Genomic DNA, 57,671 nt, shown 5'->3' with positions numbered 1-57,671 from the left:
ATCTATAGGAACGCATCGGAGACGCAACTGGAATCTGTACCGTTTGAATTTGAAGATTCAGTGCGTAGGTCGTGGTCAATGTATTGGTGTGTAGTAACAACTTACGGGAATAAAGCTTGCCTGCTAGGAGCCTGCCTGTCTCAATCGTGATCTGAAAGTCGGCGCTGTTTCCCACAAACGTAGTTGGTTCAACCGTGATCCATTGGTAGAGGTCTGGATGAGGATCTTGAGGATGGGGTGCCATTTCCCAATGCCCCGCCAAGGTTGTGTCTGGAATCGGATTGGTGAGCGATACGGTTTGCGTCAACACATCTCCCGACCGTTCTGCATTCAAGACGAGTGTAGATCGGCTCAAGTGTACTTCTGGTGGGCGAATTGGAGACTTAGGAACTGCGGCTAACGCTGCCAAGGCATTTGGAAAACGGTCTTTCAATTTAGGTTCGACCATCTTTTCCAGCCATTGAATCCACTGATCATTCAGCCTAGAAACTAAATGCTTAAAACTGACTTTGTAACTGATATCAACGAGTTCACCAATTTGATCCGACTTCGTTCCTGTGAGTAGACAAATTAGCGTCATGCCCAGCCCGTATAGATCAGAAGCGGCGCTCAACTGTCGATTGAATAGCTGCTCTGGTGGCATAAAGCCCAGCGTTCCTTTTACCACGCTGCTGACACCAACCTCGCCTTCTCCAACACGAGCAAAGCCAAAATCAACTAGATAAACTTGACGGGCGTCATCAACGAGTAGATTTCCTGGCTTGATGTCTCGGTGAATCACAGGAGGAATGCGAATCTGTAGATAAACCAAGATTTCCAACGCCGCGATCGCAATTTGACGAACTTCATCTGGAGCAAAACTTCGGGGCACGGCCAAAGAATCCGCCCGCTTGTATTCTTGAATCATGCAAAACCCGTCTTCGGTCTGCACAGAATCGAGATAACGCGGAATACCTGGATGATCCAACTCCCGCAGAACCTGAATTTCGCGCTCATAGCTATCGTAGTCTGCCCAGCTTTGCGATTTAGCAAACTGAAATTGCTTGATCACAACTTGTTGCTGAGTTCGGGTGTCTGTTGCGAGATAGGTGACACGTCCGCCAGCCCGATTATGTCCTAGTTCTTTCTCGGCTCGATAATGATACTGAGCAAAATTGGGGAAGTTATTCATAATCAGCTTCAAATTCCCTAAACGCTATTGCACAAACAGCGAGTCTTTAAGTCTACGGGAAAACTAGCACCCGCTATTGTTGCGATCGCGACTAAACTTTACAATTCCAAGCCGTTAATTTTTGGACAGCACTCTTTTGAGAATGAGCCATTTCAACCGCCGTTTGAGGCTTTAGCCGTCCAGCCAAACCGTAGCTTACCAGTCCCACTACTTCGCGCATCATCACTCTGGCTTTCTTTTTCGCACTCCACGTTGTAGAAAGCGCACTCACTTGAGGAATTGACGTATAGCCGAAACGCTGGAACACGAGAAACGATCGCAGCATGTGCGGAGCATCAGTAATAAGCAGAATTTTCTGATTTTGTTGAGGCTCCAAAATTACTGAGGTAAACAACCCATTTTCTTCAGTTGTCAAAGAACATTCTTCACCTCCTAGCCTTTGTACAGGAATTCCTTGCTTTTTTAAGTCTTCGAGAATCCGTATTGCATCCAAGCGACCACTTGCAAAGATTTTTGAGGTGCGCCCTGCCCGCCATTGTTGAGCAGCAAGGTCGACTCGTTGATAACGAGAAGGTTCTCCTCGACCCAGGATCACCATCGCATCCACCGGCTCTCCAGCATCTTTTGGTAATGGCAATACGAATGCTTTGAGCGCAAGTTCAACTGTGGGTGGCGCAGTGAGAACAATGTACAGCACGACTGCGATCGCCGTTGGCAAAATAACTCGACGCCGCCAACGGCGAGAAGCAATCAGCCAAAGAACACCGAGCGCGGCTAGAACAATGAAAACCGCCATTTCATGTTGAAGACACAGATAAGATACCTGAACTTTTACAGTATTCAGGATTAATTCTCAACGGCGACCATAGCAGTCTATACAGGGGCTAAATAGCTCAACTAGAAATATATAGTTTTGATGAATTTTGAACTATATTCTGTAATTATTGAGTTTTCTACGTTGATTTACGTAGTATATTCTACGTAGACACAGCCCTGTAGCGAAATTACCTTGGGAACTCAAACCGTAGTGCTTGTTTTTCAGTTTTCGGGAAGGATTGGCGTGAGTCAGTTACTCAACCTTGGCCTGCTTAACCGAAAACTTTTAGGGCATTACTGAGTTTTAGTTTTAGATACGGTCTTTTTAATGGTATGGGCACACCTCTGTATGTGCCTTCGCGTGAAGGACAATTACGCAGGATTGCTCTTACACATTCGTACTAGACTCCAGCAACGCCTTTTTTCGATTCCTGGGTCTTTCAGCGCGCATCCTTGACGGGCGAAATCTTGGTTAGCAGGGCTGTCCACATGATAGAGGGATTTGCGTAGTAACTGATTTCTTCAACCTGATACTCTACATTCTCACCCGCTTGACTCAAAATTAGACGATCTCCTGGTGTAATTCCTTTGCCGCAGCCGGTCATCTGTCCAGTCTTTCCCTGCCCGATCGCTTCAAATACATAATCTGTTCCTGGTTCAAGATGGGTATAGTCATAAATTTTCCTCCGCTTTAAAAAGGCAGTAGCAAAGAGACCAAGTAAATGTCGAAAGCTGGCAGGCTTAGTAAATTGTATTCTTCCAAACTCCATAACATTCCTTATCTACTTTTACAGAACTGCTGATGAACGTAGCATCAATAGCTAAGCGGCTTCATAGTAATCAAATCATTCTTTAGAAACCACACGACAGGAAGACTGTGACAGTTCTCGCTTCCTGTCACCTTGTACTTAGGTAGCGTCTAAAAAATCATGCGTAAGATAATAAATCATCACAAACTACTTACATTTCTAGACGCTTGAACGCTCACGTTCTTCAAGAAAAAAGCGATTCCATTTCACTCATTGTGTGGGCTGTCCCACCTCGACGGACTTGAATTAATTCTGCACAAATGCTGATTGCAATTTCTTCAGGTGTGAGAGCACCAATCTCTAGCCCAATTGGAGCATGAATCTTTTTTAGAAAGCTTATATTTTCTCCTTGATCAGCCAATGTTTGAGAGACGTGTTGAATACGATTGCGGCTTCCAATCATGCCGATGTAATTCATTGAGTAGGTCAGCAATCTTTTCAGCGCGTTCACGTCTTGCTCAACACCACGAGTTACAAGGGCGATATAGGGAGAGCGAGCACAGGAAATGCTTTGTATCGCCTGATCCATCGAGGTTGTTAATAACGAAGCATTAGGAAATCGCTCAACTGTGGTGAGTTCAGCGCGATCGTCAGTCACAATAATTTGGAATCCAGCGAGATGCGCCACACGCGCTAGTTGCACCGCAATATGTCCTGCACCAATAATTAGTAACACCGGAGGAATGTCGATCGGGTCAACAAAACATCCAGTCGCTGTTAGCTGCGGTGTTTCAATCCATTCCGGCACCAGGTAAGGCGCTTGATCAAAAGGAGTCACGATCGCGGCAGGTTCCCCGCTGTCTAGTGCAAATATGATTTGCTCGACTAACGGTAAAAGAGACTTATCCCATCGTTCCAGCCAAACGAGCATTTGTCCGCCACAAACGCCCTCCGTGTTTCGTCCGGGATCCCCGGAAAGATCGATTTCGACAAATTGTTTTGTGTTTGTCTTCAAAATTTGAAGTGCCTGTTCGCACACTTTCGCCTCTCCAGCACCCCCTCCAATTGTGCCTACGGCTCGTCTGTCTGCACAAATGAACATTTTTGCTCCAACTTCTCTAGGTGCAGATCCAAAGATTTGAGTTACCGTTGCTAAAACAACTGGTTGTTTAGCTAGTTCAACGGCTAGTTGTCGATAAAAATCGCTCACAAGCTCGAAATAAATCATTTCTCTGAAATTGTATCTTTCCTATACTCAATAGAAATGGTTCTGTCGCAAAACTATTCAAGAATTTAGGAGACATCAGTTAACCTAAGCTGAGGGTCATTTCTCCGACATCGCTCTGGACTTACCCATTTCCGTGCATCTAGCTCCTCTCCAACCTGGTTCTATGTCAAGAATACCAGAGTCGCAGTTATCGTCCCTGTTGCATGTACGTGAGCGTGGCAGTGACGATGCATCAAGCTGAGTTTCGATGGCCTTTAGGGTCGAAGTGAGCAGACTCGCTCATGCGTCTCAAGTTGCATCAATGTCCTCATTTTCTGTGTGGCTTGAGGGCGATCGCTTCTATCAATCGTACAGCGATACTTTATTTGCCCTGCACGAGTTGCCACAGGAATTGACCGATTTGACCGATCTCTTGTGTCACCTTGTCAGGCCCAATGCCAATAAACTGCAAGCCAAACAGCACAATCGCAACTAGAAGTGCCGTTTTTACCGTGGCTTTAACCACTTTGACAAGCCATGTGAATACCAAAAACGTAACAACGATCGCAGCCCCAAGCAGTAGCAGATCCATAGCACTATTCGTGGTCGGGTATAGCTGACTTTACCTCAGATCTGTAGCGATGTAGCCGATCGCTTTAGAAAAGTCTGTGTGTCGTAAGTCTGTGTTTTTAAACGTTGCGTTCGTCAAATCTGCTTCTCGAAACGATGTGCCAGTGACGTTTTTCCACTGGTAGACAATCGATCGCAGCGACAGAGTTGTACACCCCAAGTAGAACACCGTCACAAGGCTTAGTAACACTCCAAGCCCAAACTCATGCGTACTGAGAAACGCGCCTGCTGTTGTTCCCCAGAAGAAAGCAGCCCCATAGCTGGCAATGGTTCCGGCAGTAGCGATCGCGACTTTAAAGGCTGGAGTATGTCTAAATCGCGTCAACAGTAGGAGCGCGATCGCTCCAATCACGATTCCTCGCTGAGCTAGTCTAGTGCGCTGTCCGGCTAGGCGTTGAGCCGCGTCATAAAGCTCTAGCGATATTGTATTTGGCTGATGTAACTCGTAGAGCGTGAGATAATCGCGCAGTGCTGATCCGTAAAAGAAGGCGATAGTGAATCCCATTAATGCACCGCATAAAGTCGCAGTGGTGATTCGAGCGATTTGTCCTCGTTTCGTGTTAGGCCATAGCGCCGCCAACGCGGAACAAACGCTCGTTACACTGAGGATGATAGCCAGAACAGGAATGAATCCTGCACTCTTGTCCAGGGGCGGTTGTGAGATCGTATTAAACACGAGCCGAGAAACTGCATCTCCACTAACGAGTGCAACGCTGACCGTCAGCAAGATCAAACCAATTTTCTGCCGTCTGCTCAGACCTGCGATCGCGCCTGTAAAGTTTGCCCCATTCAACTGAGCATTTTTGAAGTTGCACCCTCGAATATCTGCACCCTGAAAGTCAGCTCCAGCTAGATTCTGCCCTTTGAAGGAGCGATTTTGAAGATTTTGATGAGTGAAGTTCGGCATAGCGGAAATTGCAAGATTCAGCCTGAAGTATAGTACAAACGTGTGATGTGTAAGTTGTTACCATCAATCTCAGTAACCAATCCTCAATAACAACGATGAAACTGCATTTTCCGGGACATCTTAAACCGATTTTTGGCATTTTAGTGGGAGGATTGCTCAGTATTCCAATCTTGCTGTACGTTTTGGCGCAATTCTCTCGTCCCCCTCGTACGGATGAGACGCGATTGCTCTTTCCCAATGTGACCTATACCCGGGATGCCATAGCCTTGCCTCGTCCGGTCATGATTCACGTTGTTCGCTTAGATCTATCTGCTCAGAATCTGAAGGCGTTTACCACTCCGGGAGTTCGGGCAGAGCGAAATGGGGCAGAAGTCAAGGCACGAACCGTTTCAGAGTTTCTTAGAGAATTTCGCGTTCAGGTTGCCATTAACGCCAACTTTTTCTATCCGTTTCGAGAAGAATCGCCGTGGGATTTTTATCCTCGTAGTGGAGATTTGGCAAACAATACAGGGCAAGTTGCCTCCAACGGGGCAACCTATTCGTTGCCTCAGTATGATTGGTCTACGCTCTGTTTTTCGGCTCAAAATCGCGCTCAAATCGATGAGCTTGGAGTGTGTCCGGCGGGAACGGCACAGGCGATCGCAGGGAATGATGTATTAGTGAAGCAAGGCAAACCTGTGTCTCTGCCCCCAGACGTGGCAAAAGAAGATAAGCCGTATCCACGCACAGCCATTGCGATCGACAAAACAGGTAAGAAAGTTTGGTTAGTGGTAGTCGATGGAAAGCAGTTTCGCTATAGCGAAGGGTTAACGATCGCCGAATTGACGGACTATATTGTGACCGAATTAGGAGCCGATGCTGCTCTAAACTTAGATGGCGGTGGGTCTGTAACTTTAGCTGTGGAAACGCCAACAGGAGCGCAGGTTTTGAATGCACCAATTCAGACTCGATTGCCGCTTCGAGAACGTCCGGTAGCGAGTCACTTAGGATTTTATGTTGGGCGGTAGGAGCGGGTATAGGATGTGAGCTAACGCAATGTCCAAGCTAAAAACCGCTCGGTGTAATATAGAGCTAGTTGATTACTCACTCCATTAAACACAGCATCAAACGCATGTTCTGCCCACGGAACTTCAATGAATACAGCAGTATTGCCATTTTTGTTTAAATTTTCATACAAAGCACGTCCATATTTTGATTGAACGACGTGATCGCGCTTGCCATAAATCAGCAGAGTTGGTGGCAATTCCGGTTTAACATATTCGTAAGGAGATGCCTGCCGATATAACTCTGGCAACTCTTGAGGAGTGCCGCCTAGAAACGATCGCAAAATAGCCTGTATGTCTAGTGGGTCAGGAGAGGGCGGATCGTCATAGCCAAGGGTCAGCTCTACTGGGCCGTAGTAACTGACGATCGCTCGAATTGGTAACACTTGAGATTGAAAGCCCGTTAATTTTGCTAAGTGCCCGCCTGCTGAACGACCCATCACTGCAATTCTATTAATATCAATATCGTATTCGTTAGCGTGTTGCCGAATAAACTCAAGCGCAGTTTTAATATCTGTTGTCTGTGTTGGAAACTTATACTGAGGTGCATGACGATAATCGATTGCCATTACGGTATATCCGCGAGCCGCCATGTATTGGCTAAAATTCTCATTGGCGGATGGAGAACCAGTTCGCCACGCTCCTCCGTAAATCATGATGATGGTTGGATTCTTACCCGGCTCAATCGGGCGATATGCATTCATCGTTAACTGAACGCCATCAGGACTCGCTACTTGAATTCCTGTTGTTTTACGGATCTCTTGAGTCGGAATTCCGCGAAATGCATCGATTAAAACAAACGGAGCAGGACGCATTCTCGCTTGAGAAATTTGAGTTAAATACGTTTCACCGAGACCTGCTTTCATGGCGATCGCAGCTTCCTGATTAGCTCCCGAAAACTGCGCCAGCGGCAATGCACTGAGGACTAACGCCACTACACTGATCCCCAACCAGACATAAGATCCCCACTTTGACAACAGCTTGAGGGCAATTAACGTTGCGATCGCGTTGAGTCCAATTAGCCAAGGACTTACCTCCGGTGCGCCCACGGCTAACGGCAGCACTGCAATAATGGGAGCGGGCACGACAATCCAACTGGCAAGAAACAGCCCCGTGCAGCTTAATAACAGGGCCGCAATCTTGAGATAGTGAACGTTGAGCAGTTTGTTTATAAGGTTCATAGTCGCCACAAATCAGGTCTATTCTAAACCATCATTTCTTTCCCCAACACTCAGCATCTTCTTAGCCAACTGCTGTTTGACTAAAGATCCTAGCGTTTGCATCGCGTCATTGATGGTTTGTGACCACGGCAATCCACAATTTAACCGGAGACAGTTTGTATAGTTTCCAGAGGGCGAAAACATATTACCAGGAGCCACACTAATGTGATGTTCCAGCGCTTTTTCGTATAGTGCCATTGCGTCAAATTCATTGGGTAATTCTAGCCACAGCACATGCCCGCCGCCGGGTCGAGTGACTCGCGTTGGGCAGGGGAAATACTCACAAATGGCTTGAGTCATGCGGGAAAGCTGGGCTTGATAAGCGCGGCGGAGCTGGCGAAGATGACGATCGTAGCTGCCCGTCGATAGAAATGCTGCTACTGTCAGTTGGGGTGCGATCGCGGTTGTCCAATTCATTGCCATTTTCAACTGTTGAACCTTCATCTGATAGCGTCCTGGTGAACACCAACCAATTCTCAATCCAGGGGACAGCGTTTTGCTAACCGATGCACAATACAACACCCGTTCTGTTGTATCAAACGCTTTAATCGCCTTGGGCCGATGCCCTGACAGAAACGTCTCGCCGTAGGTATCATCTTCAATCAAAGGTACGTCATAGCGTTCGAGCAGTGCCAGAAGGTGCTTTTTCTTCGAGTCACTCATACAACTTCCCAGCGGATTACTAAAGTTAGATACTAGAAGACAAGCGGCAATAGGGCGTTGTTCGAGGGCAATTTCCAACTGCTCAAGGGAGATTCCATCTTTCGGATGAGTTGAAATTTCCAATGCTTTGAGGTGCAAAGATTCTAATATTTCTAGAAATCCATAATAGGTTGGTGACTCGATCGCCACGATGTCTCCTGGTTTCGTCACAGCTCGCAATGCTAAATGAATCGCCTCGGTTGCACCATTGGTAATGACTAAGGCATCGGGAGATAAAGAACATCCTGCCTCCATTAATCGTTTGGCAACCTCATGGCGCAACACTTCACATCCATTCGACGGACTGTAGGTGTGCAGGAGCGCAGGATTTGTCCGCAAGATTTTTCCCATCAACCGATTTAATGCGTCAACAGGCAGCAATTCAATACCGGGAACTGCTGTTCCTAAGCCAACATTACAGGTGTCGCGCATCGTTTCACTGACTCGAAATGCTAGAGAAATATCAACGGGAAGCGTTTGTTTTGGCAGCGTACACTGCTGGGGTTCATCGGGGGGGTTGAGGTGAACGGGCTTGACAAAATAGCCCGACTGCGGACGAGCTTCAATCACTCCTTGATCTTCAAGAGAGCGATAGGCTTCAAGAACAGTCGAGATACTGATGGAGAGTTGCTGATGAAGCTTGCGAACAGACGGTAAGCGATCGCCGTCTTGTAATGTACCTTCACTGATCAACGTGCGGATACGATCGGCAACTTGCTCATACAACGTTGAAGACGGCGTTGCATCAATGGGCTTTATTCTCATCGTTCATTCCTCCGTTAATAATGGCCGATACAGTTACGGGCAGGAAAGACCATAACAGCGACCAAAGAATAAACTGTATCCATCACAATTTAATCTAATTGCATCTGTTTAGACAAGAAAAAATAGCTCAAAATTAACGTTATAGAGAACACAACTACAGCGCTCGAAAGACAGATAGGACAGGCATTTTGTCCTCTGCTTTTTCATGCCAAACACCGGAGAAATGATCATGAAAATTCGACTCGATCAGATTTGGGAAAGTTGGGTAAATGCGATCTCAAACCGCTATGAACCGCAAGTATTACAACGTCGCGATCGCAAGGGCAACAACTACTTCAAAACGTACGATCCGGAAACTCGCAAATCTAATACATTTAGTTCTGAGCAAGAGATCCGGATCTGGTTAGATCAACGTCACTCTAATCTGTAAAAAGCGATGACCGAACAAGAAGCGCTAAACATTGCCCAAACCTGGATTCAAGATTGGAACCAGCACAATCTAGATGCAATCACGTTGCACTATGCTGAAGATATTGATTTTACATCGCCATTTGTCGCTAAACTCGCCAATCATCCCAATGGTAATCTCCAAGGCAAAATAGCATTGCGAGATTACTTTGCGAAAGCGCTAGAGGCTTATCCTGACTTAAAGTTTGAAGTTCTAGAAATTTTAACGGGAGTGGATAGTATCGTCATCTACTGTAAAAGTGTGCAAGATCGATTAGCAGCAGAATCTATAACAATTAATGCACAAGGATTAATTACCGTCTCAAAAGCACATTACAGCGCAGCAGTTTAATCTAACAACGGGACATGAACACCTCTTTAGAGCTTAGCGGAGCCAATCGCACGTACTACACCACCACGTATTACACTACGCTGGCTGAGTATAACTATTGGATGAACCAGAAACTCTATGCAGTTTGTGCAGATATTCCTGACGCAAAGCGAAAAGAAGATTTGGGAGCCTTTTTCAAGTCAATTCATGGCACGTTAAACCACATCTTGATCGGCGATCGCATCTGGATCGGACGCTTCACCCATCAGCCCTTTATCGCTAAACTCGATGAAGACTTGTATGCTGACTTTGACGAATTAAGGCGAGAGCGCGATCACACCGATCAAGATATTCTAAATTGGACAACTCAACTCTCTTCAGAGTGGCTAAATGCACCATTCGCATTTATCAGTACTCAACAACCTGTGAAGACACGGACACGACCCGCTTGGTTGCTCGTGACTCATCTGTTTAATCATCAAACCCATCACAGAGGTCAATTAGCTACGCTGCTGAGCCAGCTTGGGTATGATTTAGGTAGAACTGATCTGCCCTATCTGCCTAGCTTCGACGACTCATGAAGACCAACGCCATTCGCGTTTTAGACAATCTTGGTATCTCCTACGAACTGCGAACCTATGAGGTCGATTCCGACGATCTAGCGGCAGAAAGCGTTGCCCAGAAAATTGGATTGCCTGCGGAACAAGTGTTTAAAACGTTAGCGGTGCGAGGTGATAAACATGGAATTGCTCTTGCTGTGATTCCAGGCAATACTCAGCTAGATCTTAAAGCGATCGCGCAACTATCTGAAAATCGAAAAATTGAAACGGTTTCTCTTAAGGAAGTGCAGCCCCTTACAGGATACATTCGTGGAGGGGTGACAGCATTAGCGTGTAAAAAAGAGTATCCAGTCTATGTTGATGAATTGATTGAGCTTTTTGATGTCATCTCTATTTCTGCTGGTACGCGAGGACTGCAAATTTTGCTGCATCCTAGCGATTATATTCGTGCTGTTAAAGGCGTTGTTGGTATGATTTCGCAGGATAAGACTACTTGAGTGAGACGATTGGATGCGATCGCAAAGCTGTATCTGTATCAAATTTGAGAACAACTCCCCAATCATCCGGGCAGTGAGGCTAATATCGTCGCACAACATTCATTTTGCGCTTTTTACAAAACCCTTGAAGAAGCGTATTTTCGGAGAAACGTATGGCTACTCGCAAACTTAGAATTACTCTTGGTCTTCTCTCACTAACAGCAAGTGCTTCGGCAGCAGTTCTGATGTTGCCAGAACAAACTATCGGACTCACGCCACTTACAAAGCCGCTTCAACAAAATCAAACTCGCGTTGTATTAATAGGTCAGTCGACCTCAACAACTCAAAAAAGCTACACCAATAAGCAGTTTGGGTTTCGCTTCAGCTACCCAACTCAATTGGCTTTAGATAAGACTCGTGAAAAGAAACAGCCACGAGCTGGAGAAACGCTGCGGTCGAGTCTTTCTCTCTGGCCTCAGAAGGTCTATGACAGCATTCAGGCAGGCAAATATGAAGGCGGAACAGAATATCCTCCCAGCATTGACGTTTCAGTACACAACAATCCTAAAAAACTCTCTCTTGTAAATTGGGCCAAAGGACATCAACCCGGAATTCAGAACGTGCGATCGCTGAAGGTGGACGGACAAGCGGGCATTGCATATACGGCAGATGGGCTTTACGCATCCGATAATGTGGCATTCTATAGCCCGAACCGTCAAATCATTCTCTTGAGTGTGGGCTATCTCAATCCAAAGGAGCAACCTCTACGCAGTGCTTTTCGGGATATTGTTGCCAGCTTTCAATTTGTTCGGTAGCAGATGAACTCTCTAGCGCTCTTGACCTGCAAGGCATTGCTTTGAAAAAATGCTATCGATTCATGTTTGTAGGAACTACGGGCACGGCTCAGTCTGTCTGAATTATCTGTCTGAATGAATTGAAGCCTGAGATTCAGGTTTCTCAATCTGGTGAGTCACTGGTGAGTTACTAGAGTGTAAAGCTCAACCAGACTCATCCAATCTACCCTAAGCGCACCGTTCAACACAGCCACATGAACCACTGGATTTCTTACCTACTCCCTCTGGGAATTGGTCTACTAATCACCCTTTCACAATCGCTTGCAGGAATGGCAGCAGATTTGAGTCAACGTTCCATCGCGACGGCACAAACGACTGCGGCTCCTAGCCAAGACTATAAGCTGCTACAGAATTTGCTAGCCGCCAAGAACTGGCAGGCAGCAGATCAAGAAACCCGGCGCATTTTACAGCAGTGGATACATGCAGATGGTGATCTGTTTGCAGTCCCACGAGCGAACACCATTCCAGCAGAAGCGATTCAGGCTCTCGATCGGATGTGGCGAGATGCGAGTGGAGGCCGCTTTGGCTTTGGTGTGCAGCAGCGAATTTGGCAGGAAGCCTTGGCTCAGAATCCAACGAATGTTAGTGCTGCCGTGAAAGCGTTTGGCGATCGCGTCGGCTGGACTCGCACCACACCAGACCCTACGAATTTCATTGCTCCTGACTGGCTCACAGAGCCGGAATTGAAGTACAGCACTCAGGCTCCTCAAGGGCATCTGCCGTGGGCAGGCATTTCCTGGGAAGTCGTCTCTAAGCTGGCTCAAGAGCAGAGCTGCGGCAGTTGCACGACCGACGCCCTATATTTGCAGGGAGATCGATTCATCCGCTATGTTCCTGCCCTATTCAACCGAGTCGGAACGGCTCTCGATACCCCATCATCTGTCAATTCTTGGCAGAACCTACAACAACGACAGCAAATTGATCTTAAGGCACTTTATCCAAATATCTCCTGTCCTGTTTCCACTCTAGATCAAGCGATTAGTCCAAACAGTCAAATTCTGGCTGTGAGCAGCTACAGCTATGAGCGGGCGTGTGTCGGAGCAACGAACAATAGCACGCTGGCTCTGTGGAATCTTCAGCGAGGAACGCGACTCGTTACCTTAGTGCGAGGACAGGCGACGGAATCTTCTTCCTACAAAGGGCAAGCTCAAGAACCGCCGACCCAACCGACTCGAATTGTGGGCGATGTGGCAAATGCGATCGCGTTTACGCCAGATAGCCGTCTAATTGCCGCAGGTCTCTCAAATGGCGATATTCGTCTATGGGCAACTGATACAGGACAAGCCATTCGGACTATAGCTGCTCATTCCTATGCAGTCAGAGCGATTGCCATCAGTCCCGACGCCCAGTTCCTAGCGAGCGGTAGTTCCGACCAGACGGTCAAGATCTGGAATCTTCAAACTGGGCAGGTACGGCAAACCATTCGGCTGCAACCCGCTGATGGAATCGTGCATACGGTGCTGATTAGCCCTGATGGTCAACGAGTTGCTACAGCTACCGACAAAAACAAGCTACAGCTTTGGGAGATTTCAACAGGTCGGCTGATTCGCACTCTTGTGAATGAAACTGTCACTACCAATGATCGACTGTCCATGATGTTTAGCCCCAGTGGGCAAGTGATCGCGATCGCAGATGTTGACCACAGCGTTAAGCTTTGGAACGCCACAACAGGGGCACGGCTGATTACTCTGCGAGGACACCAAAGGGCGGTGCAAGCGATCGCTTTTAATCCCGATGGTCAAACGCTAGCCAGCAGCAGCCAAGACAACAGCGTGCGATTGTGGAACCTAAAAACCTACCAGTTGACCCAGACGCTCAAGGTTGCGGACTCACCGGGTCATCAAGTCATGCCAACTGATGCAGGACATCTAGCCTTTAGCCCAGATGGGCGAGTGCTGGCAAGCAACGCATTGCTGCTGTCGATCGTCCAGAGTGAACCGCTTCCTGCCCAGTACGTAACCAAGTTATGGGAGATTGCAAGCGGTCGGGCTATTAAGACCATTCGAGATGTTTCGACGTTTAACTTTAGTCCGAATAATCGGTTTCTAGTGACTAACGGCCAAACATTGCAAATCTGGCAAACGCCACAGTGACTCCACAGTGACTTTAGAGCGTTTCCTTCGGGGTTGCGCTCTGCGCTAATCGCTTTGCCAAAACCTTATAAAGGAATCGCATCATAAAGGAATTGCATCAAGATTCCAGTGCATTCAGTTGGGGTAGTAGCGACTGAAACGCCCGTCCGCGATGGCTCACCTCATGCTTCATCGCGGCAGGCATTTCTGCAAACGTTAATCCCTTTTCGGGCACAAAGAAGATTGGATCGTAGCCGAACCCGCCTTCCCCGCGTGGAGCCAGAAGAATCTCACCGGGACAAATTCCCTCAGTTTGCACCGCGATCGCGCCATCTGGTCGCGCCACCGCGATCGCACACACAAACCGCGCCTCTCGATCCGGGCGCTCGCTCAATTCCCGCAATAATCGCTCAATCCGATCCGCGTCAGACGTCCCATATCGCGCTGAAAAAATGCCTGGCGCATTGTCTAGCGCCGTCACTTCTAAACCCGAATCGTCCGCGATCGCCCAGTTTCCAGTTGCGATCGCTACTTGTGAGGCTTTCAACGCTGCATTCTCAGCAAACGTTATCCCCACCTCATCGACCTCTATTTCCTCAGGCTTTAGCTTCAATTCCCAACTCAGCCCTTCTAAATACGGTTGAATTTCACGCAGCTTTCCTGGATTTCCCGTCGCAAGAACTAGTACCGTCATTATTATTTTTCCTTCGCGATCGGCATCTTATACCTTATCGCCTTCCCCAATCCATTGCTGAAATGCCTGCCAATTTAATACATCTTGCAAAAGAGTTTGATAGCCAGACACATTTGGATGCAATCCATCTTCTGTAAACTGCGTCTTGCACCACTCTGATCCACGCGCTATCCAGAGGTCAAAGAGATCGAGATAGGGAATTTGGCGATCGTCACACGCCGATCGCGTGGCTTCTTTGTAACGATATTGATCGGCGTGGTTGTAATACAAGCAGTCGAGAAACGGCATTCGTTCTTCATTCACCGGAATCATGCCAACAAACAAAACAGGGCACAAGCGCCGAGCGCGATCAAGCAGGTCTGTCATCTCAGCCCCAAACTGATCAAACTCAGTGTAATTCTTGCCGTCTGATCGTCCTAATCGCGGCGAATCATTTATCCCGACCGATAAAATAATCAAATCAGGAACGCGATTTCGCAACTCGCCCCGGCTCTTAAACTCATCTTCCAACCGATGCGAAACCTGCCGCACTCCATCGCCCCGCACTCCCAGGTTGTACAGCGCGTGATTCGCTCCTCCTGGTGTCATCCACTGCCGCCTGAGCCGCTCAACCCAGCCACCCCCGACCGGATCGCCAAAGCCATAAACTAAACTATCACCCAATGCCAGTATTCTAAAGGAGGCTGGCGGAGCCTGAACTCGGTTGGATTGAGACGGAGAAACAAGGGTTTGCATGAAACCGAATGATTTAAACTAGGGCTACGCTATCAATCAAAAAACGCAATTAAAAAATGTTACTTGACTCTATCATCGTTAACAGAGATCTTTAAAACTTTACATAACGTCGAGTAAAATGTCATCCATATAATCTGAGTAGATAATCTAGTAGGGTGTGGTAGTCACTCACTTATAGACCGCATCACTAACGTTCCAAATCCTATGGCAAAATCTGGCTCTCTCCATAAACGTCCATCCTTTGATACGGTTCAACTGATGCGCCGCGCCGATGATTTAATCAACGCAGCGTCTAACCGTTATCGCATCACTGTTCAAGTTGCGAACCGCGCTAAGCGTCGCCGCTTTGAGGACTTTGATAGCGGTGAAGATCCAATGATGAAACCCGTAATGCGGGCGATCATTGAGATGTCCGATGAATTGACCCAACCGGAAATCATCGGTGAGTAAGGTCTAATCTAGAGTGGGGTGGAGTCTCTTCACCTCGCTTCTTAGATGATCAATCAATCAAATTAGATGTTCGGTTTAAGACGGGAGTGCCTGAGACGATGAAGACCTCTAAGCGACTGTTGATTGGGTTACTGCTGCTGACCTCCATCTTGGTCAGCCGTGTTCACCTATCTGTTGCTAAAGAAGCACCGAGTCCTCAGCTGATACGATCGCAAGACGTTAACTCACCTCATCTACTAGCACAATCGAACGCGACTCCAGCCAGTCCCGCATCACCAGGACGCGTCAGAATTCAAGAGGTTTGGCGACGAATTTATCAAATGTTGCCTGGTCTTCCCCTCGAAAACCAGTATGTCAATCGTGCAACCGGAAAGGTCGATCCGAACAACACGCTGGTGAGCCGTTTGATCCGCTATCACTACTATGGGAAAGGCCGGCCAGTCAACTATCGCCTCGATTGGAAGTTTACTCTAGCTGATTATTTAGGAGTGAATGAGCCGATAGATGTCTCCACTTATCCCGGTACAGACAATTTGAAGCAAAATCCGTTTGAGCGCGATCGCGCCGTGATTGCCAAGCTCGATCGTAAACAGCGTGATGCGCTCATTCAAGCCTTAGTCACTGCTTTTAGTCCCTCAGAGAACGCCTCATCGCCACCGATTCCATCTCCAGCACCGGGACTTCCTCGCACTCCCCTCCGCCAACCTTCTGGTGGAGCGCAGTTATTGAAATAGAACCTCATGGGACGACTGCTTAAAACCGGGTCGGGTTGGCGAGTTGGATGGAACCCAACCGCTGCTGAATTTAAAGGATTAGTGGGAGCAGAGGATTGGGCAGTCGAACTAACCGAAGCGGAATTCAACGATTTCTGCCGTCTTGCGGAGCAACTCAGCCAAACCTTGCAACAGATTGCCAGTGAATTAATGGACGAAGAGAGAATTGCCTGTGAGCTAGAAAGCAGTTTAGTGTGGCTAGAAGTCGAAGGATACCCCACTAGTTACACACTGCGGCTGATCGTTTTATCTGGGAGACGAGCGGAGGGATTTTGGTCAGCCACTGCCGCACCAGAGTTGCTACAAGCGATTCAAACTCTAAGTGTTTTCTAGAGAGTGTTATGCACTTTTGAACCTGGTTATTCTAGGTATTGCTGACCATCAACATGACAAACGCAATCCGGGAAAAGCCAACCAACGCGCGATCGCAAGCTACTGAATTACGCACCGTTGCACGCTTAGGGGAGGGTAGACTGTAGTTTTGCGGGTTCAAGATTAATGAAGGGGACAGCACCCTCGCCTCCTAACACCTGTGGAAATTTACCATCCCATTTCTCGATCGCTTGCTTTTGTAACAGTTCTGACGTTAGAGTTTCTCGCAGCAGCCGTTGGGCTTCCGCTTGTCCTTTTGCGCGATTAATCGTTGCTTCGGCTTCTTGCTCCGCTTCTCGCGCAATATAAACTGCTCGTTGCGCACGCTGCTCTGCAATTTGCTTTTCTTCAACCGCCTTTGAGAACTCGGTTGAAAAATTTAGATCGACTACGCTGGTATCTAAAACGAGAATGCCGTACTTATTCAGGCGTTCTCCCAATGCTTCATCAAAATCCTGCTTGAGTTCATCTCGCTTGGTGATCGCTTCTTCTACGGTGCGTCGCGCCGCTGCAATCTTGAACGACTCTTGCGTTTGAGGCGCGATGATTTTCGATACAATATTCTGCAATGTGCCTTGAGTACGGCGAATTGTGACGACCTGCATCGGGTCTAATCGAAAGTTAATGGCGAAACTAGCCGATAGCTGTTGCAAATCTTTGGTAGAACTTTGGGCAGGCACCTCAAATTTTTGTACTGTTACGTCATAAATATCTGCCTTTGAAATAAAGGGTGGTTTCAAGTGAACGCCTTCTAGAAGCACTCCATCTCTGGATTTGCCTAAAATGCTCAGTACTCCTGCCTGACCCGGATTAATAATTAGAAAGGAACTCAGTCCGAGGGCGACTAAAATTCCTAACACTCCTACCAGCAGGATCGTTTGCCAGCTTGGTTGCTCTTTCATCGGTTGTCTCCAGCAATTTAAGCTTTTAGATTCTAATGTACATACTAAAGTTGCCTAAGAGAGGCCGTTATTCCACACGGAATGCAAACAAGCAGTACTTCGCCAAGATAGGGACGAGGAATGAAGCGAAGCATCACGGCACTTCTTTGAACTCTCGGTTTCGTTTAGTAAAAATCGATTCATCTATACGCTATCTCACGAGTAACTAAACCAGCGCACGATCGTCGCTCAGCAATCTTCACCTTTAACTGGTCAGCATGTTGTCCTAGAAATTTTTATTTTCTAGTCAATACTTTATATTTATTTATTCCAAAGCTGCTGCTAGTGGAGATTATGTAAAGCGAGTGCGCTGCAACAAGGCTTACGGGATATCTGAGTGAAGTAACACTGGCTGAAGTTTACATCAATGAAGAACTTTTCGCTCTGGGGACAGGATTGCTCAACGCCTCAAGAGTCGCAGGGGAATTCTGAATTTTTTCATGCAGTTCCAAAATTTGCCCTATACATTCATATGGCATTGCTTAGGAAAAGTTAGGTGTTGTAGTCCCCCACATCATGACCGGCGAGTTTGAGCTAGAAATATCCAATCTTTATTCAGTTTGGGAGACGCACTACTATGAAATACCTGAAGCGACTATTCGTTGGAGCCTCGGTTGCGATCGTTCTGGAAGCAGGTGCTACTACATTAGCTTCTGCTGCGACGCTTGGACCTCAAGAGATTGTATTTGACACAGCCAATATCAACACTTGGCTCTACAAAGACCCCACAAATCTTACTTATGAAGCCGTGCAAGGGGTCTCTCGTAAGTCATTGAATGACTTTAACAATCAGGGAAATGTTGCAAAGGCAATTCAAGCGCTGACGGATGACAATCGAGAGACTAATGTTGAACTGTGGACTAACGGAGAGACCATTACATCGAATGTAGGCTTTTCTGCCAAACTCGGCAAAAACACGGTTCGGGTTGAAAGTGTGACGCTAGCAGATTGGTCAAACAACAATGGTCAACTCGCCAAAAGCTGGCTCAACGGCTTTTTGTCTGCTTACGATTCGGTTCTGCTGCCTGAATGGAAGAGCTTAATTCCTAGCAAGTATGACGAGATGCTAACTGCTCTAACTACAAAAGGGCTTTATAGCGCTGGCGACCCGAATATTGGCAGTTTGTCTTTTGACACGGATACGAACGAGTTGAAGGTGGATCTGGTGGGCCACCTAGATCGAGCTGGCCTATACATCGACACGAGACCAACCGTTCCTGATTCTCGCGCCAAGATAGATGGTAAGCCAAATCCAAATCGTGGCAAACCGATGCCCAATCCAAGCTATCTCAAGCCCAAGTACGATGCTCGTTATGCAACAGGCAGTAAGGTGTTGGATGATGTAATCGCCGCGATCGCGGCTGGGTCAGTTCAGCAAGGGAAGTATTTCCAAATGAGCGAAATTGCCAAGATCACCTTTAACGATCAGCTAGACTACGCCTTTGCCTTTGCTGCTGCAGATTCGGGTGCGATCGCGGGTGATCGCAATAAGACCACTGACTTTACCTCTCATACGGGGATCTACACTTGGACAAAGAAATTTCAGTCTCCTCCAACCTCTGTACCAGAACCTGGCACGATTTTTGGCACCTTGGCAGTAGCGGGGCTTGCTTATCGGATTAGGCGTAAAGGGGTTGTATCTAAATAGCAGACGGATGACACCTTAGAGTAAAACAAAGCAAAACGCTCGATCAAAGGTCGAGCGTTTTTACCATAGAAGATGCGGATTATGGCGTAATGCTAACTGCTGCGTAGATCATGGTTTATGCGGTTGTGCAAGGTCATCTCGCTATGAAGTTGTTAGCAATACAATATTGGATCAGGAGTGCAGCTATATTCAGATGGTGGGTGCAACACTCCAGCCGGACTCATTTAAGGTTTCGGTAGATAGTAGAGGCGAAACTTGGTTCAGCCACGCTGATGTTGAGCGCTTCTATGTCAAGAGTAACGATCTCGTGATCGCTCGAATGCGCCTACTGACGGTGAATTAAGGAGACCTGCATGAGCGATACGCATTTCGACCCTTCTCGTTGGGAAAATTGGCCGATCGTGGCAGTACTCGTGGTGCTAGCTGTGGCAATGATTATCGATGCATCGAAAGAGACATAAATAATTCCCTGAATAGTGCAAAGTCGCTTCTCGAGAGACGAGCGGTTTTTTTGTTTTTATGCGGAAGAAACTTAGTCTCAGTCGTGTGTAAAAGTTAAGTTCATAAGTTTTTTGAGCATGTTACACATCGTTCTGAAATAGGGTTTTGAGTTCTGTTGTATATCGCGTTGAATAAAGTGATAAAAGCGGCAATCCCTTTTCTAGTACAGCTCATATTTCATTAACTGACAGGGCAGCGTTCCATTGTAGACTGCAATTCGCTGGGATGATTTTAGCCCGATCGACTGCGAGAGTTCCTTATTGCCACTCAGCACAAAAGCTGTCCAACCTTTGAAGCGCTGCTTCAGAATGTCGCCCAGCAGTTTGTAAAATGCTCCTAAGTCGCTGTCTCGCCCCAACCGCTCACCGTAGGGTGGATTGCAAAACAGAACGCCGCTGTCTGAGGGTGCTACTACGTCAGACAGATCCATCGAGGAGAACCAGATGTGATCTAGTACACCGCAGCGTTCGGCATTAACGATCGCTTGCTGGATCACTTCCTCGCTGCGATCGCTGCCCCAAATCGGTGCAGGCAAAAAATCTCGCTTACTGGCTTCTGCTTCTTGAATCAACTGCTCTAGAAGAGCCGAGTCAAAGTCGAGCCAGGTTTCAAACCCAAAGCGATCGCGGAACAGTCCGGGCGCGATGTTGAGTGCCTTAAGACTGGCTTCTAAGGGCAGTGTGCCAGAACCACAGAGCGGGTCATAAAACATTCGCTCTGGTTGCCAGCCCGATAGCTGAATCAGCGCTGCCGCCAGAGATTCTTTTAAGGGCGCAGCTCCGACAGCAGGACGGTAGCCTCGGCGGTGAAGGCTGTCTCCAGAACTGTCGAGGCTAACAGTGCAATGATCCCGCTCAATATGAACGTTGATTCGCACATCTGGCGCTTGCGTTTCTACGTTTGAGCGATCTCCAAACGCTTCTTGCTGCTGGTCAACGATCGCATTCTTGACCTGAAGCGCAGTAAAGTGACTGTGGTTGAGCTGTTCATGTTTTCCAGTGGCATTCACTGCCAGCGTTTGGTCAGGCGTGAGATACTGCGACCAATCAATTGTTTGAATGCCGCGATAGAGGTCTTCTGCATCATGGCAAGGAAATTTGTGCAGCTTCACCAAGATGCGGAACGGCAGTCTTGCCCAAAGGTTAGCGCGGTAGAGCAGAGCGCGATCGCCCTCAAAGGCAACTCCACAGAAACCCGCCTCGACGGACTTTGCGCCCAGTTGCTCCAGCTCTTGAGTTGCTAGCGCTTCTAGTCCCCGCGCAACGGTTGCAAAGCACTGATTCATACAGGCTAAATTCCTATGCCTCTAATGATAAAAATCTGATTCAAGGTTTGTGGTATTTGCAGCGTCTTGCGCTTGATCAAAAGCCACTCGGCAGAAGGCTCTCATTATAGGCCAAAAAGTACGGACTCTACCTTGCTAGGGGTAAGGATAGTCAAGGTGCAACTTTGCTACCTTTACGGTTTGATCGATCGCACTAGTTGAAGTTGCGAGTCTTGAAGACTGTTATCAACTCTTTAAGTGATAGAAATTACATTGCCATTATGTGAAGCAATCGTTTCTATGGAACCAAAGAAGCGATTGCAATCTAAATACTTCTTGCAACGATGAAGACTATTGGATGTGTCGATATACCTTATTTAGTGAGAAAACTCGTACTCAAAGCGTCGGTTTTTATTCTAACGCTACTTTACACAAATTAAGATTTGTGAGTTCTTGATGCATCTAGGGTGCATTCGCCTACATTGATCCTGTTATTTGACGATCGAGCAACTTAGTAGAAAAAATCGCTACTAAATACAGGAAACTACGATACCCAATCTTATGCAACTTTCACTCATTCACCCGGTCATGAATCTGATGCCAATGCTATTAGCTCAATTGAGCGATTCTGCTGATTCTGCCGCTAGCACAGGTGTCTCTGCCGGAACGTTCGTGTTTTCTGCATTCGCATATGTCTTTTTCTCATTTTGCACCTGGAAAATCTTCCAAAAATGCGGGACTGAGAATGCTTGGTATGCCTGGATTCCGATTTTAAGTACCTACGTCCTGTTTAAAACAGTGGAAGATGAAAGAGCCGTTTTGTGGACGGTTCTCAGCATTATTCCCTGTGTAGGAATTGTGTCTGCTGTGATGTCGATCGTGGCATGGGTCAAGGTGTTTCAAAGGCTAGACAAATCTCCTTGGCTGCTGTTGCTCTGCTTGACTGGAATTGGTGCATTTTTCGTGTTTGGCTATGCTGCGTTTGCTTAATGCCGTGATGAAACTTAAATCTAGAAAAGTCATCTTCTCGTTGCTGCTTGCCCTGTTTGCAGGCAGCTCGTTGGCAACTTATTCTGCATCTGATGCAAATTTCCTGCTTAAAACTGTTGAGCTATTAGTGATTCAGCAGATTGGAGCTGGCATCATTTATTTGGTTTGTTTTGCGCCAGATTTACTGCGATTGGCTTTGCCAAGCTCCGAAGGATCGTCGGGTTCACGAAAGGAATCTCACTGAGTTAAACCCGCTAAGGTTAAGTATCTTACGCGATCGCACAATTCCGCAGAAAGGCAATTCATGCCCTTCTGCGGAATTTGATTCAGGATAAATTTTTCCATTGTGCAGAATCTCCGATTCCTTGAAGAAATTGGAGATCCCATAGGTGGTTTCTTGTGTTCAGGTTTTAATGGTGAATGATGGGTGAATAAGCAGTATGCCATTATCTCAGCAGGCTCGGATTAAACGATATTTCTATTGCGCGATCGCGATCGCGCCAATCATTGGCGGTTTTACATTGCAATCGGGAATTTCATTTCTAAGCTGTCCACTAAAATATTGGATTGGCATTCCTTGTCCCGCTTGGGGATTAACCAGAGGATTTATTGCGATCGGGCATGGACAATTTAATCAAGCTACCGCTTATCATTTATTCTCACCAGTGTTGTTTACAGCATTTCTAATTGCAACGATTCATCTGTTGTTAGAACTGATTCTAAATCAGTCGGTTCAGATGTTTTATGTAAAGCTTCTAGCTCAATCTAAAATTCAAGTTTTTCTGTTGATGATGTTGCTTGGCTATCACGGTTCACGAATTTACGAACTCATAACGTTAGGAATACTCCAGAACGATGCCCTTGCTTCACCAGTCGGACAAACCCTTTTTCGTTAAGCCTTTATTTGCTAAAAATAAGGTTTGCCAAGCTCTTGAAGGATGGCCCGCATTAATTGATTGGGATCAATGGGTTTGGCAAGGTGTTGCTGAAAGCCTGCCTTAAGTGCTTGCTGCTGATCGTATTCAGCCGCATACGCTGTTAGCGCGATCGCGGGAACTGTTTTTCCTCGTGGCATTGCTCGCAGCAGTTGCATCAGTCGGTAGCCATTCATCTCCGGCATTCCAATATCGCTAATAATCAGATCGGGAGTTGATTGCTCAATGGTATAGAGCGCTTCGGCGGCAGAAGATACAGCCGTGACGATCGCTTGCTCTTGCTCTAACATAAATGTGAGGATGTCTCGCGAATCCGCTTCATCTTCTACCACTAAAATTTGAACGTCCCTTAAGTTAGCGCTCGGTTCAGGCGCAGATGCAGGAGCCACTTCAACCTGATGTGTAGCCAGCGGAATTTTGACGGTAAAGGTGGCTCCCTGTCCTTCACCGGGGCTGTCTACTCCTACCACGCCACCGTGCAGTTCAGTAATTTGTCGGACGATCGCAAGTCCCAACCCTAAACCGCCAAACTTGCGAGTCGTTGCCCCATCTTCTTGGCGAAAATGCTCAAACACGTAGGGCAAAAACTGGTGGTTGATCCCTTTTCCGGTGTCGGTTACTTGAATCTGAGCGTGAGATTTGCCAGAAGAAAGGTCAATGGTAATCTGCCCGCTTTGGGGCGTGAATTTGACGGCATTGGAAAGGAGGTTCCACACAACTTGCTGTAAGCGTCCTGAATCTCCATTGACCATCACGCCCTGCTTAGCACCCGTTATTTGGATCAGTAAAGACTTCGCTTCAGCAGCTAATCGAACCGTTTCGATCGCGCTAGAAATGACCATACCTAGATCAACAGACGCGATCGCAAGGCTCATTTTGCCGCGTAGAATTCGAGAAATGTCGAGTAAATCATCAATCAACTGCACCTGAAGTTTGGCGTTACGTTCGATCGTGGCGAGCGCGTCTGTGACTCGTTCGCCTTTCAGTTTGCCTTGTTGCAGCAATCGCGACCAACCGAGAATCGGATTCATTGGTGTGCGGAGTTCGTGAGATACCACAGCGAGGAATTCATCTTTAATTCGATTGGCTTGCTCGGCCGCTTCGCGGGCGGCTTGTTCGCGCTGTAATAATTCTTCCCGCTCTTGCTCAGCCCGTTTACGATTGGTGATATCCACGACCATTCCCAACAACTGAGTCGGCGTGCCATTCTGGTCACAGTAAACACTGCTACGTACCCAAATCCAATGAATGCTTTGATCAGGGTGGATAATTCTGCACTCAAAATCCCAATTGGTATTGGCAGAGAGCGTTTGTTGAAACTTCTCGTTGACAAAGGCGCGATCGTTGGAGTGAACGTGAGTTAGAAAGATTTCGTAGCTCCATTCTGGCAGCAGTACTTCATAACCGAAGATTTGGTCGTGTCTAAGTGATCGGTGAGCAGTATGGGGTTCTGTGGTGAGATCGAGATCCCATGCGCCAATTTGGGAGGCATCTAACATGAATCGCAGTCGAGCCTCATTTTCTCGCAGATCGGCTTCAGCTTGTTTGCGATCGCTAATCTCAGCACATAGAATCGAAATGCCGTTTGGCGTTGGATAGACCCGATTTTCAAACCAGCGATTCCAAGCGCTGTAGTAATACTCGAACTGTACCGGCGTTTTTTCTCGCATCACCTGATGTAGGCGATCGTAGAACTCAGTGCCAACGAGATCGGGAAAGAAATCCCAAACGTTCTTGCCAATGACCGCTTCGCGCTGCATTTCGGCAATTTCGAGTTGACGATCGTTAATGTAAAGATAGCGCCAGTGATGATCCAACACAAAAAAACCGTCGCGTAGCGTAGACAACACCTCTTGCAGATTTGCTTCTGCGGTTTTGGCTTCCGTTCGCAGGGCATGTTCTCGTGATTGCGATCGTTGCCGTTGTTGGGCAAGTTTGAGACTCGATTCTACGCGGGCAACCAGTTCTCTGCCTGAAAAGGGCTTGATCAGATAATCGTCGGCTCCCGCTGCAAGTCCTTCGATCCGCGATTCTTCTCCGGCTCGTGCTGAGAGCAAGATGATCGGAATATTTTGCGTTTTCGGATCAGATCTGAGCGATCGCAGGAGTTCAAACCCGTCGAGTCCGGGCATCATCACATCAGTTAAGACGAGATCAGGAAGATGCGATTCTCCCGACGATCGCACAACATTGAGCGCTAAAGTGCCATCTGCCACGGTTTGAACCTCATACTTCCGGCTCAATAGCCGCTTGACATACTCGCGCATATCAGCATTGTCATCTGCAAGCAGAATACGAGCAGCAGGCTCAGCCGCCTTGACCTCCTGGATCTCTTCGGCTTCATGGTCAGTCGGCAGCCAGCTTAGCGCTTCTGTCACGAAGGGACTCGTTCTCGCAGTTCCGTCTGTGTTGCGCTCTGCGCTATGTCCTTCGGAGTTTGCGCCTTTGGCGCTAATCGCGACGGTATGACCGATCTCGCGTTGATGAATTGGTACATGCGCCGTTCCAGTCGGAATCGAAACGGTAAAGCAACTGCCTCGACCGAGAACGCTAGTCACATCAATCGTGCCAGCGTGGAGTTGCACGAGTTCTTGCACCAGCGATAAGCCAATCCCAGAGCCTTCAAAACTGCGTCCTTCTGCACCTCTAACGCGGTGAAAGCGCTCAAACAAATGCGGTAACTCTTCGCTAGGAATGCCAATACCCGTATCGGCAACGGCTAGTTCAACCCGATCGTCTAGCCATCTCAATCGAACAGTAATCCAGCCATGAAACGTAAACTTAAACGCATTAGACAATAGATTGAAGATAATTTTCTCCCACATCTCGCGATCACTGTAAATCGCTTCAGGCAGGGGAGGGCAATCGATCACAAGCTGCAACCCGGTTCGCTCGATCGCAGAGCGAAATACACTGGCAAGCTCAGCCGTATACGCCGCCAGATCCATTGGTTCATAGGTCGCTTGCGTGCGTCCTGATTCGAGGCGAGAAAAATCAAGCAGCGTATTGACGAGCTTAAGCAACCGTTGACCATTGCGCTGCACCACTTCAAGGCGATCGCGCTGCCGGAGAGAAAGCGGTTCCTCAGCATCTGCTAACGCTTCTTCTGCTTCACCTAACACCAACGTTAGAGGCGTGCGGAGTTCATGGCTAATGTTGCTGAAAAAAGTGGTCTTCGCCCGATCAAGCTCTGTTCGCGCCTGCTCATCTAACTTGTCTTGAGTGATGTCGCGAACTTCAATAATGGTGCCAACAACGCCATTGCCTTCTCGAATCGGACTAGCCGTATAAGCAACTGGATAGAAGCTTCCATCTTTGTGAACGAAAACTTCTTCTCCTTGCTCCTGATTGTTCTGCGGAAATGCTTGATCGATTGGACAGTCTTCTAGCGCATAGGGACGCCCATCCGGATGAGTATGATGAATGACATTGTGGAGCGCCTGCCCCTTCACTTCAGCCAACCGAAACCCCGTCAGTTGCTCTGCCGCCGCATTCATGTAAATGCACTGCTGCTGCTCATCCATGATAAAGAGAGCGAGGGTAGCGTTGTTGCAAACCGCTTCAAGTTGGCGTTTGTAATACTCAGCGTTGAGCGGCTCCTCTACACTCAGAGGAGGTGGATTACTGGGTAAATCTTGCTCTGCTGCTGTATCTTGTCGTGTCATAGCTCAAAGCAAACCTGCTGTTTTGGGGCGGTTTTGGGTCGAGTCAGTTTAACCCAGTCAATTATTCACTGATCCTGTTACTAACTGAGCCTATCGGCATATTAAAAGCGCGATCGCTTCTATTAGTGTATCGGGATCGATTGGCTTTGCGATATGGCGCTGAAAGCCCGCTGCGATCGCGCGTTGCTGATCGAGTTCCCCGGCATAGGCAGTGAGCGCGATCGCCGGAATGGCTCCGCCACGATTGGGGGGCAGGCTGCGAATCTGACGAATCAAAGTATACCCATCCATGTCTGGCATACCAATGTCACTTAGAAGGAGATCGGGAATAAGCTGAGAACCAGTTGCAGTTTCTTCTGAGTGAAAGGTGTTAATTGCGGCGGCTCCTGATGTAACGGCGATTACCGTTGCGCCTTCTTGCACCAAAGCAAATCGCACCAATTCACGAGAGTCGGAATCATCATCCACGACGAGAATGCGAGTGCCACTCAAATTCGCAGAAACTGTTTCTTTCGAGACATCGGCAGAAATAGCATTGACCCCTAGTGGAATCTTGACGGTAAAGGTGGCACCCTGATCTTCGCCCGGACTATTTACCGCGATCGCGCCGCCGTGGAGTTCGACGAGTTGACGCGCGATCGCTAGTCCTAATCCCAGTCCGCCAAATTTTCGAGTCGTAGTGCCGTCTTCTTGCTGGAATCGCTCAAACACATAGGGCAAAAAATCAGCACTGATACCTTTACCCGTGTCGGTTACTTGAATTTGGGCGTAAGTCCCTACTTTGTCTAAGTCAATTGTGACCTGCCCACCGCTAGGCGTAAACTTCACCGCATTGGACAACAAATTCCAGACAATTTGCTGCAATCGGCTCGAATCACCCATTACCGTTATTGTCTCTGTTGGCAGGTTAGTTTCAACAGCGATCGCTTTGGCTTCTGCTGCTAGTTTGCTAGTGTCGATCGCGGCTGTAATTACGCTGCGGAGATCAACCGCCTTCATGTCCAGACTTAACTTGCCTCTAAGAATTCGGGACACATCAAGCAAATCGTCGATGAGCTGCACTTGAAGTGTGGCATTGCGTTCGATCGTCTTGAGGGCTTCTTGAGTTTTGTCCGAATTGAGCCTGCCGCTTTGCAACAGTTTTGACCAGCCTAGAATCGGGTTGAGCGGCGTGCGGAGTTCGTGCGACAGAATCGCCAGGAATTCATCTTTGATGCGGTTGGCGGCTTCTGCGTCAGCTCGTGCCGATTGTTCTCGCTCTAATAACTGTTCGCGTTCTTGTTCTGCCAGTTTGCGTTCCGCTTCACGCTGCTTTGCAACGGTAATGTCTTCCGCCACTCCTGCCAGCCGATCGGGTTGTCCGTTTTCACCGCGCACCACAAAGCCGCGATCGCGCACCCATCGAATCGAGCCGTCAGGACGAACCACGCGATATTCTTCATCCATACTGCCCTCAGCGAGGCATCTTGCGGGAGCCGTCCTGACGAGATCGCGGTCGTCGGGATAAATGCTCTCGATCCAGGAGCTAAAGTCGCTCAGTAAACTCGCCCTAGATCGCCCCCAGACCTTTTCGTAGGCAGGACTCACGTAAAGCAACTGGTGAGCGTGCGGATCAAACAGCCAAAAGACGCTATGAATTGTTTCTGCCATTTGGCGAAAGCGCATTTCGCTCTCACTCAGTGCCGCTTGCTGCTCTTCTAAACTTGTCACGAGGTAGCGCAACGACTGGGACAGTTTGGCTAATTCATCCTGTCCTTTAACAATGGGAATTTCGACACGCGAGTTTCCTTGCCGACGCTGATCGGCGATCGCGGTAATCTTGAGCAAAGGATTTACAATTTGGCTAGCGCTAAGCCAGCTTAAAAGCGCAAATCCAATCCCAAATAAACTCCCTAAACCAAGAATTTGGCGTTGTAGCGATCGCGCGGGGGCAAGCGCAACATCTGCATCTTGACGCACCAGCACGCGCCAACCCAAGCCCGGATAGCTGCGATAGCCTCGGCTTTCTGCCACTCCGGTAATAAATTCTCCATCTGTCCACCGTTCGATCGCGTAATTCTGATTGGGCTGTGCCGTTTGTACATTGGGCAATGTTAGTCTCTTCCCTTCGTGAGACGGATCTCCTAGCAGCACAGTGCCTTGAGGATCGAGAATCAAGATTTCAACTTGTCGCTTGCGTCTTACCGGTTCGAGCAGGGACTTTTGAATCTCTTCTGTCCACTTCCAGTTGAGGTGGGCGGCAATGACCCCTTGCAAGTTTCCTTGTTTATCCCTAATAGGAGCCGCTAAATCTAAAAATCGAAGTGGCTCTTGATTCGGACGCTGTAAGATTGGCTCTAGCAACTTAGCACGATGCACATCTCCCACAAACGGACGGACTTGTGCTTTCCGAAACCAGTCTTTAGACGATGCATCAACCCCCTCTAAAATGCCCTGCGTACTGGCGGTAATGATTCCTCGCTTGTTTGTGATGCCGATCCAAGCATAGTCTGGGTAGGTCTGCTGGGTCTGATTAAGCAGCGATCGCTGTTCTGCAACTAAAGCGTTAGGATTCCGAATTGGTGGCAAGGCAGCGAGAATTTGAATTTCGCGATACCGCTCGAACATCCCCCGATCAAGTTTGTCTGCCATTTGGGAGGCGAGTTCTGCCAAAGCTTCTCCCTGTGTAGCTTGGAGCCGCTCTTGAGTCGTGTTGCCCACACTCCAACTCAGCAGCAAACACAGCAAAATCACAATGCCACCCGTTGCTACTCCCAAGCGAGCTTTGAGGCTGTGGTTTGGGTTAAGAGACATCACGCGATCGCGGAAAGGCAAATTAACCATACAAGCAGTAGCGAGAACTGGAATGGATGGGAGACGACAGAATATCCTCTTTTTAAAGATAGACAACGCGATTTCGCCGATCAGCTTCCAATCAGACCTCAGTAGACTACGCCAATCGGAGGGTGTCAGGGCTCTATCTTAAGGGGGAAGCCAATTTTAGAATAAACTCTCAATTGTTGGCAGCGCTACCTTCAACCTGCATTCTTACTTGTTGCGGGGGTAGTGCTGCAACAAATAAGAATGCCTGCGGCAACACTTCGTAGATAAGGATGGAAGAATAGCTCTGCTGACTTCCTTATCTCTTTCTAAACATCTCTTTCTAAACCCACACCTTAAAAATGGCAGACCACTTAGTTTAAATGGGGTGTTGGAACGCTTTGGTGACTTGAAGCCGCACCCTCGGTTGAAAGCATTTCCTGTGCTTCAGCCAGCATCGCATCCTCGACCGATCGCGGCAACTGAACGTCGGCTCCATTTGTGACGGCTCCGAGCAGTCGTAAATTGTCCGATTCATTCAGTTGATCAATTGCCGTTTCGAGCAAGCTTTGCTGCGTCACGCCCGGCCGGGTCACGAGAATCATGCCGTCTGTCAAGGGTTCGAGTAGGAGCGCGTCATTGCACTTACTGAGCGCCGGAGAATCGACAATCACCAGGTCGAAGCGCCCCCGTGCGTCTTCTAGTAATCGTCGCATTTCACTCGATTCTACAATCGACGCAGATTGCTGCTGCGGACCTGGACTCGGCACAACATAAAGGTTCTCCACATCAGGCGCGAGACGAATACAGTTGCTAATTTGTCCTAAGAATCGAAGCGGCTCAACTTGACTATCGGGATCAGGCGATAGATGGACGTAGCGAGACGCAGACCCCGATCGCAGGTCGGCTTCAACCAGTAAGGTGCGTTTGCCCGCACGAGCAGACGCGATCGCCAGGTTATACGCCGTGACGGTCTTCCCTTCTCCATCGACTGTACTGATGACCATCACGACTCGCGGCGCTTTCACATCGCTCAACCGCAAATTACTCCGAAACCGCTCATAGTATTCAAAGTACGGCGAATTGGGCTGAGCCAAGACTGGGGAACTGCCGGGAATAAATGATTTCACGCGCGGCAGAACGCCCAAAATGGGCACATCTCGCTGTCGAATGGCTTCGCGCAAGTCTTCTTCCGTGTAGAATGTGCCTTCTAGAGTATCAAGTAAAAAGACGAGACCCGCCCCGATAACCAACCCGACAACACCGCCGATACCGAGCGTGATTGGGATACTTTTTGGAGCCTTGAGACTGGCAGGAGCTACGGATGGATTTTTCGCTAAGCTCAAGCTACTGACGGTCTCGGCCTCTGCCGCTCTGGCATCGACAAGCTTTTGCTGCATCTGATCATACAGGCTCTTTTTGAGCCTCACCTGATCTTCAAGGCGAACCCGCTCCATCTGCTTATTAGGAATGCTAGAGAATTCCTGTCGAAGCTCTTGCTGCGATCGCGCCGTTGAAATTAGCTGTTGCTGAAGCGTTTCTTGTTGAGTTTTGAGGTTAACTAGCGTGTTGGCTAACTGCTGTCTAGCCGGATCAAGGCTGCTATCTTGACGCACATTGCCGATCAGTGGGGCAGCAGAACCATTGCCCCTTATTACTTCAGCAGCTCGTCTCCTCAGTTCTTCGTTAAACGCTTCTTGCTGTTTTCTCAGCGTTACCATTTGAGGATGCTCAGAGCGCAAATCTTTACCTAAAACTGCCATTTGGGACTCGACTTGCTGAATTTGGGCACGCAGAGTCGCAATGATCGGGTCGGCACTTAGGGCGGACGAGACATACGCTTGGTTGGGATCGAGCCCCAGTTTGGCCTGTAAACTGCGAATCTGCGTATTTACGCCGTCTAACTGGAGTTGCAAATCTCTCGCCTGCTGCTGGCTCCCCGTGATGGATTTGATGATGCTGCCATCCTGCGCTGCTAGAATTTGGGGTCCTTGCGATCGATCAAAATTCTCCAGAGCGTTCTCGGTGGTCGTCAATTCGCTTTTCACCGTTGGCAATCGTTGCTGAATCGAGTCAATCACCGATCGCAATCGCGCCGAATTATTCGACCGACTCTGCTCGACAATCCGTTGCGTCACTTGCCCAATTACACTAACGGCGCGTTGCTGATCTCTGTCTTTGTACGTCACATCGATCTGTGCTTTCCCACCGCCGTCCTTTGCTTTGTCACCACCTCCGCCAATTTTGACCGCAATATTGCTGCTCAGTTCTTTGGGCTGAAGTCCGACCTCTTTTGCGATCGCTTCGATCAACTCTTTCGGCAACAGCGTTTCGGCTGTAAACGTCTCGACAGGCTGCCGCACTTCCGTACCAATGGTTGAAAACGCGATCGGCGGCGCATTAGAGACAAGCGAGGCTTCAGCAAGGTAGCTGGGTGGTGCTTCAGGCTGAATGGCGATGACTCCGGCTGCCCCCAGTCCTACTGCAACCCCGGCAGGAATGACCCATTTATAACGGTTAACGGCGAGAAAGTAGCGCTTGATGATGGGAGGAGACATAGGTAGAAGCCCGTCGAGTTAGAGAAGACTATCGATCGTTATCGTTATCGCTGTTATTCGGACCAAACAGATTAGCTGCACCGCTTCGCAATTCCCGGAAGAACAGCAGGAATCCCAGCACGTCTCGGAAGGGCTGAGTGAAGGTATTGAGCGCGTAGGTGATCTTGCCGACCAAGTTGCGACCAATCACAATCACATCATTATCTTCTAAGACAACATTCTGCGTCAGGTCGCCCATGAGAACATTTTTTGCATTAATGTCACGAGACACAGCCTCTTTCTTCACCGGATCAAAGCGGATCAGGGCAACTCTGCGAAAATCGATGCGATCGGGATTGGGGCGAGCCGCAGATAAGGCGTCTAGAAACGTGCTGCCGTTGGGAAGCGTCACATTGCCTAAGCCGCTACTGGCATAACTCAGAACCCGTACCGTAATTTGAGGTTTCACTAAGGTCGAGCGAGCAACCAAGTCGCGATCGTACTCCTGAGCCGCACTTTGCTCAATTTTTGGAATCACCACAACATCCCCATCTTGCAGCCGTAAATCGGGCAACGCAGACCCATCTTTCAAGGGGGTGATCAAATCGAGTTCTTCTTCCAGGGTCGAACCATCCTGCAAACTGCGTTTGACTCGAACGGCTCGCAGGTCGGCGGTTGAGGTTGCACCTCCTGCGATCAACAATGCCGAACTGATCCGCGGCAGTTGAAGCGGGTATAACCCCGGACGAGTGATTTCGCCAGTTAGGGTGACTAAGACTGGGCGAGGATTACTCAGCGCTAGATACACAATCGGATTAATCACATAGCGATCGAGTCCTTGCCGGACTCTCTCTTGGGCTTGTTCGATCGTCAATCCCTGTAGCGACAGACGCCCGAGCAGCGGAGCGGTGATATTTCCTTCTTGATCGATCGTGGCCTGGAAATTCAAATCGGAGAATCGTTGAACCACGACTGAAATGGTGTCTCCTCCGCCCAAGCGGTATGGCTCAAAGGCTTGAGTCGGGAGCGCATTTATGGGTGGAACAGGCGTAACGACAGCAGGCACCGTCGGTACAGTTGGTACAGGTACAGTTATAATCGGCGCAGGTACAGTCGGCACAGGTGCAGTTGGCCCGGGTACAGTTGGCACAACTACACGGCTTGGTGTGCTTGGAGTTGGCATCGGCGCTGGAAGCTCACCCCGCTCCCGGAGTCGTTGCCGAGCTTGCTCAACGAGATCTAAAGACGTCGGACGCCGAGGAGACACAGTTGGGTCGGTGTTGCGCTCTGGTACGATTGGATCTGCCGGGTTGAGAACAGGAGGCATCGGAGTCTGACTCATTAGAGTTTGACTGGATGCAGAATCAGCCCATACTGAGTTGGTAAGCCAAGTCAGCATCCCAAGTGGCAACGTCGCTGCGACAGAATGAGTACCGATTAAACAGAAAGCAGTCAGTCGAGAAGCTAAAGACATAACGAGAAGACGGGCGGGCTAATATCACGATGGATCTCACCGATACTCAGTAAATACCCATTTGATCAAGATTATTCACACTGACCCCATTGGTTTCAGGGATCTCAGTATCAGATTTGTGTTGTTTTTGATGAAGTTTGCCCTTCATTTTACGGGTGGATCACAAATTCGCTCACCCAGCGTTCTCTTTTAAAGCACCCTCCATCAAGGTGATTTGCACAGTCTGAGCTAATGACTCTAGTTTCGACCAAGATTTCTCAATGTCGTCTAAGGGTTCGATGGGCATTAACAGACTCACCGCCACCCAAGGCACGCGACGATCGCTCCATTGCGCAATGCGGTCAGCCACAAACCAATGGCTCGGCATGGGATGCCCTCCCCCTGACCAGGCATACCATTGCAATACTGCATAGGTTTGTCTGTCAGTCCACGCTCGAAAAAAGCGGGCGGTGACTTGAGCAGGCGATTTGGAGGTGATAAATTCTGCGGTTCGGGTAGAATCAGTTTTCCAGCCTTGAACGCCGTCGAGATCAGTCCATTCTACGGCAGGCTGATCTAACGGCCCATTTTGCGGAAACAGAAATATGGTTGCTTTTGTTGGAGAGCTATTTATTGGAGAACTTGTTTGAGAACTATCTATAGCCCTGTCTGGGTTGCGCTTCTCGCTAATCGTTTGTTGCAGCCAGCGATGCTCCCCAATGATTGAAACGCGCCGGTCATCAGTTTGCCACTCTGTCAACGTCAGCCCATCTTGTCTAAGCTGCTTGAGTTGCTTGAGAACTGTGACTCTTGGCGGCGATGTCCAACGCCAGTTGCCGCCCGATAAGTAGCCTGGAATTGCCCCCCAACAGACGAGGACAACCAGCAACAGGAGAAGACTTAACTTGGCGAGGGAAAGCTGCTTGAGCTTGGGTAGAGACAGGTGCATGAGGCAAACTCAGATAGGGGCAAAATTTAAGGCAAGTCTTGAGTTACGGCTGGCGCGAAGAACGCTTCAAGTTGACGAATTACTACCACCAGTAAACCCAGCATGATAGCCGAGTAGCCATCGCCGCCCCAGCCATCGTGTAACCAATGAAAAGCAGCGGTTTGGCTCGTGCCATGAAAGTACGCCAGCAGGGTATTTCGGACAATATTTGCGAGAATGCTAGTTGCGATCGTGGCGGTCAAAAAAGAAATAACGATGGGGCGCACCCGCAAGTTATCTGTCCAATACAGCAACATCAGCGCCACATATAAACTGGTAAACAGCATCTTCAGTCCAGCACAATAAGGTGCTACCTCTACGAGCTTGCCTCCAACTGATAGGTAGATGTTTTGCACGGTCACATCCATTCCCAATTGAGCCAGAACGAATCCTGCACTTCCCGCAATAAAGGCTTGTAGCGGTAGGGTATAAGGTGCAATCAGATAAGGAATTTCGTTTGGGGTTGCCAAAAAGACGAGTAGCAGTGGAAATGATTGTAGCTTCAGACCCGGTATGCCTTTGAGCCATAAGCACAGTCCGGTAAGCAGCACAGGAAACGAGATATTGACCGGATCAGGTAATCCACTGAGATATAAGACTCCAGCCATCAGTAGAAATACTGCGCCTGACAGGGTTACCCCTGCAAATTCTTGGCGCTGCTTTGGGCGTGCTGTCATTCGATGTAGAACGTCTTGAGGCGAATCGAGCCGTTGCCATCGTCGGCGGTGTGTCCAGGCGATGTATGCAGCAAACGGCAGCCCGATCAGCCCATGGCTAAAGTACTCGTGTTCGATGCTGATAGATTTTCGCAGCCAACCGTCATACCAGTGAACCAGTAGAGGAGCATACATCAGCGTCAGTAAGCCGAGTAGAGCAGCATCACTCCAATAGCGTTCGATAAGAGAGATCCGGGCAGTTCGCATGGCGTTAGGCCGAGAGTTGGATTGCAGATGGTGTGGCGAGAGCTTCCTCAATCGCGCCCATCACTTGTATCACATGTTCCTCAGTAAGACCCGGATACATGGGTAAAGAAATAATTTCTTGACAAAGGGCTTCTGCGATCGGGAAGTCTCCGGCGCGGTAGCCCAAGTTCTTAAATGCAGGTTGGAGATGGCAGGGCAACGGATAGTGAATTCCGGTTTGAATTCCTTGGGTGTCTAGATAGGCTTGCAGCGCGTCTCGATTGACCAGGCAGGGGGTCTCACCCAGCAGTGTATTCCGAAACGCTCGAAGCACATAGAGATGATAAACATGACCTTTACCGCTTTGGTTTTGAATCGGCAACAACCCTTTAGAGTGGAGCGGTTTCAGGAGTGCGTTGTATTGCTCGGCGATTTGGCGGCGATCGCGGTTCCACTCATTTAGGTACGGCAGTTTGACACCTAGAACAGCCGCTTGCATCGAATCCAATCGACTGTTTGTGCCGTAATCGGTGTGAAAATATTTGCGGGGTGCGCCATAGTTTCGTAGGGACCGGAGTTTTGTGGCGATCGCCTCGTCTTGAGTGACAACCATGCCACCATCACCCAACGCCCCCAAATTCTTACTCGGATAAAAACTAAAGGCGGCGGCCATGCCGACTGAACCTGCTTTGTATCCTTCTCGCTGAGCTAAATGTGCCTGCGCTGCATCTTCAAAAATTAGCAAACCGTACGTGTTTGCTAAATCTCGTAACAAGGTCGGCGATACCATTTGACCGTAGAGATGCACAGGCACGATCGCGCGAGTTCTGGGTGTGATTGCGTTTTCTGCCGCCACTAAATCGAGCAGTGCGGTCTTCGGATCGCAATCGACTAAGATAGGAACTGCGCCTGTTCTTAAAACGCCAATTAGAGTGGCGACAAATGTATTCGCCGGTAGAATAACTTCATCACCATTGCCAATTCCGCAAGCTTGCAAACCAAGTGCGATCGCATCCGTTCCACAAGCGACCCCTACTCCAAATGAGGCTCCGCAGGCGGCGGCGAAAGCCTGCTCAAATTCCACAACCGCTTGTCCTAAAACATAATCGCCTCGCTCGATCACCGTGCGAATAGCGCGATCGATCTGCGCTTGAATGGGTTGGTGTTGCGGCGTCAAATCGACAAATGGAATGGTGGTAGGAATGCTCTGCATAAGTCATGTCAGTAAGGAAGCTAGTCAGGTTAGAGTACCCACAGAAGGGGTATCAATTTAGATTTGCATGATTTCTAGAGCGCGTCTGTCAACGCGCTTTAAATCGCCCTGTTCTTCGATGACATTAATTCTTCGATGATATTAATTCAATGACATTAAATTAATATCATTGAGCGCCAACTGAGTGATCGCAACTTGAGCGCTATGGCCTGCTCTTTTCCCTTACCCTGGCTTCTCCACTTCTGGAAGCTTCAAAAACTCGACTGTAATCCAACGCGGTAAGTTAGTCCGGGTTGATAGATGCGATTCGATTTTTCATACGTGCGATCGGCAAGGTTCTCAAGCAGCAGCGTGAATCCTAACTGGTTTGTAATCGGAATCCGGACTCCAAAATCTAAGTTAATCCAGCCCGGAGAGAACTCGCGACTATCGTCTCCTGGGTTTAGAAAGATTGCTCGCCGTGCCCCGCTAAAGTAGCTGATATATAAATTCACTTCCCAGCCATTCGAGGCATAGCCAACGCCCAACTGGGCTACAGAGTAAGGGATTGAGCTTAACTGCAATCCTTTTTCAGCACCACTTCCAATCTTGGCATCGGTGTAGGTGTAGTTCACAAACGTTGACCACTGCGGCGAGGCTTGCCAGCGCACGGCAGCTTCTAACCCGTTTGTATTCACGAGTCCAATATTTGTCCAACGTCCCGATTGGATGCCTAAGCGATCGTTTAATCGACTGCCAAAGTAGGTGAATTGCCCGGTTAACTGCGAGGAAAGCTGAACATCGACTCCTGCTGACCAAGACGCACCCGTTTCAGGGTCTAAGTCTGGATTAGGCAACCAATTATGCACGGTGTCGAACAGGTAAAGTTGATCGAGTCCTGGATTGCGATGCACCGATACGACACTGCCACGCACCGCAACATTCGGAGAAATCGCCCAGCGTGCGCCCACACTGGGATTAAGATAACTTCCGAAATCACTGGTAAAGTTTTGCCGCAGTCCAACTTCAGCCTGTAAAGTGTTGGTAATTTGCCAAGTATTGAGTGCAAATAGAGACGCTTGAAAGCGATCGCGCTCAATCTCACCATTCAATCTCGAAAATTGAGGCACGGTACTAGACAGTTCTCCTGTGAGAAACGCATTCTGCAGATCAATTCCCCACTGAAGATTGTTGGTTCTACTGGTTTGCCAATTATGTTCAACTCTAGCGTTTAAGGCGCGAGAATTGAGGTCTCCTGTCCGAAAAAATCTCGCTTGGGCGGGACCTGACGTGTTGAATTTGTCTTGATTGAACGATAGCGTTGTCGTTAAGGTTGAGTCGTTGCTGTTACCTAGCTGAGATTGCCAGGTTAAGCCAGCATTTAGCTTGTCGTGATTCAAGCGATCGCGCTGAATCGGAAAGCCAAAATATAGCAGTCCTCTTCGACTGGTAATTGCCGAAACATCTAAACTCAACGTGTTACGCGAGTTCAGATCTACGCTGAAGTTGCCATAGTAATTCTCAATCTTGGCATCGCTATTAAATAGTCTTCCATCTGCGCCGCGATTGGCTGCACCGATGGGCACTCGATAGTCGTTGTCTGCTTTAAACCGTTCGTAACTGAGAATGTAGTTTAACTTGCCTGACGAGCCTGTAAAGTTGCCCCGATAATTCGATAGCCCATAGGAGCCGAATTGTGCGAGTCCGTTCAGTTTTGGTGGGCCGCTCCCCTTTTTTGTGATGATGTTAACCACACCGCCTACTGCTTCTGAGCCATAGAGCGTTGCGCTGGTTCCGCTCGATAGTTCGACTTGCTCGATCGCACCTGTAGGAATGCCGTTTAGATCGGTTGCACCATGATAGGTATTAACGTTCGTTCCGATCGGTCTGCCATTGAGCAAGAACACGGACTGATTAATCGATGCGCCCCGGTAGAACGTTCCAGTATGAATATCTGCGCCATAGCCGACATCATTGATCGCAAATCCTGGTAGACCGCGTAAAACTTCTGCGGCGCTGTCTGCTCCCTGCTTGCGAATCTCATCTGACTGAATTCTATACACCGGGCTAGACGTTGGCTTTTGGCGTTTTCCTTCAACGACAACCTCTTCTTCAGATTGCGATTCATCCTCTTCTTCAGATTGCGATTCATTAGAAGGTGCTTGAGTCACGATTGAAGGAGTTGAAATTTGAGCCAACTTCGCTTGAGATACGTTAACCCCCGGTTCAATCAGTAATTTAGCCTCAGTTTTTGGCTCAAGGTCGCGGATTCGCAGTACTGGTGTTGAGTTCTGCTCAATGCTGAACTCATTGGATAAGGCATTAATAATAGAGTTTGAGCTACGATTCGCTTTTCTAAATTCTAAAGTGTTATGCCTAGCATTGCTCCGAGCGTTGACAGTAACAGCGACATCTTCTACTTCAGTTGCTTTAACAGAAAGAACTTCAGCGAATACTAGGTTAATGCTCAGGAATGCAGTACTTGCGGCCCCTAACGTTAGTTTAAGATTAAGATTTTGTTTCAGCACAGTGTCTACTTCAATTCAGAATTACCTGCCAGGTCAAGGGTTAGGCAATCTTGGTGACACAAATATCATTTGAGCAAAGGTGTACTGCCGTCAAAAGACAGTTCGTCGTACCTGCGGCGGTACACAGTTTAAAGAACAATCTAAAGTCGCCAAGACAATCTGCTCTAAACACTTAAGGTGAAGACACTGAGCCTAGACGGATTGTTAATTTTGCGGATCAGGCAGAAGCTTTAGCTCAATTCCCTTCTGAAAAATTTGTAAACGATTCAGATGTGGTGAGCCGACGAAAAATATAGTGAAACAGACATGCGAAACCTGGCGATTGGCTTTGCCAAGCTCCAAAGGATCGCATTCTACTCAAAGCATCGCGAGCCGTGGAATTAGAGCAGGTGAAGGTTTACGGAATTGGACGAGCAAAGATGCAAATCTGGAAAGGATTGACCAACTTCAATAGAAGTACGAAAAGTACGGCTTTGGTAGTAACAGAATTCTAAATTGCCAGAACCAATCGCCTAGCCTATTCAAGCAGGTAATTGGAAATCTAGAAGCCACCGCCCCTATTTTGCTTGATTCCGAACCTGCCGCGCTACATCTAACAACGTTGACCAGCGTTTCTGAAGTTGCTTTGCTGTCAGCCTCAGCGTTTGCATGATCTCTTGATCATCGGCTTTGGCTTGTTTGAGTTGCAGAAGCTGTTGCTGATCGACCGAAAGAGTTCCTAAGAAGATGTCCCACTGCTGAGTGGAGAGTCCAAAGTTTTGATCTAAATCAGCTCCAAGCCATTCGTGAACGACTTTCCAATTGCCAGAGGTCGTGAACTTTTCAACGTGATATTTAAAGCGCTGTTGCAGATAATCGCGTTGCCGGGGTGTCAAATTCAGAATGTCATCGATCTCCGGCACAGACAGATCTTTGAGCTTGAGCGTGAGATAGTCTACACAGTCTTGTTGCCCTTGAGATCCGAGATATTGCATTAGTTCAGCAATAACGCGATCGCGCAATCCCGATTCCGACGAATCATCTTTATCGGCTACCATCTGCTCTCGAATCATTTGCAGCACTGGAGACCGTCCATAGGTATCGGCTTCGTCACCTTTGGCAGTTTCCATCGCCGTTTCAATATCGACTGCAATTTCTTGAGGCTGACGACTAGCAAAGCGCTGCGCCCGTAGAATCACAAGCTGTTGGCTGTGCTGAGTGGGTAGGGTAATGCGACGCTTGCCGTATTGCTCAGTAAAGGCCATATATTCTGCCAGTTCTAGCCGAGTCCGAGGCTGATAGGTTTCGGCTAACTGATTTTCCCGACGGAACGCTCTTAGCGATTCGGTGTAAAAGCCTTGGAGAAAATCTTCGATTAAGCTGTACCGTGCTTGAAAGCTCAGTTGCAAGTGAGCGGGCGCGATCGGACGGTACACCATCGTACTGAGACTGCTGTGAAGCTCAACCCGACCTTGACGCGACCCTAATCGGTAGTAATGAACGCACTTTTGCAGCCGATACCGCGCCAGCGTTAGCCGCCAAGACCCAACTTCGCCTGAATGCTGAATGCGATCGCTCTTTGCACAAATTCGTTCTACTTCTGTTGCAATCCGGTCAGCAACGGCATGCACTGTTTTGCCCGCCACAGTTAGCTCAGATTCCAGTTCGGCTGCTAGCAGGTTGACCAGACGCTCGGTTGAATTGAGTTCTCCAGAGTGATCTGCTACACCAATGTGGCTAGAATCCCAATTCTCATTCTCTAAGGGAGTAACGGTTAGCCGCTTAGAATCTTTAATAGATTTTGCGTTCATAGGTTCGACCTGGACTTGGTAGTGCACATTAGTGTCTACATGTCATTGCCCTGTAGCTTCGGGAAAGATTAGCTAGGCATATGTCAGTTTTTGAGGTGGTTAGAAAAATCCTCAACCTAAGAAGATCGGCTCAACCGAGTGCAGACGGTTAAAACCGTTTCGTCGTTAGTCACGATAAGGAATGTAGGCGTAGCGATCGCTTAACTAAGTAATAAATAATACCTTTGATTACCTTTCATCAAGTGGACAGTTATTCAGGTGGCAGCCCAAGGTGCTCAGGCAACGGTTGCCCATTCGGAAGCCGCTTGCCATCCTAGACCTTTCCGTACCATCGCTGGGTCGTCGCCTGTCAGATCGAGAATTGTGGATACGGCATAGGACGGTTCTTCTCCGGTATCTACAATAACGTCTACCAAGCGATCCATACTGTCAAATAATTCGGCTAACGACAGGTTTTCTGGATCGCGTACTTTCACTGGAATGATCTCATCATCTACTGGAACGTGGGCAGACGTTGAAATTAAAGGATTTCCCATTGCCGATAACAAGGCTTGACATACAGCACTATCGGGAACACGAATACCAGTCGTTTTGCGCTTCGGATTCATTACCAGCTTCGGCACTAATTTTGTTGCTGGCAGCAAAAAAGTGTAGGGACCCGGAATCAAACTCCGCATAATGCGATAAGCCTGATCAGTCACCACGGCATACTGAGCGATGTCTGAAAGTGAGGGACAAAGAAACGTCAGGGGCTTGTCGTTAGACATCTGTTTGAGCTTTCGCACCCGCTCTACGCCAGATTTTGAGTTGAGATCGCAGCCGATCGCATAGACCGTATCGGTTGGGTAAAGTACAGTCGCTCCACTTCGCAGGGCATCGGCAATTTGATCAACGCTACGAGCTTGCGGAGTGTCAGGATGAATTTTGTAGGTAGTCGCCATAGCTGATAGTTGAAATAGGATATAGGGTGAAACCGGAAGGGCAATTCCAGTTTTTCTAGCCTGTGCCAGTTCTTCTAGCCTGTAATGGTGTCACAACGATGAGTAAAGTCGCTTACCTTGAATGTCCGACGGGAATTGCAGGCGATATGTGCCTGGGTGCATTAATTGATGTTGGCGTTCCATTAGACTACCTGACTCAGCACCTTGATCCTTTGGGCATTGCGGGTGAATACAAACTGTGGGCAGAAAGCGTGCAGCGCAATGGACAACGGGCAACTAAGCTGCATATGGACTTAAGTGACGATTCCCCTCACCATTCTGCCTCACAGAGCGCTCACCTATCAAACGCCCCGCATCATTCTCACTCCAAGCAGCGACACTTGCCCGAAATTGAACAGATGATTCGCGTGGCCCAGTTACCTACAAGGGCAGAGACTTGGAGTCTAGCGATTTTTCGTCAACTTGCTGCAGCGGAAGGGGCCGTGCATGGGATTGCACCCGAGCAAGTGCATTTTCACGAAGTGGGAGCAGTAGATGCGATCGTGGATGTAGTCGGCACCTGTTTGGGGTTGGATTGGCTCGACCTCGAAACCTTCTACTGTTCGGCCTTGCCCACGGGAGGCGGCACAATTCGCGCTGCCCACGGGCGTTTACCCGTTCCTGTTCCAGCCGTGCTGAAGCTGTGGGAACTGCGCCAAGTGCCCATTTACAGCAACGGAATTGAGCGAGAACTCGTGACCCCGACCGGAGCCGCGATCGCGACCACGCTAGCCGCACAATTCGGCGCACCTCCCAACATGACCTTACAGAAAGTCGGTCTAGGTGCAGGCTCTCTCGATCTTCCCATCCCAAACATCCTCCGCCTGTGGATCGGAGAGTCCTCTCCCTCAGAAACCCAAACGCCCATTGCTCGATTCTCCCTCTCATCCCTCATCCCTCCTCGCGAAGCGGGTCGAAGACCTCCCTCATCCCTCATCCCTCATCCCTCATCCCTTCCTCTGATCACTGCTCTCGAAACTCAAATCGACGATCTCAATCCTCAAGCGATCGGCTACCTGTTCGATGTCCTCTTCCAGGCAGGAGCCGTCGATGTCTTTACACAAGCGATTGGTATGAAAAAGTCCCGTCCCGGAATTCTACTGACCGTTCTTTGTCCACCAGAAACGGTTCGGGCGTGCGAAACAGTTCTGTTCCGAGAAACAAGCACTCTAGGAATTCGGCATTCTACCCAGGTGAGATCGATGCTGGATCGAGCGTTTCAGCTTGTGGAAACGGGTTATGGACAAGTGAAGATTAAAGTGGCGTCAAGAGAAGGTGCGATCGTTAATGTTCAACCGGAATATGAAGACTGTGCTGCGATCGCCCGTCAGCACGGGTTAGCGTGGCGAGAAGTGCATCGACTGGCGTTGCAAAACTGGTATGGTCAGCAGCCTCAGTAAATGTTTAGAACATCAGGCAAATCAGGATCATTGTTACACAACTATTAAGTTATTTTGCAGAACTTTGCCGCTCTCAAATCTACTTCAAAGCGGCATACCCTGTTAGATCCACGCACTTTTTTCGTCAGCAAAACCGATTCTTAAGAATTCTTTCCGTGGCTTTACTGACCCATCGCGGTGATACTTCAAAATACGGCTACTTCACCTTAACTAAGAGATAATCCGATGATTAGTGATGATCCCTTCACTTTGCCAAATCCTGTGACGGCGTTTCTCTCCGACTCAACCGTGTGGCAACGTAGAAGAACATGTGCAACTTCCAACCGGGCGGCAACTACTCTAGACAAACCCTTCGAGGTCAGAACTTACAGGGAGTCGATCTCACTGATGCTGACTTAAGCGGAAGCGATCTTCAGGACGCAAATTTGAGCGATGCCAATTTAGAGCGGGCAAATCTCCAAGGAGCAAACCTTACCAATGCAAACTTGCTCCGAGCGAATCTCCAGGAAGCCTCTCTTCAACGCTCCTGCCTTTCTCACGCCGATTTGAGCGACGCCAACTTAGACCAAGCGCAACTCGACCATGCTGTGATGGAGTACGCCGTCCTCGATCGCGCCTCACTTCAAAAAGCAAGTCTCAACCATGTCAAACTTGACTACGCGAGTCTTCGGCAGGCGACGCTTTGTGAAGCTTCAATGCGGCTCACAAGTTTAAACTGTGCTGTGCTTGAGGAGGCAGATTTAAGCCTAGCTGTGATGGCAAACGCCTTTCTGAGAGAGGCGAGTCTCAAGAGGGCAGTTTTACAAAGAGCGAGTCTGACCGAAGCAAATCTCAACCGATCGCACCTGAATGACGCAGACCTATTTAATACGCTGCTAATGGGGGCGAACTTAGAATCTGCTTGTTTAGAAAATGCGAATTTGCAAAATGCAACCTTACACGGGGCGTATCTTAGCCGCGCCAACTTGAGAAGGGCAGACTTGAGCAATGCAGGGTTACGTCGCGCCAAGCTCAGAAGTTCGGATCTGAGTTTTGCAACCCTCAGTCAAGCTGAACTACACGGTGCACATCTCAGCTTTGCCAGACTGCATAAAGCCAATTTGAGTCAAGCTAAACTAGAGGGCGCTGATTTAGCCGGGGCTGACCTCAGGGGTGCTGATCTGCCCAATGCATCTCTCAGTCGAGCAAATTTAACCGCCGTAAACTTGAGCCGAGCCAACCTCACCAGAGCCAAACTCAACAGTGCCAATTTAAGCGAGGCAAATCTGTATCGCGCCACCTTAAGAGAAGTGCATTTTGGCGGAGCAAAACTAGCAGGAGCGAATCTAACCTGTACCGATTTGAGCCAAGCAGTACTGCGACGAACCAATTTGAATGACGCTAATTTAAGCGACGCAAATCTGCAAGAGGCGGATCTCAGCCGTGCTTTTTTGAGCGGAGCACAACTTCATCGCGCTGATTTAAGCCATGCTCGTTTAGGAGGAGCAAACTTGCTCTATGCCAATCTAGAATCGGCAAATTTAACGAGCGCAAATTTGAATCGAGCCTACCTGATTTACAGCAACTTCAGTGGAGCCATCTTAGCAGGGGCGAATCTGCGATCGGCGAACTTAGCTGGAACCCGGCTCAAGGACGCAAATTTAGAATCAGCAAATTTGCTAGGGGCACTCTGGACGAGCGAAACGGATTGGACAGATGCTCAAATCTGCAATGATCGAGGCTATGCGCGATCGCAAGAGCAATCTCTCTTCGCTCAAGGTGCCCTGCGTCAACTGACCGAAGCCAGTGTTGCCATCGAAGAAGCAAGAATTGATCTCGACGATCGCTTGTCGTGCCTCGAAGATTTACTAGAGCGATCTAAGTATCTGCTCAGGCGGTTAGAGCGCACTGCCGAGAAACTAGATAGCCAGACACAATCAGATCTGATTCGCGCCATTAGGACGCGAATTGTGAACTTTGACGAAAATTACGATCGCGCCGTGAGCGAAATTAGAGATTACCAACAGTGCATCGAGGCATTAAACGAGGAAAGCCTTCAACCAGACATCGTGAGAAACTTACTTTTTAGAATTCACCAAAGCATCACTCAGTTGAATCAATACGCGGAGTTGTTTGAGCGGTTATGGGCGCATCAAACCGAAGTCAGTCACGACGAGATTGTGATTGACATTGTGATTGACTTGATCGAGTCCCTTGATGAAGACGAGGACGAAGATGAGCAACAGAACTATGGCTGAAATTTTCCTAAGTATTGTCAACCTATGTATTGCCAGCTTAAGTTAAAGAGCGTTAGTTTCGTTCTTTACTCGGTGGAAGCAAGTTGCGAGTGATGACGTAATAAAGTCCTGCGCAATCAGACACTAGCGCCGCCAGAAGCGCATTCTCCATCGGTTCTGAGTAGGCTTCTCGGATACCAAAGGCGGGCAAGATACTAACGCCATCAACCAAAACGGCGCGATCGCCATTGGCACAATTAATGACCAGAGCGCGACCATTCGATCGCTCAACGCATATCTGAACCGGCCCCGCGCTTCATCGGCTACAAAATCCGCTTTCTCGATTCCGCGCCGATCTAGGTAGTTCTCAGTCGATTGAACCGAGGACTGGCCTAAATAGGCATGGTGATCGACCTCAGTTAACGCCATTGGCGCAATCTGAATTGCCGTCTCATCAATGTTGTGCCGATTAAGATACTCTCCAGTGGACAAAGCCATAACACCTCAACCTATCCGTAATTTCAGGAAAGTGACTCCTCATTCCACGGGATCAAACTCCGTGGGTTAGATTGCTCTAACCGTTTCGATAGGTTCGCTGAAGTTAATCACCGTCCTGAAATTACAAATGGATTTAGAAAGATTGGATCTGGAAAGCTGAAGTTAGAAAGGCGAGTCTGAACGAGATTGAGAAATTGTCTAACACAGTGTCTAACATACTGAAAATGTGAGTACTGAAAATTAAGTAATGACGATCTCTTTGATCACGCGATCGTCTTGAACAACACCAAGGCTGCGACCTTTTTGTCGCTCTTCGTGGGCAATGCCGTAGAGGGCTAAGCCAGTTCGCAGCACCTCTGCCATGTTCTTGTCCTCAGCTTCCGCCAGTTCTTGAAGCAAGGTATAGGCTTCTTCAGAGAGGTCAAGATTTAGACGTTTTCTGACTTTGGATGCGACATGCAGCTTAGTTTTATGGTTTGCCACAGAAGCGTTTTTGTTATCCGCCATAACTATCCTTTTTCGTCTCAACTATGCGTTCCCAGGCATTTCCTGATTCATTAAATTTGAGTCATGAAACGAATTTGAGTCCTGAAACCAGGGCAGCAGCGGGATATCTGACTACGACTGGCGTTTGGCACAAACTCTGACAAGAATCAATTTGAGCATTATTGAGCAATTATTCTGCTAGGTGTAATGCCTGTCCTTGATCTTCCATACAACTCTACTTTGAACTTCAAAGTTTGTATCTGTTGGTGGACAGAAGTACATAGAATCTACATAATTATTATATCTCTTGCTTAGTATTGTTTGTGCGTTAGAACACATCAGATTAGAACCCGTATAAAATCCTGTTACAAGCAGTAAAACAGAACAATAAAGCCTGCACTAAGCTGGCAATCTAGCTTAGGCAGGCAAAAGGGGATTTAAGGTTCGATCATCCTACTACAGAGATCTGAGTCAGGAACCTCTTCTCCGTCTTTGCTGGTTTGGGCAAGCTGAACGAAGAGGATAGACGACGCGCCGAAGGAGCGTGCAATCTGCTGACGAGTCATCTTAGGCTGACGGCGCAGCAAACGTTGAGTGGAAATGCGATCGCGCGGATGCGGCTTAGAGCAAGACGTTACCCACCGAGACTTTACCCACTGTGAGCAGAAGCGACCTGTAGAATGAGACCTCCGATTTGAACCCTTAGTGAACCTACGATTTTCCATAAGATTCTCCTACAACAATCAGGCTACGTCTGAAGCATTCGTCAAACCATTGAGCGAGACTGGCTCAACCACCAAAGTGATGTTGATCGTTTCGATGACTCGCACTTGGGTTCCGGTGGGCAATACGACGTCATCAGGGCAAACCGCATCCCACCAGGTGGCTCGGTACTCCACACGACCCGACTGTTGAGGGTAAATTGTCTTTGACACGATGCCAATGTCATCTCGTAGGCAGTATTGCGATACTGCTACGGATAGAGTTGTAAATTCTAGAGAATTTTGAAGTTGCTTTGAGCGAAAACGCTTGAACAGATTTAGGAAATTGGGAGCTTTCATTCATTCCTCCGTGAAGATTTAATCAGGTTTCACGATGAACTGATCGTCAGCAAGCATAAGAGCGCTCTGAAATAGACTCAATATAAATCGAGCTTGCATTCAGTTTTTCTAACCATTCCTCACATCGTCTGCACCCTTCCGATGCTGTGGATGTTGCACCATGATGGTATGAATCTTGAGTGAAAAATCAGCTTTATTAACTGATTAATTGCAAATATAATCCTATTTTAATGGTGTGTCAATTACTCAAAATATACATAAAATTTGTGCAACGCTATCAACTAAAGCTAACAGTCCGTTGTGACGCTAAAACTGCTCACGAAAAAAGCCAGATGCGATATCTGGCTTAACTACCTGGATATTTACTGCTAGCGGTCTGTACATTAGTCCACGTCGCCTGATAGAAGTCGCTAAATCTTTTAGCTCGTTTTGCTACCAGACGAACGATCAACTGTAGACTACCTACTAATTAGTCTGCTGCCTTACCCTTAATGCCTTCGGCAGTGCGTCTTGAGCTAGTAGAAACCGTGTCTCCTGCGCCCACTACGTTATCTTTCACGTCGCTAGCACCCTTGCTGATGCGATCGCCCAATTCCTGTGTTTTCTGGCCTGCCCGCTCACCGCTTCCGGCAACGCGATCGCCTGTTGCTTTGAGTTCCTCTTTGCCATCATCAAGGCGTCTCTTCAGCTTGTCTCCCACCTCTTGCGCCCGTTCTGGGCCACGGCCATTGTCCCAAACCTTTTTCGCGTAATCTTTCGGGCTGTCTGCCTTCATAGCATCAGCGTTGTCAATTAGCTGCTGTACCCGACCCTCGGTGCCTTCAACCGCTTTCCCCGAAGGGGCTGCATCGGTGAAGTTGTTCATGCCGCCTTCGTAGGGCTGGTTCTGTCCAGCAGGATTAGGGCCACCATCGCCAGAAGGGGTTTTGACTGAATTAGACATTTTTGCCTGTGCTGGGCCACTGCAAGCTGTGTTAAACAGTAGCACCGCACCCATCAGAAAGGCGGTTAGAACTTGTCTCAGACGGATAGATTTGATGAAAGACATGATTTTGCTCATAAGATTCTCCGTGTAATTTCAAGTGATAGCGGTTTACTGACCAATTGCTGGATTTGCCTTGGCTTCAGGACGAGCAGAACCTTCCTCTGCCGTCTTCTCTAAAAATGTAGAGGCATCTTTGAAGGCTTCACCAACTCGCTCTAAAATTTTTGCATCGGGGTTGCTGCGCTCAAGCATCGGTTGCTTGTCGTTTGGCAAACCTGACAATTTTTTCGGGGTTCTGTAGCCAATGTCTGGATTACTAGATTCAGAGGTTCGATCTCCTGGATAAAGTAAATCTGAAGAGTTACTCTTAATCGAGGTACTTGCAATCAAGCGATCGGAAGGCAAGTTCGATTGAGGCTTACCGTTTACTTTAGGATCAGTAGACATTCTGTAGTTTGTATATCCGTCTCCATTCTTGGTGTGAGGGTTGTTGTTGCCTCCCATCTGAACAGGCAGATTGTTTGGACGTGCACCCTGAGCAGTTTCATTGCTACAAGCCGTGTTTAATAGCAAGATAAATCCTGCGAAAACGGTTACTAAGAACTGTCCTACTCTTACTTTTTTCAGAAATTCTGCTAGTCTTTGCATACGCTGCTCCTGCTAATTTAAGCCTTAGTGATTGGGCTTAAAACTTCTACATAGACAGTGACGGGTCAAATTCCCCTTTCAAGGAAAATTTGGCTCCAACTTGATAAGCCAAAACAGCCTAGAAGCCGAAACCTTATTTGCGTCAGTTGTCATTCGCGTATCAACAGTACAAAGCCAGAGACAAGGTACGCCTCTAACGTAGGTTCCATTCTCTAGAAGATGGTGGGTAGAGAGATTCTAACTTCGGACAGAGATTAACGATCGCAAAACGGCAGCAACCGATTGCAGCGAGCTTTAGAGAAGTTCGGTTTGTAAAGTCCCAAGGAGCACGATGCCTGCGGTGAAAGGTTCCCATTGTGACTTAAGGTTAGATCGGAGCAAACCTGATGGGACGCTATGAAAGATCTGCGATCGCGGCTCGCTTGGGTCAGTCAACCTCAATTCAAAACCGGAATACGCTGGCTAATCATTGGCGCAGTGTTATATTTCTTGACAAGAACGCTAAACAATCATTGGCAAGAAGTTGCTCAAATTCGGATTGAAAAAGCGGGCTGGGCGAGTTTAGCGATCGCAACCGGGATTACACTATTTGCCCATATGTTCACAGGTTATGTCTGGACGTGGATCTTGCGGGAGCTGAGGCAGCCCGTGAGCGGTGCGTGGGGAGTGCAGGTTTATCTCAAAACGAATCTTGCCAAATATTTACCTGGAAACGTCTGGCATTTCTACGGACGAATTTCGGCGGCCAAGAAGGCGAGCATCGCGGTAGAAGTTGCGACGTTGAGCGTCTTGCTAGAGCCTCTGCTGATGGTCGCTGCCGCTTCTATTGTAGGACTGGTTAGTTTCTCTCAGCTCGATATTCATAGATTTGCGCCCCTTGTGCAAGTTGTTCTTTTGATTGGAACTCTGAGCGTTGTGCATCCACGGTTTATCAATATTTTGCTGCAACGAGTGGCGAAGCTTAAAAAAACCTCGCTCAATTCTGCTCCACCTCGGATTCGACAATATCCAGTACGGCCATTATTTGGAGAAATCGGATTTCTGCTCCTGCGATCGCTTGGATTTATCGCTACGTTCCTCGCAATCGCCCCTGTTAGAGTAGACCAGTTTCCACTTCTCGTCGGCTCATTTACTTGGGCGTGGCTGATGGGGTTCATCATTCCGGGTTTGCCTGGAGGAGTTGGAATTTTTGAAGCAACTGCGATCGCAATCTTAGGACAACATTTCCCACCTGCCCAAGTTCTAAGCACAGTTGCCCTTTACCGTTTGGTTAATACGTTAGCCGAAACCCTTGGAGCAGGACTCGTGATCATTGACGAAAGACAGCAACTTTAGCCTCCTTACTTTGTAGTTCAAGATAGAATTCTTTGCGCTACTGGTTTGCGCTACTGATTGTTTTAGGTTTCTCTTAAGGTTCATCAATAGTAACTGCCTTAGAAGAACTTACGATTTATTCGCGATCGTTATTGCTTTCCAGAACAGAATTTTCTAGAACAGGAGTTGACTTTGTTTGTGCAAAAATCCGGTAATCATCCAACGCCACATCTGTCTGAACCGATGGGTTCGACTCGTCCATCTTGACCAAATTGTAATTAACGTTTTCTGCGTAAATAGTAAATGTTACATTAAAGATCTCTAGAAAATTGACAATCCATCGGCACTCCTCTTCTGGATAGTCTTCGTAGTATCGAATCAGCTCTGCAACCCTTGCTTCAAGGTGAGTTCGAGAATTTCTACAAACTAGAATAAGCTTGAGAAGCAAAATCACCAAGGTCATCGGATTGCCTAGAGAAAGCAAAAGAATAAAGAGCGAAGATGGGTCTTGCTTATTTTCAGTGGTAAGGTACTCAATGATTCGATTGCACGTTCTAAGAATTAACGCGTCATTGATTAGTTCTTCATCATAGTCTGAATAAAGCGCATCGAGTTTCTCTGCTAATCTACTTTGTAATACTTCTGCAAATGCGCTTTTTTCGGTTGAGAAAATTAGGTACTTCTGTAGACTCTTCTTAAACTCTTGATAGCTTAAGTGCTGAGTTTGCTTAAGAAAAATATTTGCTAAATTAGCATAGCTAAATCGCCCTCGCTTTGCAACAATTGTTTTTATTAAGAGCAGAGCATTTTCACCTAATTCGGTAGGATTTTTAGGAACTCTTTCGGGGCTTCTCGCCGTTTGGGACTTAACAATATACATTGCCAAATCAAACTTAAATCGCTCCTTTAAACGTTTTGCTAATGCTCTTGCTGCTTCTCGTTGCTCAACTGGATTCTGTAGATCAATAAATTGAGGAACTAATAGATACGATACATACCGATTTGTCCAACGTTCCTGAGTATTTTGCTGTTCGTCATATCTTGAAGCAAATAACTTTAAGTCCTCGTAATCTTTACTTAGACTAAAGTTGGTAACCCAGTCCTTTAACCGTTTTAAGGTTGGAGAAATCGTTTGCTGTTGGCGCGTAGAAGCCTTGAAGAGTTGAACCAAGTCTTGAATCGACTTGTAGTGCCGTGCTGCATCCCAGTTGTTTACTAGAATGTAACAACAGCGCTTCAGCGTATTTCTAAACTCCGTTTCGTCATTCTTAAGAACAAGCTCGTATACGGCCTGAACCGTGTGTGAGCTTGTCGAGCCAACTTGACAGAAAAAGAGCCGCTTAAACTCTAATAAAACTTCTTCAGGAGGCCATTTTTTAACAATCTCTAGTAAGAATTGATAGAGAATTTCTTGCGAGGGTTGAGTCTTTTGTTCAAGGTCAGAGTGTTGCGAAATGGAACTGTTTTCCGATGCGGTTTTGACAGAACTGCTCTGTGCCACATGCTCAGGCGGCTTGGCCTCCTCTGGTAGCGCCTGCACGCCCATTGCGTCAGCAGGATAGTTGCTCTGATTGTCTGACGTTGTACTCATGTCTATCTCAGCATCAGTTTATGAGGTGTGCCGACCGTTTTGTCCTGTAAGATGAGCAAAACCAACTTGGAGTATTGCCCATCGGATCGCTCAGACTTTTATGCCTACGCGGATCTTGACTCCTACCCTTCAGTAATGCCCACAGAGGGCGCGATCGCATCACTTACAGCCAAATCAAAAAAGCTGAGATTTTATGAAAAGATGTAGGTTTCAATCTAGATCAACTTTAAAGGGATGGGGAACTGTACCCTTCTTCAACCGTCTAACCGATTTCTAAAAAACTTCTCGTGCGCTTATGTCTCGTTCAAGCTCCCTCCGTTACTATATTCTGACGCGCCTGATGCTGGCTCCGCTGATGCTGTGGCTGATCACCACGCTGGTGTTCTTGTTGCTTAGAGCGACACCTGGAGACCCAATCGACGCTCTCTTGGGTCCTCGTGCCCCTCAAGCAGCAAAAGATGCCTTGCGAGAGCAGTTGGGATTAAATAAATCACTGCTACTTCAGTATTTCGACTACATGGGATCGCTGTTGCGTTTCGACTTGGGTAAATCGCTGACAACGCAGGGGCAGAGCGTTTGGGAAATTATTACGAAGTTCTTTCCGGCGACGGTTGAACTCGCGATCGTAAGTATGGCGATCGCGCTGATTGTGGGAATTACTGTTGGCGCTATTTCTGCCTCGCGTCCTAATACAGCGCTCGATGCAGGAGGACGGCTGTTTGGCATCGTGACTTATTCTATTCCAATGTTTTGGTTTGGAATGCTGCTGCAGTTAGTTTTCTCAGTGCAGTTGGGTTGGTTCCCTTTAGGTACTAGGTTTCCAGTGACCATTTCTGCGCCTGAAGGACTAACAGGGCTATATACGATCGATAGCTTGCTGAGTGGAAACATCGCTGGATTTTTTACCGCACTGTACTATCTCGCACTACCAGCCATTACATTAGGCGTTCTGATTAGTGGAATTTTTGAGCGAATTGTTCGGGTTAATTTGAGACAGACTCTGCAAGCAGAATATGTTGAAGCCGCGAGAGCGAGAGGAATTCCTGAATCAAAAATATTGATTAACCATGCGTTGAAGAACGCCTTGATTCCGGTAATTACAATTTTAGGATTAACGCTTGCTGCAATGCTAGGCGGCGCAATTCTTACAGAAGTGACATTTTCTTGGCCCGGACTTGCTAATCGGCTTTACCGCGCCATTGCTCAACGGGATTATCCAACCGTTCAAGGAATTGTTGTTTTCTTTGCGGCGATCGTTGCGATCGCCAGCATCGCGATCGACATTATCAACGCTTACATTGATCCACGAATCCGCTACTAATTATCTGCTACCCATTAAAATGCGGGGAGATGAACCAGAATGATTCATCTCCCCGCTCACTGTCAGAGTCTTATCTCTCTAAGACACTACCGCAAGCACTCTGCTGGAATCGGTGCAGCCGCCTGATTAGAGGTCGTCGAATTATTAGACATAGAACTGTTGTTCATCGTAGAACTGTTGTTCATTGAGTTGTTCATCATAGAACTGTCGTTCATCGAAGTGTTCATCGAACCTGAGTTGCGATCGCGTCGCAGATTCGCATCAATGTTCAGCGATGCTTCACGCCCTGAGGTTCCAGCAGGGCCGTTTGCCCGATACGCAACAGCCGCACTAGGATTATTTCCGGAGAACTGTCTATATTCACCTTGCGTCGAGTTGCCTGCCGAAGCACTTCTCATTGAGTTGCCCATCATTGAGTTGCTCATTGAAGTACTTCTCATCAAGTTGCTCATCGAACCTGAGTTGTTCATCGAACTCGAGTTGCGATCGCGTCTTAGGTTGGCGTCAATATTCGCGCTTACTTCACGCCCTGAGGTTCCAGCAACACCATTCGCCCGATATGCAACAGCCGCACTAGGATTGTCACCCGAAAACTGTCTGTACTCGCCTCCCGTAGAACCATCCGTCGAGCCAGAAGCCATAGAATTCGACGTGTTGTTCGATGTATTGTTAGACTGCTGATTGTTAGACGGCTGACCTGAAGAAGTTTGAGCATCAATAGACGTCGTTACTTGGCGTCCTGTCGTTCCTTTCGGACCATCACCAACAGCCGCACCAGTGCTGTTAGATTGAGTCGATTGAGATGTAGAAGAATTATCTCCAGTCGTTGAGGTGCCGCTCACAGGTCCACCAATCCCGCCATTGATATAACCTGCACACCGATCGGACGTTCCGTTCGAGGGAGTGCGGTTAGAAGGGGCCTCGTTAGGAACAGACTGATTAGGACTGAGAGTGGGGCTTCCTGAAGATTGCGCTAAAACAGGCAGACCCAACAACGCAGAAGCACTCGCTGCTCCTAATAGAGCAATAGCTTGTTTCAGATTAAATGAATTCATCAGACGCTCCAAAATTCTTGATATGTAATTTAAGTGAAATGTAATTTTTGTTACTGTTTTAGAGTAAGAGCTACAAGTAGGAAGATTCTCTGTCTTTAGAATCAATTGCTCTCTCTCTTCAGTTGGATTAGACTTAGCAGGTTCTAAAATTTAGCTCTAGCATGACGTTATTTCGTTAATCTAGACTTAGGCTGAAAGCTAGTTACTCTCTTGCAACCTGTACTTGGAGGCTCATAATGATTGAGTTATATCAGTTTGAACTATCGCACTATGTCGAAAAGATCCGGCTGATTTTGGATTACAAAGGGTTGGAATATCGAAAGATCAATGTTACTCCTGGTATTGGGCAGATTGAGTTATTTCAGATGTCAGGTCAGCGCCAAGTTCCGGTGCTAAAAGATGGTAGCGAAATCGTTGCAGATTCAACTGCGATCGCAGAATACCTCGATCGGAAATATCCTGAAAAGCCCCTCATTCCTTCTGATCTTAAGCAAAGGGGCTTGTGTTTACAAATGGAGCAGTGGGCAGACGAATCGATCGGGCTGAATGCTCGTAAGGCCCTAATTGGTGCGATTGGTAAAAATCAAAATTTCCGCACTGCCGTTCTTCCCAATTCCACCCCGGATATTCTTAAGACTGTGGTTGGCTCCATTCCAAGCGACTTTTTTAGTATTCTCGGTCTTGGCGTCGGAATGGGACCCGATGCGGTCAAACAGGCTGAAGCTGAACTGAAGCATAGTCTAACGGCGCTGTGTTTTATTTTGCGGGAACAGCCTTATCTTCTGGGCGATGAGCCGACATTGGCAGATTTTGCGGTGGCAGGTTTGACGATGTACGTCAAATTCCCGAAGGGTCCTTATTTAGATATTCCCCACGGGCTAAAGGATCAAGGTGTTTCTGGAATTGCTGATGTGGGAACGTTTGAGCCATTCTTCACGTGGCGCGATAAGCTTTACACTGACTTCCGCAAGACGTTTTCTAGTACAGGTTATGCGAGTTCTAGTGGCTCTGCTCCAACGTCGATCAACATTGACTAAGCAATAACGACAAACGATTTATCAATTGTAGAACTAATTAATCGTAGGAACATTCTAAGCAATGTTTCTACGATTTCTTTTTGCAAACCCAAATATCATAGAATTCGGTTTGTTCTTGCCGTTCGTATCGCTGCTTAAATTCTTGTTTAAATTGATCGCTGAATAGCTTTTGAAGCGGCGGATAATAGCTGTAAACCTCGAAGGGTTTTTCATTTTTAGGAATTAACCAGCGTCGAATTTGGCATGTTCTAATAGCGTTCAGCGTATTCTCAGGCGTATTGTTGAGTCCTGATGCTTGCATTTCCATTAGCGATGCAGAATCTAACAAATAAGGATTGTTTGCAAATACTAACGCAGGTCGGTAAGCCGCCAGAGGATAACTTGAGCCATAGCCCATTGAAATTCCTTGGCTCTCACTAGCCGCATCTTTTCCGTAGACTTGCATCACTCGTTCAAGGTCTTGCACAACACGATTTGCTTTGCCAGGCTCCAAAGGATTATTCGTTCCATTCACCAACCGTAATAACGGTACTTCGGTTGAATACACAGTGAGAGAAATCGACACTATAAACGCCAATGCAGCACTGATACTAAAGGAAGTCACAAATTTAAGCCATTGCTTATGGCTATGCTCATGAGGCTGCAAACTCTTATTAATCAAATCGCTTAACAAATAAATGAATAACGGAACAAACGGAAGCATGTTATTCTCTAATGCTCCGCGAGTTGCACCCGCGATCGCAGTCACTCCAATACAAGAAATAAGAACAAGCAAATATGCTCCGTGCTGCCAGAGCCATTGGCGAAAGTATCGTGCGTTTGTGCAGAGTAGTTGCAACGCCGCGATCGCAGTTGGCACACTGATATATCCCATCCACAACAAGTTCTTTGTCACCTGTTCGGGGTTAATCCCTTTATTCCCAACTTGATGCAGCCAGGTTAAATAATTAGTAAGTGAGACATTTGAGTAGAGCATAAAGGGAGCAAGCGCCACGGCTCCAGCTCCGATGAAGGAAACACAGGTACAACCAACTCCGAAGCGTTGGAGTAGCAACACGTAAATTGGTAAGAAATGAAGCATCGCTGTAATTTTAAGATTAGTGCTGATGCCGAGTGCGATCGCGCTTCCTATGAGAGCGCTCCATTTGTTTCCATATGCCGCTAAAAATAGTCCCGCCGTTGTGCAAAGCAACAGCAGTGAATCAGGTCTTACCCAGAATGAGGATGTGACAAGTCCTGTTGCCGAGGTTAGAGCGAGAAACCATAAGCTAGTCAATCCACATCCCAAGATTGCTAAACTAAAGTTTAGGCGTTGTTTAAACAGTAGAAAGCTAACAAATAAACTTAATATTCCTGCTAAACAACCGGCAAGTTTTACACTAAAGAAGCTGGGTTGAAGTACGTTAAGAAATAGTCCTTGAACAATATATAAACATGAACCGTAATTATTGATATAACGCTCTGCGGCATCAAGGGCAGGATAGAGCGGATGCCCGGTTTGAAAGAGCCAAGATACAGATGCAACATTCGCTTCAGCCGGATCGGCAAATGTAGGAGAAGTAAGATAAGTGATAGCGAAACACAAATAATTTAGAATTGGAACGAATGCCGCTATGACCAAACCGATTTTAAGCGTTTTAGAACTGAAGTTCAGCCGATTTTTAACGGGTAAAAAAAGAACAGCAAAAATCGCACCAACCCAAAACAACTGGAGAAAAAGTAGCCAAGATTGTTCGATAGGTAGCCTCTGACTTAAGACTTTTAGTTCTGTAATTAAATTGAACGAATCCATTGTTATGCAGCTTACAGCCTTTTCCAGCCTAATGAGGTACAAGCTAGAGTAATGTAAAGTGCCATCTCTAAGCTAGCGATTATGCAACCCTACTCGCCCGACCTCCGCCAGAGAATTGTAGACCGATAAGTAGCTAGGCGGAATTAAACTTAAAACGTTCTAGGGCGTAGCCCATTGCTT

Annotated in this window: 51 protein-coding genes (1 of these 51 running past the window's edge); 20 read left to right on the top strand and 31 right to left on the bottom strand. The window is 47.8% G+C overall.

Annotation, left to right across the window (positions count from 1 at the left end):
- The 6 genes from AC5JLB_RS13420 to AC5JLB_RS13395 form a co-directional block, all read right to left on the bottom strand.
- A protein-coding gene (locus tag AC5JLB_RS13420) for a serine/threonine protein kinase (RefSeq protein WP_495874334.1) crosses the window boundary here: on the bottom strand, positions 1 to 1,171 show its 5' portion. Its footprint begins 572 nt before the window's first position; only the first 1,171 of its 1,743 coding nucleotides appear in the window; the start codon lies at positions 1,169 to 1,171; the stop codon falls past the left edge of the window.
- A 91-nt stretch (positions 1,172 to 1,262) separates the two neighbouring features.
- Positions 1,263 to 1,967: a YdcF family protein gene (locus AC5JLB_RS13415; RefSeq protein WP_495874333.1), complete on the bottom strand. Its 705-nt coding sequence runs from the start codon at positions 1,965 to 1,967 to the stop codon at positions 1,263 to 1,265.
- A gap of 460 nt (positions 1,968 to 2,427) precedes the next feature.
- A complete protein-coding gene (locus AC5JLB_RS13410) occupies positions 2,428 to 2,757 on the bottom strand; it encodes a hypothetical protein (RefSeq protein ID WP_495874332.1) in 330 nt (109 codons plus the stop codon).
- A gap of 223 nt (positions 2,758 to 2,980) precedes the next feature.
- Positions 2,981 to 3,964: an XdhC family protein gene (locus AC5JLB_RS13405; RefSeq protein ID WP_495874331.1), complete on the bottom strand. Its 984-nt coding sequence runs from the start codon at positions 3,962 to 3,964 to the stop codon at positions 2,981 to 2,983.
- Positions 3,965 to 4,325: 361 nt separating this feature from the next.
- Positions 4,326 to 4,535 carry a hypothetical protein gene (locus AC5JLB_RS13400; RefSeq protein WP_495874330.1) on the bottom strand — a complete coding sequence of 70 codons (210 nt, stop codon included), beginning with the start codon at positions 4,533 to 4,535 and terminating at the stop codon, positions 4,326 to 4,328.
- Between the two features lie 30 nt (positions 4,536 to 4,565).
- Positions 4,566 to 5,480, bottom strand: coding sequence for a pentapeptide repeat-containing protein (locus AC5JLB_RS13395; protein ID WP_495874329.1), 915 nt, complete (start codon positions 5,478 to 5,480; stop codon positions 4,566 to 4,568).
- A 95-nt stretch (positions 5,481 to 5,575) separates the two neighbouring features.
- Between AC5JLB_RS13395 and AC5JLB_RS13390 the strand changes: the two genes are divergently transcribed.
- Complete coding sequence (locus tag AC5JLB_RS13390) at positions 5,576 to 6,487, top strand: phosphodiester glycosidase family protein (RefSeq protein ID WP_495874328.1); 912 nt, start codon at positions 5,576 to 5,578, stop codon at positions 6,485 to 6,487.
- Positions 6,488 to 6,507: 20 nt separating this feature from the next.
- On the opposite strand, the gene AC5JLB_RS13385 is transcribed toward AC5JLB_RS13390, so the two are convergent.
- Positions 6,508 to 7,704, bottom strand: coding sequence for an alpha/beta hydrolase fold domain-containing protein (locus AC5JLB_RS13385; RefSeq protein ID WP_495874327.1), 1,197 nt, complete (start codon positions 7,702 to 7,704; stop codon positions 6,508 to 6,510).
- An 18-nt stretch (positions 7,705 to 7,722) separates the two neighbouring features.
- A complete protein-coding gene (locus AC5JLB_RS13380) occupies positions 7,723 to 9,210 on the bottom strand; it encodes an aminotransferase-like domain-containing protein (protein ID WP_495874326.1) in 1,488 nt (495 codons plus the stop codon).
- A gap of 229 nt (positions 9,211 to 9,439) precedes the next feature.
- On the opposite strand from AC5JLB_RS13380, the gene AC5JLB_RS13375 reads away from it, so the two are divergent.
- The 6 genes from AC5JLB_RS13375 (at position 9,440) to AC5JLB_RS13350 (ending at position 13,971) form a co-directional block, all read left to right on the top strand.
- Positions 9,440 to 9,640, top strand: a complete 201-nt coding sequence (locus AC5JLB_RS13375; protein ID WP_495874325.1) for a hypothetical protein — start codon at positions 9,440 to 9,442, stop codon at positions 9,638 to 9,640.
- A gap of 6 nt (positions 9,641 to 9,646) precedes the next feature.
- Positions 9,647 to 10,009 (top strand): nuclear transport factor 2 family protein, encoded by a 363-nt coding sequence (locus AC5JLB_RS13370; RefSeq protein WP_495874324.1) that lies wholly within the window; start codon positions 9,647 to 9,649, stop codon positions 10,007 to 10,009.
- Positions 10,010 to 10,023: 14 nt separating this feature from the next.
- Positions 10,024 to 10,569, top strand: coding sequence for a DinB family protein (locus tag AC5JLB_RS13365; RefSeq protein ID WP_495874323.1), 546 nt, complete (start codon positions 10,024 to 10,026; stop codon positions 10,567 to 10,569).
- Complete coding sequence (gene ybaK, locus AC5JLB_RS13360) at positions 10,566 to 11,045, top strand: Cys-tRNA(Pro) deacylase (protein ID WP_495874322.1); 480 nt, start codon at positions 10,566 to 10,568, stop codon at positions 11,043 to 11,045. The genes AC5JLB_RS13365 and ybaK overlap by 4 nt, the downstream gene beginning before the upstream one ends.
- A gap of 152 nt (positions 11,046 to 11,197) precedes the next feature.
- Positions 11,198 to 11,839 (top strand): hypothetical protein, encoded by a 642-nt coding sequence (locus tag AC5JLB_RS13355; protein ID WP_495874321.1) that lies wholly within the window; start codon positions 11,198 to 11,200, stop codon positions 11,837 to 11,839.
- Between the two features lie 233 nt (positions 11,840 to 12,072).
- Positions 12,073 to 13,971: a GUN4 domain-containing protein gene (locus AC5JLB_RS13350; RefSeq protein WP_495874320.1), complete on the top strand. Its 1,899-nt coding sequence runs from the start codon at positions 12,073 to 12,075 to the stop codon at positions 13,969 to 13,971.
- Positions 13,972 to 14,068: 97 nt separating this feature from the next.
- On the opposite strand, the gene rdgB is transcribed toward AC5JLB_RS13350, so the two are convergent.
- Both rdgB and AC5JLB_RS13340 read right to left on the bottom strand, forming a co-directional pair.
- Positions 14,069 to 14,644 carry an RdgB/HAM1 family non-canonical purine NTP pyrophosphatase gene (gene rdgB, locus AC5JLB_RS13345; RefSeq protein WP_495874319.1) on the bottom strand — a complete coding sequence of 192 codons (576 nt, stop codon included), beginning with the start codon at positions 14,642 to 14,644 and terminating at the stop codon, positions 14,069 to 14,071.
- A 27-nt stretch (positions 14,645 to 14,671) separates the two neighbouring features.
- Positions 14,672 to 15,379, bottom strand: a complete 708-nt coding sequence (locus AC5JLB_RS13340) for a GDSL-type esterase/lipase family protein (protein ID WP_495874318.1) — start codon at positions 15,377 to 15,379, stop codon at positions 14,672 to 14,674.
- Positions 15,380 to 15,583: 204 nt separating this feature from the next.
- Between AC5JLB_RS13340 and AC5JLB_RS13335 the strand changes: the two genes are divergently transcribed.
- The 3 genes from AC5JLB_RS13335 (at position 15,584) to AC5JLB_RS13325 (ending at position 16,935) form a co-directional block, all read left to right on the top strand.
- Positions 15,584 to 15,829, top strand: coding sequence for a DNA-directed RNA polymerase subunit omega (locus AC5JLB_RS13335; protein ID WP_495874317.1), 246 nt, complete (start codon positions 15,584 to 15,586; stop codon positions 15,827 to 15,829).
- A gap of 98 nt (positions 15,830 to 15,927) precedes the next feature.
- A complete protein-coding gene (locus tag AC5JLB_RS13330) occupies positions 15,928 to 16,563 on the top strand; it encodes a hypothetical protein (RefSeq protein ID WP_495874316.1) in 636 nt (211 codons plus the stop codon).
- A 6-nt stretch (positions 16,564 to 16,569) separates the two neighbouring features.
- Positions 16,570 to 16,935: a DUF1818 family protein gene (locus AC5JLB_RS13325; RefSeq protein WP_495874315.1), complete on the top strand. Its 366-nt coding sequence runs from the start codon at positions 16,570 to 16,572 to the stop codon at positions 16,933 to 16,935.
- A 125-nt stretch (positions 16,936 to 17,060) separates the two neighbouring features.
- Here the strand turns inward: AC5JLB_RS13325 and AC5JLB_RS13320 are convergent, their stop codons facing one another.
- Positions 17,061 to 17,876: a prohibitin family protein gene (locus AC5JLB_RS13320; protein WP_495697032.1), complete on the bottom strand. Its 816-nt coding sequence runs from the start codon at positions 17,874 to 17,876 to the stop codon at positions 17,061 to 17,063.
- A gap of 616 nt (positions 17,877 to 18,492) precedes the next feature.
- On the opposite strand from AC5JLB_RS13320, the gene AC5JLB_RS13315 reads away from it, so the two are divergent.
- Entirely contained in the window at positions 18,493 to 19,563 is a 1,071-nt protein-coding gene (locus AC5JLB_RS13315; RefSeq protein WP_495874314.1) for an NF038130 family PEP-CTERM protein, read from the top strand.
- 166 nt (positions 19,564 to 19,729) lie between these two features.
- Positions 19,730 to 19,906 carry a hypothetical protein gene (locus tag AC5JLB_RS13310; protein WP_495874313.1) on the top strand — a complete coding sequence of 59 codons (177 nt, stop codon included), beginning with the start codon at positions 19,730 to 19,732 and terminating at the stop codon, positions 19,904 to 19,906.
- Positions 19,907 to 20,224: 318 nt separating this feature from the next.
- On the opposite strand, the gene AC5JLB_RS13305 is transcribed toward AC5JLB_RS13310, so the two are convergent.
- Complete coding sequence (locus AC5JLB_RS13305) at positions 20,225 to 21,349, bottom strand: THUMP domain-containing class I SAM-dependent RNA methyltransferase (RefSeq protein WP_495874312.1); 1,125 nt, start codon at positions 21,347 to 21,349, stop codon at positions 20,225 to 20,227.
- 540 nt (positions 21,350 to 21,889) lie between these two features.
- Here AC5JLB_RS13305 and AC5JLB_RS13300 point away from each other — a divergent pair.
- From AC5JLB_RS13300 to AC5JLB_RS13290, 3 genes are all read left to right on the top strand, one after another.
- On the top strand, positions 21,890 to 22,318 hold the full coding sequence (locus AC5JLB_RS13300; RefSeq protein ID WP_495874311.1) for a DUF5684 domain-containing protein: 429 nt from the start codon (positions 21,890 to 21,892) through the stop codon (positions 22,316 to 22,318).
- Complete coding sequence (locus AC5JLB_RS13295; protein ID WP_495874310.1) at positions 22,302 to 22,562, top strand: hypothetical protein; 261 nt, start codon at positions 22,302 to 22,304, stop codon at positions 22,560 to 22,562. Before AC5JLB_RS13300 ends, AC5JLB_RS13295 begins: the two co-directional genes overlap by 17 nt.
- A 196-nt stretch (positions 22,563 to 22,758) precedes the next feature.
- The gene (locus AC5JLB_RS13290) at positions 22,759 to 23,214 is read left to right on the top strand and encodes a DUF2752 domain-containing protein (protein ID WP_495874309.1); all 456 of its coding nucleotides are present in this window, start codon (positions 22,759 to 22,761) and stop codon (positions 23,212 to 23,214) included.
- An 11-nt stretch (positions 23,215 to 23,225) separates the two neighbouring features.
- On the opposite strand, the gene AC5JLB_RS13285 is transcribed toward AC5JLB_RS13290, so the two are convergent.
- The 10 genes from AC5JLB_RS13285 to AC5JLB_RS13240 all read right to left on the bottom strand — a co-directional run bounded on the left by AC5JLB_RS13285 (position 23,226) and on the right by AC5JLB_RS13240 (position 42,048).
- A complete protein-coding gene (locus AC5JLB_RS13285) occupies positions 23,226 to 26,918 on the bottom strand; it encodes an ATP-binding protein (RefSeq protein WP_495874308.1) in 3,693 nt (1,230 codons plus the stop codon).
- A gap of 90 nt (positions 26,919 to 27,008) precedes the next feature.
- A complete protein-coding gene (locus AC5JLB_RS13280; protein ID WP_495874307.1) occupies positions 27,009 to 29,741 on the bottom strand; it encodes a hybrid sensor histidine kinase/response regulator in 2,733 nt (910 codons plus the stop codon).
- 350 nt (positions 29,742 to 30,091) lie between these two features.
- Positions 30,092 to 32,275, bottom strand: a complete 2,184-nt coding sequence (locus AC5JLB_RS13275; RefSeq protein WP_495874306.1) for a GumC family protein — start codon at positions 32,273 to 32,275, stop codon at positions 30,092 to 30,094.
- Positions 32,276 to 32,303: 28 nt separating this feature from the next.
- On the bottom strand, positions 32,304 to 33,596 hold the full coding sequence (locus tag AC5JLB_RS13270; protein WP_495874305.1) for a polysaccharide biosynthesis/export family protein: 1,293 nt from the start codon (positions 33,594 to 33,596) through the stop codon (positions 32,304 to 32,306).
- Between the two features lie 304 nt (positions 33,597 to 33,900).
- Positions 33,901 to 34,656 (bottom strand): cyanoexosortase B system-associated protein, encoded by a 756-nt coding sequence (locus AC5JLB_RS13265; protein ID WP_495874304.1) that lies wholly within the window; start codon positions 34,654 to 34,656, stop codon positions 33,901 to 33,903.
- Between the two features lie 26 nt (positions 34,657 to 34,682).
- A complete protein-coding gene (crtB, locus tag AC5JLB_RS13260) occupies positions 34,683 to 35,618 on the bottom strand; it encodes a cyanoexosortase B (protein WP_495874303.1) in 936 nt (311 codons plus the stop codon).
- Positions 35,619 to 35,622: 4 nt separating this feature from the next.
- Positions 35,623 to 36,810 carry a DegT/DnrJ/EryC1/StrS family aminotransferase gene (locus tag AC5JLB_RS13255; protein ID WP_495874302.1) on the bottom strand — a complete coding sequence of 396 codons (1,188 nt, stop codon included), beginning with the start codon at positions 36,808 to 36,810 and terminating at the stop codon, positions 35,623 to 35,625.
- Positions 36,811 to 37,061: 251 nt separating this feature from the next.
- A complete protein-coding gene (locus AC5JLB_RS13250; RefSeq protein ID WP_495874301.1) occupies positions 37,062 to 39,317 on the bottom strand; it encodes a TonB-dependent receptor plug domain-containing protein in 2,256 nt (751 codons plus the stop codon).
- 557 nt (positions 39,318 to 39,874) lie between these two features.
- Positions 39,875 to 41,107, bottom strand: a complete 1,233-nt coding sequence (locus AC5JLB_RS13245) for a hypothetical protein (protein WP_495874300.1) — start codon at positions 41,105 to 41,107, stop codon at positions 39,875 to 39,877.
- A 275-nt stretch (positions 41,108 to 41,382) separates the two neighbouring features.
- Positions 41,383 to 42,048, bottom strand: a complete 666-nt coding sequence (locus AC5JLB_RS13240) for an L-threonylcarbamoyladenylate synthase (RefSeq protein WP_495874299.1) — start codon at positions 42,046 to 42,048, stop codon at positions 41,383 to 41,385.
- 98 nt (positions 42,049 to 42,146) lie between these two features.
- On the opposite strand from AC5JLB_RS13240, the gene larC reads away from it, so the two are divergent.
- Together larC and AC5JLB_RS13230 are read left to right on the top strand one after the other, a co-directional pair.
- A complete protein-coding gene (larC, locus tag AC5JLB_RS13235) occupies positions 42,147 to 43,487 on the top strand; it encodes a nickel pincer cofactor biosynthesis protein LarC (protein WP_495874298.1) in 1,341 nt (446 codons plus the stop codon).
- A 308-nt stretch (positions 43,488 to 43,795) separates the two neighbouring features.
- On the top strand, positions 43,796 to 45,724 hold the full coding sequence (locus tag AC5JLB_RS13230; RefSeq protein WP_495874297.1) for a pentapeptide repeat-containing protein: 1,929 nt from the start codon (positions 43,796 to 43,798) through the stop codon (positions 45,722 to 45,724).
- A 123-nt stretch (positions 45,725 to 45,847) separates the two neighbouring features.
- Here AC5JLB_RS13230 and AC5JLB_RS13225 read toward each other — a convergent pair whose 3' ends face one another.
- The 6 genes from AC5JLB_RS13225 to AC5JLB_RS13200 form a co-directional block, all read right to left on the bottom strand.
- Positions 45,848 to 46,201 (bottom strand): hypothetical protein, encoded by a 354-nt coding sequence (locus AC5JLB_RS13225; protein ID WP_495874296.1) that lies wholly within the window; start codon positions 46,199 to 46,201, stop codon positions 45,848 to 45,850.
- Between the two features lie 240 nt (positions 46,202 to 46,441).
- Entirely contained in the window at positions 46,442 to 46,708 is a 267-nt protein-coding gene (locus AC5JLB_RS13220) for a hypothetical protein (RefSeq protein ID WP_495874295.1), read from the bottom strand.
- 416 nt (positions 46,709 to 47,124) lie between these two features.
- A complete protein-coding gene (locus AC5JLB_RS13215; RefSeq protein ID WP_495874294.1) occupies positions 47,125 to 47,412 on the bottom strand; it encodes a hypothetical protein in 288 nt (95 codons plus the stop codon).
- Positions 47,413 to 47,430: 18 nt separating this feature from the next.
- The gene (locus AC5JLB_RS13210) at positions 47,431 to 47,748 is read right to left on the bottom strand and encodes an NfeD family protein (protein WP_495874293.1); all 318 of its coding nucleotides are present in this window, start codon (positions 47,746 to 47,748) and stop codon (positions 47,431 to 47,433) included.
- Positions 47,749 to 48,217: 469 nt separating this feature from the next.
- Positions 48,218 to 48,808 carry a DUF6658 family protein gene (locus tag AC5JLB_RS13205; RefSeq protein ID WP_495874292.1) on the bottom strand — a complete coding sequence of 197 codons (591 nt, stop codon included), beginning with the start codon at positions 48,806 to 48,808 and terminating at the stop codon, positions 48,218 to 48,220.
- 33 nt (positions 48,809 to 48,841) lie between these two features.
- The gene (locus AC5JLB_RS13200; protein WP_495874291.1) at positions 48,842 to 49,381 is read right to left on the bottom strand and encodes a DUF6658 family protein; all 540 of its coding nucleotides are present in this window, start codon (positions 49,379 to 49,381) and stop codon (positions 48,842 to 48,844) included.
- Between the two features lie 396 nt (positions 49,382 to 49,777).
- Between AC5JLB_RS13200 and AC5JLB_RS13195 the strand changes: the two genes are divergently transcribed.
- Positions 49,778 to 50,716, top strand: coding sequence for a lysylphosphatidylglycerol synthase domain-containing protein (locus AC5JLB_RS13195; RefSeq protein ID WP_495874290.1), 939 nt, complete (start codon positions 49,778 to 49,780; stop codon positions 50,714 to 50,716).
- Positions 50,717 to 50,831: 115 nt separating this feature from the next.
- Here AC5JLB_RS13195 and AC5JLB_RS13190 read toward each other — a convergent pair whose 3' ends face one another.
- On the bottom strand, positions 50,832 to 52,286 hold the full coding sequence (locus tag AC5JLB_RS13190) for a Sll1247 family protein (protein ID WP_495874289.1): 1,455 nt from the start codon (positions 52,284 to 52,286) through the stop codon (positions 50,832 to 50,834).
- Between the two features lie 295 nt (positions 52,287 to 52,581).
- On the opposite strand from AC5JLB_RS13190, the gene AC5JLB_RS13185 reads away from it, so the two are divergent.
- A complete protein-coding gene (locus tag AC5JLB_RS13185) occupies positions 52,582 to 53,607 on the top strand; it encodes an ABC transporter permease (protein WP_495874288.1) in 1,026 nt (341 codons plus the stop codon).
- Between the two features lie 86 nt (positions 53,608 to 53,693).
- Here AC5JLB_RS13185 and AC5JLB_RS13180 read toward each other — a convergent pair whose 3' ends face one another.
- Complete coding sequence (locus AC5JLB_RS13180; RefSeq protein ID WP_495874287.1) at positions 53,694 to 54,662, bottom strand: hypothetical protein; 969 nt, start codon at positions 54,660 to 54,662, stop codon at positions 53,694 to 53,696.
- A 236-nt stretch (positions 54,663 to 54,898) separates the two neighbouring features.
- Between AC5JLB_RS13180 and AC5JLB_RS13175 the strand changes: the two genes are divergently transcribed.
- Entirely contained in the window at positions 54,899 to 55,699 is an 801-nt protein-coding gene (locus tag AC5JLB_RS13175) for a glutathione S-transferase family protein (RefSeq protein WP_495874286.1), read from the top strand.
- A 67-nt stretch (positions 55,700 to 55,766) separates the two neighbouring features.
- Here AC5JLB_RS13175 and AC5JLB_RS13170 read toward each other — a convergent pair whose 3' ends face one another.
- On the bottom strand, positions 55,767 to 57,491 hold the full coding sequence (locus tag AC5JLB_RS13170; protein WP_495874285.1) for a hypothetical protein: 1,725 nt from the start codon (positions 57,489 to 57,491) through the stop codon (positions 55,767 to 55,769).
- Positions 57,492 to 57,671 lie beyond the last annotated feature (180 nt).

It is taken from the genome of Myxacorys chilensis (genome assembly GCF_059505265.1).
The sequence above is the reverse complement of the archived record's forward strand: the minus strand, read 5'-3'. Positions and strand labels throughout refer to the sequence as shown.

Excerpts from the sequence above, each read along its gene's own strand:
- AC5JLB_RS13415 (WP_495874333.1), bottom strand. The coding sequence starts at position 1,967 with ATGGCGGTTTTCATTGTTCTAGCCGCGCTCGGTGTTCTTTGGCTGATT.
- AC5JLB_RS13410 (WP_495874332.1), bottom strand. The coding sequence starts at position 2,757 with ATGGAGTTTGGAAGAATACAATTTACTAAGCCTGCCAGCTTTCGACAT.
- AC5JLB_RS13405 (WP_495874331.1), bottom strand. The coding sequence starts at position 3,964 with ATGATTTATTTCGAGCTTGTGAGCGATTTTTATCGACAACTAGCCGTT.
- AC5JLB_RS13400 (WP_495874330.1), bottom strand. The coding sequence starts at position 4,535 with ATGGATCTGCTACTGCTTGGGGCTGCGATCGTTGTTACGTTTTTGGTA.
- AC5JLB_RS13395 (WP_495874329.1), bottom strand. The coding sequence starts at position 5,480 with ATGCCGAACTTCACTCATCAAAATCTTCAAAATCGCTCCTTCAAAGGG.
- AC5JLB_RS13390 (WP_495874328.1), top strand. The coding sequence starts at position 5,576 with ATGAAACTGCATTTTCCGGGACATCTTAAACCGATTTTTGGCATTTTA.
- AC5JLB_RS13385 (WP_495874327.1), bottom strand. The coding sequence starts at position 7,704 with ATGAACCTTATAAACAAACTGCTCAACGTTCACTATCTCAAGATTGCG.
- AC5JLB_RS13380 (WP_495874326.1), bottom strand. The coding sequence starts at position 9,210 with ATGAGAATAAAGCCCATTGATGCAACGCCGTCTTCAACGTTGTATGAG.
- AC5JLB_RS13375 (WP_495874325.1), top strand. The coding sequence starts at position 9,440 with ATGAAAATTCGACTCGATCAGATTTGGGAAAGTTGGGTAAATGCGATC.
- AC5JLB_RS13370 (WP_495874324.1), top strand. The coding sequence starts at position 9,647 with ATGACCGAACAAGAAGCGCTAAACATTGCCCAAACCTGGATTCAAGAT.
- AC5JLB_RS13365 (WP_495874323.1), top strand. The coding sequence starts at position 10,024 with ATGAACACCTCTTTAGAGCTTAGCGGAGCCAATCGCACGTACTACACC.
- ybaK (WP_495874322.1), top strand. The coding sequence starts at position 10,566 with ATGAAGACCAACGCCATTCGCGTTTTAGACAATCTTGGTATCTCCTAC.
- AC5JLB_RS13355 (WP_495874321.1), top strand. The coding sequence starts at position 11,198 with ATGGCTACTCGCAAACTTAGAATTACTCTTGGTCTTCTCTCACTAACA.
- AC5JLB_RS13350 (WP_495874320.1), top strand. The coding sequence starts at position 12,073 with ATGAACCACTGGATTTCTTACCTACTCCCTCTGGGAATTGGTCTACTA.
- rdgB (WP_495874319.1), bottom strand. The coding sequence starts at position 14,644 with ATGACGGTACTAGTTCTTGCGACGGGAAATCCAGGAAAGCTGCGTGAA.
- AC5JLB_RS13340 (WP_495874318.1), bottom strand. The coding sequence starts at position 15,379 with ATGCAAACCCTTGTTTCTCCGTCTCAATCCAACCGAGTTCAGGCTCCG.
- AC5JLB_RS13335 (WP_495874317.1), top strand. The coding sequence starts at position 15,584 with ATGGCAAAATCTGGCTCTCTCCATAAACGTCCATCCTTTGATACGGTT.
- AC5JLB_RS13330 (WP_495874316.1), top strand. The coding sequence starts at position 15,928 with ATGAAGACCTCTAAGCGACTGTTGATTGGGTTACTGCTGCTGACCTCC.
- AC5JLB_RS13325 (WP_495874315.1), top strand. The coding sequence starts at position 16,570 with ATGGGACGACTGCTTAAAACCGGGTCGGGTTGGCGAGTTGGATGGAAC.
- AC5JLB_RS13320 (WP_495697032.1), bottom strand. The coding sequence starts at position 17,876 with ATGAAAGAGCAACCAAGCTGGCAAACGATCCTGCTGGTAGGAGTGTTA.
- AC5JLB_RS13315 (WP_495874314.1), top strand. The coding sequence starts at position 18,493 with ATGAAATACCTGAAGCGACTATTCGTTGGAGCCTCGGTTGCGATCGTT.
- AC5JLB_RS13305 (WP_495874312.1), bottom strand. The coding sequence starts at position 21,349 with ATGAATCAGTGCTTTGCAACCGTTGCGCGGGGACTAGAAGCGCTAGCA.
- AC5JLB_RS13300 (WP_495874311.1), top strand. The coding sequence starts at position 21,890 with ATGCAACTTTCACTCATTCACCCGGTCATGAATCTGATGCCAATGCTA.
- AC5JLB_RS13295 (WP_495874310.1), top strand. The coding sequence starts at position 22,302 with ATGCTGCGTTTGCTTAATGCCGTGATGAAACTTAAATCTAGAAAAGTC.
- AC5JLB_RS13290 (WP_495874309.1), top strand. The coding sequence starts at position 22,759 with ATGCCATTATCTCAGCAGGCTCGGATTAAACGATATTTCTATTGCGCG.
- AC5JLB_RS13285 (WP_495874308.1), bottom strand. The coding sequence starts at position 26,918 with ATGACACGACAAGATACAGCAGCAGAGCAAGATTTACCCAGTAATCCA.
- AC5JLB_RS13280 (WP_495874307.1), bottom strand. The coding sequence starts at position 29,741 with ATGGTTAATTTGCCTTTCCGCGATCGCGTGATGTCTCTTAACCCAAAC.
- AC5JLB_RS13275 (WP_495874306.1), bottom strand. The coding sequence starts at position 32,275 with ATGTCTCCTCCCATCATCAAGCGCTACTTTCTCGCCGTTAACCGTTAT.
- AC5JLB_RS13270 (WP_495874305.1), bottom strand. The coding sequence starts at position 33,596 with ATGAGTCAGACTCCGATGCCTCCTGTTCTCAACCCGGCAGATCCAATC.
- AC5JLB_RS13265 (WP_495874304.1), bottom strand. The coding sequence starts at position 34,656 with ATGCACCTGTCTCTACCCAAGCTCAAGCAGCTTTCCCTCGCCAAGTTA.
- crtB (WP_495874303.1), bottom strand. The coding sequence starts at position 35,618 with ATGCGAACTGCCCGGATCTCTCTTATCGAACGCTATTGGAGTGATGCT.
- AC5JLB_RS13255 (WP_495874302.1), bottom strand. The coding sequence starts at position 36,810 with ATGCAGAGCATTCCTACCACCATTCCATTTGTCGATTTGACGCCGCAA.
- AC5JLB_RS13245 (WP_495874300.1), bottom strand. The coding sequence starts at position 41,107 with ATGAACGCAAAATCTATTAAAGATTCTAAGCGGCTAACCGTTACTCCC.
- AC5JLB_RS13240 (WP_495874299.1), bottom strand. The coding sequence starts at position 42,048 with ATGGCGACTACCTACAAAATTCATCCTGACACTCCGCAAGCTCGTAGC.
- larC (WP_495874298.1), top strand. The coding sequence starts at position 42,147 with ATGAGTAAAGTCGCTTACCTTGAATGTCCGACGGGAATTGCAGGCGAT.
- AC5JLB_RS13230 (WP_495874297.1), top strand. The coding sequence starts at position 43,796 with ATGTGCAACTTCCAACCGGGCGGCAACTACTCTAGACAAACCCTTCGA.
- AC5JLB_RS13225 (WP_495874296.1), bottom strand. The coding sequence starts at position 46,201 with ATGGCTTTGTCCACTGGAGAGTATCTTAATCGGCACAACATTGATGAG.
- AC5JLB_RS13220 (WP_495874295.1), bottom strand. The coding sequence starts at position 46,708 with ATGGCGGATAACAAAAACGCTTCTGTGGCAAACCATAAAACTAAGCTG.
- AC5JLB_RS13215 (WP_495874294.1), bottom strand. The coding sequence starts at position 47,412 with ATGGAAAATCGTAGGTTCACTAAGGGTTCAAATCGGAGGTCTCATTCT.
- AC5JLB_RS13210 (WP_495874293.1), bottom strand. The coding sequence starts at position 47,748 with ATGAAAGCTCCCAATTTCCTAAATCTGTTCAAGCGTTTTCGCTCAAAG.
- AC5JLB_RS13205 (WP_495874292.1), bottom strand. The coding sequence starts at position 48,808 with ATGAGCAAAATCATGTCTTTCATCAAATCTATCCGTCTGAGACAAGTT.
- AC5JLB_RS13200 (WP_495874291.1), bottom strand. The coding sequence starts at position 49,381 with ATGCAAAGACTAGCAGAATTTCTGAAAAAAGTAAGAGTAGGACAGTTC.
- AC5JLB_RS13195 (WP_495874290.1), top strand. The coding sequence starts at position 49,778 with ATGAAAGATCTGCGATCGCGGCTCGCTTGGGTCAGTCAACCTCAATTC.
- AC5JLB_RS13190 (WP_495874289.1), bottom strand. The coding sequence starts at position 52,286 with ATGAGTACAACGTCAGACAATCAGAGCAACTATCCTGCTGACGCAATG.
- AC5JLB_RS13185 (WP_495874288.1), top strand. The coding sequence starts at position 52,582 with ATGTCTCGTTCAAGCTCCCTCCGTTACTATATTCTGACGCGCCTGATG.
- AC5JLB_RS13180 (WP_495874287.1), bottom strand. The coding sequence starts at position 54,662 with ATGAATTCATTTAATCTGAAACAAGCTATTGCTCTATTAGGAGCAGCG.
- AC5JLB_RS13175 (WP_495874286.1), top strand. The coding sequence starts at position 54,899 with ATGATTGAGTTATATCAGTTTGAACTATCGCACTATGTCGAAAAGATC.
- AC5JLB_RS13170 (WP_495874285.1), bottom strand. The coding sequence starts at position 57,491 with ATGGATTCGTTCAATTTAATTACAGAACTAAAAGTCTTAAGTCAGAGG.